This is a genomic window from Caulobacter sp. CCH9-E1 (assembly GCF_001556515.1).
In the GTDB taxonomy this organism is placed as follows: Bacteria; Pseudomonadota; Alphaproteobacteria; order Caulobacterales; family Caulobacteraceae; genus Caulobacter.
On the sequence record NZ_LSJA01000099.1, the window covers coordinates 1 to 43,211 of the forward strand.

41 protein-coding genes and 2 pseudogenes are annotated in these 43,211 nt (G+C 67.5%); 27 read left to right on the forward strand and 16 right to left on the reverse strand.

Annotation, left to right across the window (positions count from 1 at the left end):
- Together AX690_RS06365 and AX690_RS06370 are read right to left on the reverse strand one after the other, a co-directional pair.
- A partial coding sequence (locus tag AX690_RS06365; protein WP_066730306.1) for a tyrosine recombinase occupies positions 1-850 on the reverse strand: 850 nt, incomplete at its 3' end.
- A complete protein-coding gene (locus tag AX690_RS06370) occupies positions 847-2,322 on the reverse strand; it encodes a hypothetical protein (protein ID WP_066681540.1) in 1,476 nt (491 codons plus the stop codon). The genes AX690_RS06370 and AX690_RS06365, both read right to left, overlap by 4 nt.
- Before the next feature lie 59 nt (positions 2,323-2,381).
- Here AX690_RS06370 and AX690_RS06375 point away from each other — a divergent pair, with 59 nt between their 5' ends.
- The 7 genes from AX690_RS06375 to AX690_RS06405 all read left to right on the forward strand — a co-directional run bounded on the left by AX690_RS06375 (position 2,382) and on the right by AX690_RS06405 (position 11,144).
- Positions 2,382-2,957, forward strand: coding sequence for a shikimate kinase (locus AX690_RS06375; RefSeq protein ID WP_066681560.1), 576 nt, complete (start codon positions 2,382-2,384; stop codon positions 2,955-2,957).
- Positions 2,954-4,066 (forward strand): 3-dehydroquinate synthase, encoded by a 1,113-nt coding sequence (gene aroB, locus AX690_RS06380; protein ID WP_066681562.1) that lies wholly within the window; start codon positions 2,954-2,956, stop codon positions 4,064-4,066. Before AX690_RS06375 ends, aroB begins: the two co-directional genes overlap by 4 nt.
- 181 nt (positions 4,067-4,247) lie before the next feature.
- The gene (locus AX690_RS24040) at positions 4,248-5,948 is read left to right on the forward strand and encodes a hypothetical protein (protein ID WP_156449588.1); all 1,701 of its coding nucleotides are present in this window, start codon (positions 4,248-4,250) and stop codon (positions 5,946-5,948) included.
- Positions 5,949-6,139: 191 nt separating this feature from the next.
- Entirely contained in the window at positions 6,140-7,768 is a 1,629-nt protein-coding gene (locus AX690_RS06390) for an ABC-F family ATP-binding cassette domain-containing protein (protein WP_066681566.1), read from the forward strand.
- A 32-nt stretch (positions 7,769-7,800) separates the two neighbouring features.
- Complete coding sequence (locus AX690_RS06395) at positions 7,801-9,087, forward strand: HlyC/CorC family transporter (RefSeq protein WP_066681578.1); 1,287 nt, start codon at positions 7,801-7,803, stop codon at positions 9,085-9,087.
- Positions 9,088-9,173: 86 nt separating this feature from the next.
- Entirely contained in the window at positions 9,174-10,772 is a 1,599-nt protein-coding gene (locus AX690_RS06400) for a sensor histidine kinase (RefSeq protein ID WP_066681589.1), read from the forward strand.
- A gap of 3 nt (positions 10,773-10,775) precedes the next feature.
- Positions 10,776-11,144 carry a response regulator gene (locus AX690_RS06405; protein WP_013080582.1) on the forward strand — a complete coding sequence of 123 codons (369 nt, stop codon included), beginning with the start codon at positions 10,776-10,778 and terminating at the stop codon, positions 11,142-11,144.
- Between the two features lie 144 nt (positions 11,145-11,288).
- Here AX690_RS06405 and AX690_RS06410 read toward each other — a convergent pair whose 3' ends face one another.
- The 3 genes from AX690_RS06410 to AX690_RS06420 form a co-directional block, all read right to left on the reverse strand.
- Entirely contained in the window at positions 11,289-14,972 is a 3,684-nt protein-coding gene (locus tag AX690_RS06410; RefSeq protein ID WP_066681591.1) for a TonB-dependent receptor domain-containing protein, read from the reverse strand.
- 530 nt (positions 14,973-15,502) lie between these two features.
- A complete protein-coding gene (gene cdd, locus AX690_RS06415; protein WP_066681593.1) occupies positions 15,503-15,931 on the reverse strand; it encodes a cytidine deaminase in 429 nt (142 codons plus the stop codon).
- Positions 15,932-16,021: 90 nt separating this feature from the next.
- Entirely contained in the window at positions 16,022-16,297 is a 276-nt protein-coding gene (locus AX690_RS06420; RefSeq protein WP_082769535.1) for a BolA family transcriptional regulator, read from the reverse strand.
- Between the two features lie 56 nt (positions 16,298-16,353).
- On the opposite strand from AX690_RS06420, the gene AX690_RS06425 reads away from it, so the two are divergent.
- On the forward strand, positions 16,354-17,004 hold the full coding sequence (locus AX690_RS06425) for a J domain-containing protein (RefSeq protein WP_066681596.1): 651 nt from the start codon (positions 16,354-16,356) through the stop codon (positions 17,002-17,004).
- A 13-nt stretch (positions 17,005-17,017) separates the two neighbouring features.
- On the opposite strand, the gene AX690_RS06430 is transcribed toward AX690_RS06425, so the two are convergent.
- Positions 17,018-17,869, reverse strand: a complete 852-nt coding sequence (locus AX690_RS06430) for a hypothetical protein (protein ID WP_197426799.1) — start codon at positions 17,867-17,869, stop codon at positions 17,018-17,020.
- Positions 17,870-18,135: 266 nt separating this feature from the next.
- On the opposite strand from AX690_RS06430, the gene AX690_RS06435 reads away from it, so the two are divergent.
- Positions 18,136-18,984 carry a DUF3298 and DUF4163 domain-containing protein gene (locus tag AX690_RS06435; RefSeq protein WP_066681602.1) on the forward strand — a complete coding sequence of 283 codons (849 nt, stop codon included), beginning with the start codon at positions 18,136-18,138 and terminating at the stop codon, positions 18,982-18,984.
- A gap of 93 nt (positions 18,985-19,077) precedes the next feature.
- A complete protein-coding gene (locus tag AX690_RS06440; RefSeq protein WP_066681605.1) occupies positions 19,078-19,518 on the forward strand; it encodes a hypothetical protein in 441 nt (146 codons plus the stop codon).
- Here the strand turns inward: AX690_RS06440 and AX690_RS06445 are convergent.
- A complete protein-coding gene (locus tag AX690_RS06445) occupies positions 19,487-20,206 on the reverse strand; it encodes a phosphatase PAP2 family protein (protein WP_082769537.1) in 720 nt (239 codons plus the stop codon). The two genes, AX690_RS06440 and AX690_RS06445, sit on opposite strands and share 32 nt — an antisense overlap.
- A gap of 143 nt (positions 20,207-20,349) precedes the next feature.
- Between AX690_RS06445 and AX690_RS06450 the strand changes: the two genes are divergently transcribed.
- From AX690_RS06450 to AX690_RS06465, 5 genes are all read left to right on the forward strand, one after another.
- Positions 20,350-20,712, forward strand: a complete 363-nt coding sequence (locus AX690_RS06450) for an RcnB family protein (protein WP_066681608.1) — start codon at positions 20,350-20,352, stop codon at positions 20,710-20,712.
- 75 nt (positions 20,713-20,787) lie between these two features.
- Complete coding sequence (gene cobS / locus AX690_RS06455) at positions 20,788-21,798, forward strand: cobaltochelatase subunit CobS (protein ID WP_066681619.1); 1,011 nt, start codon at positions 20,788-20,790, stop codon at positions 21,796-21,798.
- A gap of 13 nt (positions 21,799-21,811) precedes the next feature.
- The gene (locus AX690_RS22095) at positions 21,812-22,708 is read left to right on the forward strand and encodes a toll/interleukin-1 receptor domain-containing protein (RefSeq protein ID WP_082769538.1); all 897 of its coding nucleotides are present in this window, start codon (positions 21,812-21,814) and stop codon (positions 22,706-22,708) included.
- A 118-nt stretch (positions 22,709-22,826) separates the two neighbouring features.
- Positions 22,827-23,072: a DUF2188 domain-containing protein gene (locus tag AX690_RS06460; protein WP_066681622.1), complete on the forward strand. Its 246-nt coding sequence runs from the start codon at positions 22,827-22,829 to the stop codon at positions 23,070-23,072.
- Between the two features lie 132 nt (positions 23,073-23,204).
- Positions 23,205-23,510, forward strand: coding sequence for a hypothetical protein (locus AX690_RS06465; RefSeq protein WP_066681624.1), 306 nt, complete (start codon positions 23,205-23,207; stop codon positions 23,508-23,510).
- Between the two features lie 7 nt (positions 23,511-23,517).
- Here the strand turns inward: AX690_RS06465 and AX690_RS06470 are convergent, their stop codons facing one another.
- Together AX690_RS06470 and AX690_RS06475 are read right to left on the reverse strand one after the other, a co-directional pair.
- Positions 23,518-23,742: a hypothetical protein gene (locus AX690_RS06470; protein WP_066681626.1), complete on the reverse strand. Its 225-nt coding sequence runs from the start codon at positions 23,740-23,742 to the stop codon at positions 23,518-23,520.
- Positions 23,743-23,907: 165 nt separating this feature from the next.
- Positions 23,908-24,303: a hypothetical protein gene (locus AX690_RS06475; RefSeq protein WP_066681632.1), complete on the reverse strand. Its 396-nt coding sequence runs from the start codon at positions 24,301-24,303 to the stop codon at positions 23,908-23,910.
- 179 nt (positions 24,304-24,482) lie between these two features.
- Here AX690_RS06475 and AX690_RS06480 point away from each other — a divergent pair, with 179 nt between their 5' ends.
- From AX690_RS06480 to AX690_RS06500, 5 genes are all read left to right on the forward strand, one after another.
- Complete coding sequence (locus tag AX690_RS06480; protein WP_013080596.1) at positions 24,483-24,956, forward strand: chemotaxis protein CheW; 474 nt, start codon at positions 24,483-24,485, stop codon at positions 24,954-24,956.
- An 86-nt stretch (positions 24,957-25,042) separates the two neighbouring features.
- Positions 25,043-25,576, forward strand: coding sequence for a hypothetical protein (locus tag AX690_RS06485; RefSeq protein ID WP_066681637.1), 534 nt, complete (start codon positions 25,043-25,045; stop codon positions 25,574-25,576).
- A gap of 86 nt (positions 25,577-25,662) precedes the next feature.
- A complete protein-coding gene (locus AX690_RS06490; RefSeq protein ID WP_066681640.1) occupies positions 25,663-26,763 on the forward strand; it encodes a Zn-dependent alcohol dehydrogenase in 1,101 nt (366 codons plus the stop codon).
- Between the two features lie 236 nt (positions 26,764-26,999).
- Positions 27,000-29,060: a phosphocholine-specific phospholipase C gene (locus tag AX690_RS06495; protein WP_066681643.1), complete on the forward strand. Its 2,061-nt coding sequence runs from the start codon at positions 27,000-27,002 to the stop codon at positions 29,058-29,060.
- A 170-nt stretch (positions 29,061-29,230) separates the two neighbouring features.
- Positions 29,231-30,529, forward strand: a complete 1,299-nt coding sequence (locus AX690_RS06500) for a M20/M25/M40 family metallo-hydrolase (RefSeq protein WP_197426800.1) — start codon at positions 29,231-29,233, stop codon at positions 30,527-30,529.
- A 4-nt stretch (positions 30,530-30,533) separates the two neighbouring features.
- Here the strand turns inward: AX690_RS06500 and AX690_RS06505 are convergent.
- The 6 genes and pseudogenes from AX690_RS06505 to AX690_RS06525 all read right to left on the reverse strand — a co-directional run.
- A pseudogene (locus AX690_RS06505) lies at positions 30,534-31,544 on the reverse strand (methyl-accepting chemotaxis protein); the annotation flags it as partial.
- 12 nt (positions 31,545-31,556) lie between these two features.
- A pseudogene (locus AX690_RS24215) lies at positions 31,557-31,928 on the reverse strand (PAS domain-containing protein); the annotation flags it as partial.
- Between the two features lie 188 nt (positions 31,929-32,116).
- A complete protein-coding gene (locus AX690_RS06510) occupies positions 32,117-32,623 on the reverse strand; it encodes a hypothetical protein (protein WP_066681649.1) in 507 nt (168 codons plus the stop codon).
- A gap of 73 nt (positions 32,624-32,696) precedes the next feature.
- Positions 32,697-34,052, reverse strand: a complete 1,356-nt coding sequence (locus AX690_RS06515) for a M23 family metallopeptidase (RefSeq protein WP_066681678.1) — start codon at positions 34,050-34,052, stop codon at positions 32,697-32,699.
- Between the two features lie 230 nt (positions 34,053-34,282).
- Positions 34,283-34,978: a response regulator transcription factor CtrA gene (ctrA, locus tag AX690_RS06520; protein WP_066681652.1), complete on the reverse strand. Its 696-nt coding sequence runs from the start codon at positions 34,976-34,978 to the stop codon at positions 34,283-34,285.
- Between the two features lie 421 nt (positions 34,979-35,399).
- Positions 35,400-36,182, reverse strand: a complete 783-nt coding sequence (locus AX690_RS06525; RefSeq protein ID WP_066730307.1) for a LytTR family DNA-binding domain-containing protein — start codon at positions 36,180-36,182, stop codon at positions 35,400-35,402.
- 150 nt (positions 36,183-36,332) lie between these two features.
- Between AX690_RS06525 and AX690_RS06530 the strand changes: the two genes are divergently transcribed.
- The 4 genes from AX690_RS06530 to AX690_RS06545 all read left to right on the forward strand — a co-directional run bounded on the left by AX690_RS06530 (position 36,333) and on the right by AX690_RS06545 (position 40,035).
- On the forward strand, positions 36,333-37,334 hold the full coding sequence (locus AX690_RS06530) for a CocE/NonD family hydrolase (protein WP_066681655.1): 1,002 nt from the start codon (positions 36,333-36,335) through the stop codon (positions 37,332-37,334).
- A 90-nt stretch (positions 37,335-37,424) separates the two neighbouring features.
- Positions 37,425-38,759, forward strand: coding sequence for a flagellar protein export ATPase FliI (gene fliI / locus AX690_RS06535; protein ID WP_066681656.1), 1,335 nt, complete (start codon positions 37,425-37,427; stop codon positions 38,757-38,759).
- Positions 38,759-39,175, forward strand: a complete 417-nt coding sequence (locus tag AX690_RS06540; protein WP_066681659.1) for a flagellar export protein FliJ — start codon at positions 38,759-38,761, stop codon at positions 39,173-39,175. The genes fliI and AX690_RS06540 overlap by 1 nt, the downstream gene beginning before the upstream one ends.
- Positions 39,176-39,339: 164 nt before the next feature.
- Entirely contained in the window at positions 39,340-40,035 is a 696-nt protein-coding gene (locus tag AX690_RS06545; protein WP_231732135.1) for a class I SAM-dependent methyltransferase, read from the forward strand.
- Between the two features lie 400 nt (positions 40,036-40,435).
- Here the strand turns inward: AX690_RS06545 and AX690_RS06555 are convergent, their stop codons facing one another.
- Positions 40,436-40,969: a hypothetical protein gene (locus tag AX690_RS06555; protein WP_066681667.1), complete on the reverse strand. Its 534-nt coding sequence runs from the start codon at positions 40,967-40,969 to the stop codon at positions 40,436-40,438.
- Between the two features lie 298 nt (positions 40,970-41,267).
- Here AX690_RS06555 and AX690_RS06560 point away from each other — a divergent pair, with 298 nt between their 5' ends.
- The 3 genes from AX690_RS06560 to AX690_RS06570 all read left to right on the forward strand — a co-directional run.
- Positions 41,268-41,774, forward strand: coding sequence for a hypothetical protein (locus tag AX690_RS06560; protein WP_066681685.1), 507 nt, complete (start codon positions 41,268-41,270; stop codon positions 41,772-41,774).
- 132 nt (positions 41,775-41,906) lie between these two features.
- Positions 41,907-42,296, forward strand: coding sequence for a BlaI/MecI/CopY family transcriptional regulator (locus tag AX690_RS06565; RefSeq protein ID WP_066681669.1), 390 nt, complete (start codon positions 41,907-41,909; stop codon positions 42,294-42,296).
- A partial coding sequence (locus AX690_RS06570; RefSeq protein WP_197426801.1) for a M56 family metallopeptidase occupies positions 42,293-43,211 on the forward strand: 919 nt, incomplete at its 3' end. The genes AX690_RS06565 and AX690_RS06570, both read left to right, overlap by 4 nt.

A 43,211-nucleotide genomic window follows, 5' to 3' on the forward strand; every position in this document is an offset into this window, starting at 1 on the left:
TGTAGATCTGGGTGGTGGCGATGTCGGCGTGGCCCAGCAGAGTCTGGATCACCCGCAGGTCCGCCCCGCCTTCCAAGAGGTGCGTGGCGAAGGCGTGGCGCAGGACGTGGGGGCTGACCTTGTCGCGGTCGATGCCGGCGGCGATGGCCGCGTCGTCCAAGAGCTGCCCCACCCGCCGCGCCGTCAGCCGGCCCGAGCCGCCGCGCGACGGGAAGAGCCAGGGGCTGTCCTTCGCCCCCTTCGGCAGGAAGGCGGAGCGTCCGGCCAGATAGGCCCTCACCGCCGCGCGGGCCGCGTCGTTCAGCGGGGCCAGCCGTTCCTTGCCGCCTTTGCCCTTGACGATCAGATAGGCCGGGTCCCGCGCCAGGGCCGCCAGCGGCAAGGCCAGGAGCTCGGAGATCCGCAGGCCCGAGGCGTAGATCAGCTCGATGATGCACGACAGGCGCAGGCCCTGGGCGCTGTCCTTGGCCGTGGCGGCGGCTAGGAGCCGCTCGATCTCCTCGCGCTCCAGCACCTTGGGCAGCGGCCGGCCGGCCTTGGGCGCGGCGACGCGGCGGGACGGATCGTCGGTCCGCCAGCCCTCGCCCAGGGCGAAGCGGTAGAACTGCCGCACGGCCGAGCGGCGGCGGGCGGCGGTGGCGGGCGACAGGCCGCGCGCGCCGAGGTCCTGGAAATAGGCCTCAATCGTTTCGGCGTCGGCGTCGTCGAGATCGCGCCCGGAGCGCCCCAGGAAGCCGCGGGCGTCCTCCAGGTCCTTGCCGTAGGCGGTCAGGGTGTTGCGGGCGGCCGCGCGCTCGACCGCCATCATCTCCAGGAACGCGTCGACCCAACCGGACGCGGCCGTGCTCATTTGGCGTAGGCGAGGCCGAGCAGGCCCTCGACCACCACCGCCCGGGCGTCGACCGAGAGGCCGGCGCGGTTCAGGGCGTGGGCGATGCGGGCGCGGTCGACGGGCGCGGGGCCGCTTGCGCCGGCGTCCAGCGCCAGCGACAGGGCCAGCAGCGCCGCCTCGCCCTTGCGCTTGGCGCCGGCGGCGTCCTCCAGCACCTGGAGCCGCGCGGCCGAGGCGGCCGGTTTGCCGAGATCGAAGGTCGCGAACTGGGTCCGCGTGTCGGCGTCCATGGTCCCACCCAGGCTGGACAGCAGCACGGCGGCGGCCTGGGCCGGCTTGCCGGTCGCGCCGCGGCTGACCAGGTTGGCGAGCACCTGGTTGTCGATCTTGCCCGAACCGGCGGCGATCAAGGCGTCGAGAATGGCGAGATCCGCAGCGGTCGCGCCGGGGATGACGTCCTGGGTCAGGCGGCCCCGGATCGCCTGGGCGCTGGCCACGTCGCCCGCCGCCACGGCGGCGCGGGCCAGCAGCACCGGATCCTGAAGCGGCCCGCCGGCCGTGGCCAGGGCCGCGATCGAGGGGGCCGAGGCGCGGGCGGCCTCGACGAAGGCCGGCAGGGTCTTGGCCTGGCGCAGGAAGGCCAGGTCCGAGGCCTCGGCGGCGGTCAGGTCGTGACCGATGTCGGCGGCCCGCGCCGTCGGCGCCGCCGCCACGGGCTTAAGAGCCGGCGAGGCGGAGGCCAGGGCGGCTGCGGACTGGACGTCTAGGCTCAGCCGCCGCGACAGGGCGTAGTTGACCCCGTTCTTCAGATTGGCCGCGCCGGGCGGCGTTCCCGCCAGGGCCGCGCCCATCAGGCGGGCGTAGTCGGCGTCTTTCGTCTGCTGCTGGGCCAGCTGGAAGGTCAGCTGGGCGGCGTCGGTCTGGCCGGCCTTCAGCTGGCAGAAGGCCCGCAGGCGCAGCCAATAGGCCGCGCCGCGATCGACGGTCAGGGCCTGCTCGGCCTGGCAGGCCTTGTCGTCGGCGCCGGTGATCAGCGCCGCCTCGGCCTGGGCCATCGACAGGGCCGAGCTGCCAGGACCGCCGGTGGCCCGATCGAGGATGGCGTCCGCGCCCTTGGCCTCGCCGAGGGCGATCAGGGCCAGGCCCCGCGCCGCGCCCATTTCGACATCGTCGCCGACGCTGGCCGGGGCGTTCGATCCGGTCGATAGCGCCCGCCGCGCCAGGCTGGCGAAGGCCGGCGACAGCGGCTTGGGGCCTGCCAGCTTGGGCAAGACGTCGCGCATGATTCCCGGCGCCGCCCCCTTCCACAGATCGCTCGGCAGGCCGGTGTCGGCGACGGCGCCGGAGAAGTAGTCCGGCGCGGCCAGGGTCTTGACCTTGACCTCTTCCTGAGCGCGCGCGGCTGCAGAAAGCGACAGGAGAAGCGCGCTGGACAGCATCAGCACGCGCGGGAGACGCAGGGGCGAGATCATGGAGTGGTTATGACGCATGACGGGGTTCTCGCAAACTTGGGCTTTGGCCCAGCCTCGTGTAAACCCGCGACCGCATCATGACCGAGTCCGCTGCTACATCCGACGACATGGCGCCGCTGCGCCGGAAGACCATCGTGTTGGTCGGGCTGATGGGCGTGGGCAAGTCCAGCGTTGGCCGCCGCCTGGCCACGGCCCTGAACCTGCCCTTCCGCGACGCCGACAACGAGGTCGAGGCCGCCGCCGGTCGGTCGATCTCGGAGATCTTCGCCGACCTGGGCGAGGCCGCCTTCCGCGACGGCGAGCGCCGGGTGATCGCCCGTCTGCTGGACGAGCCGCCGCATGTGCTGGCCACCGGCGGCGGCGCCTTCGTCAACGCCGAGACCCGCGCCCTGATCAACGAGAAGGCCCTGTCGGTGTGGCTCAAGGCGGATGTCGAGCTGCTGGCCCGCCGCGTCTCGCGCAAGGACACCCGGCCGCTGCTGAAGGGCAAGGATCCGGTGGCGGTGCTGACCGAGCTGGCCCGCGTCCGCAACCCCGCCTACGCCGAGGCGCAAGTCCACGTCCAGACCGGCGACACGCCGCACGGGGTGGCGGTCGACGCCATTCTGACCGGCCTGCGCCAGCACCTGGGCCAAGGAGTTTCCGAACAATGATCCGCACCGTCCCCGTGGGCCTGGGCGAGCGCGCCTACGACGTCGTCATCGGCCCCGGCCTGATCGACCGCGCGGGCGAGCGGATCGCGCCTGTTCTCGGCAAGCGCAAGCGCGTCGCCATCGTCACCGACACGATCGTCGGCGAGCACCACGGCGAGCGCCTGGCGGCGTCCTTGGAAAAGGCCGGCGTCGCGGTCGACGTCGTCACCATCCCGCCGGGCGAGGAGAGCAAGAGCTTCGACGGCCTGGCCGACCTTTCCGACCACCTGCTGGCCCTGAACCTGGAACGCGGCGACCAGATCGTGGCGTTCGGCGGCGGCGTCGTGGGCGACCTGGCCGGTTTCGCGGCGGCGATCTACAAGCGCGGCATCGACTTCGTGCAGGTCCCGACCACCCTGCTGGCCCAGGTCGACAGCTCGGTCGGCGGCAAGACCGCCATCGACACCCCGCGCGGCAAGAACCTGATCGGCGCCTTCCACCAGCCGCGCCTGGTTTTGGCCGACCTCGACATCCTGGCCACCCTGCCCGCCCGCGAGCTGGCCTGCGGCTACGCCGAGATCGTCAAGTACGGCCTCTTGGGCGATTTCGCCTTCTTCGAATGGCTGGAGACCAACGTCGCCAAGGTGCTGGACCGCGACGTCGACGCCCTGGTCCGCGCCGTGGGCCGCTCGGTCGAGATGAAGGCCGAGATCGTCGCCGAGGACGAGAAGGAAGCCGGCCGCCGGGCCCTGCTGAACCTTGGCCACACCTTCGGCCACGCGATCGAGGCCGAGATGGGCTTTGGCGACGCGCTCAAGCACGGCGAGGCCGTCGGCGTCGGCATGGCCCAGGCCTTCCGGTTCTCGGCGGCCCAGGGCCTGTGCTCCGGCCAGGACGCCGCCCGCGCCGAGGCCGCCATCAAGGCCGCCGGCCTGCCGACGACCTTGGCCGACGTCCGCCCCGAGCCCTTCAACGCCGACGCCCTGATCGCCCACTGCGGCCAGGACAAGAAAGCCGAAGGCGGCAAGCTGACCTTCGTGCTCGCGCGCGGCATCGGCGACGCGTTCGTGGCCAAGGACGTGGATAGGAAAGCGCTGCTGGCGTTCCTGCTGAACGAAGGAGCGGTTTAAGCCCCTCTCTCTAGAGAGAGGGAGGGGCCCAAGCGAAGCTTGGGAGGGTGAGTGGTTTCGGCGCTGACTAGATGAAGCGCACGGCCGCTTTCGCCCCTTAGCGGACATTGCGCCGGCAGCCGTAAACTCGCTATGGTAGTGACGATATGCTTTGTGGCTCGTTCTGCGTGAGTTGGGATCAATGGCTGACAATATCACGAGCGTAACAGCTCTGAGCGGCGAAACATCAGCCACAGTCATCTACATTCAGGGCGGGGGCCAGCAGGTAACCTACGCTATCACGGGCGGCGCAGATCGAGGGCTATTCACCTTGGGCCGCGATAGCGGTATCTCCCCGGATGCGACGCGGCTGTCCTTTGCCCACCGACCAGATTTCGCGCATCCAACTGATGTGGGTAGCGACAACCTCTATGAGGTTGAAGTTACCGCAACCTACGGCGGCATTAGCCAGGCGACACTCTACAAGATCTCGGTTGTTCCAGATGACTATCGCGGCGACACCACGACAACTGCGACGCTGCTGGGCGACGGAACTTCTGTTTTAGGTCGAATCAACACGTCGAGTGATCGCGATTGGTTCCGTGTGGTCTCGGATGGAACGCCTCATCTCCTCGCGGTGCACGGCGTCGGTGGGTATCAGATCTTCAATTCAGATGGTTCGAGCAGGGAATCCGCCTCGGCAAGCGCACCGTGGTTGTTCCAGACTCTGAATCTGCCAGCTGGAACTTATTTCCTCAGCGTCGGCGGCGCTTCGTACAATTCCATTCCGACAGGTGACTACACCGTTTCCCTATCGCCCTCAGCACCAGGCAATACATTCGGCTCCGACGGCGACGATACCCGGACGGGTACCGCTCTGGCTGACTTCCTGGCCGGGAACGGCGGGAATGATGTGCTGAATGGAGCCGGTGGAAATGACATCCTGGATGGGGGGACGGGCGACGACATCCTGAACGGCGGCGACGGCTCTGACCTGCTGTTCGGCAGAAGCGGCAGTAACAAGCTCGACGGTGGAAGCGGTTACGACGTGGCGATCTTCGCTGGCCCTCGATCCAACTATGTCGTGACCGCGACTAGCCTCGGCTGGGAAGTGCGCGGATATGATAGCGTTGATACGCTTAAAAACATCGAGGCTATTGAATTTTCAGACAAACTCGCCGCGCCGATCGTTCAATTCATCCCAATCCCTTCCACTCTTTCCACGCAGATTGAAAGTATTCTCAGAGGTAGCGCGTCGTCCGATCTGAACGCTACTCTTGCGGCGACACTGGCGGGTGGGATTGCCGCGGGCGGGTTAACCGCTAATGCGGCGCTCCAGGAAGTCTTGAAAGCTGCCGGTGCAAGCACCAGCGTGGCGACCCTATCCTACGAGTTTTTCACTGGGAGAATTCCCGGGCAGGCGGGCATCGACTATCTTGTTTCGCCTACCGGGCCGAATGCTAACAATCTCAACAGCGCTTACTACCAGAGCTTCAATTTGGAGAACCGCTACATCAACTTCGCCGTGAACCTGGGGAAGGCTGGCGAAGGAAGAGTGCAGTTCGAAACCAAGTATGGAGGGCTCAGCCTCTTCGACGCCACCCGCGAAGCCTACAAGACAATCTTTGGCGGAACGCCCACTGACGCGAAGGTTCACGCTCTGATTGACAGCCGCATCGACTACTTTGCGAGCTATGGTGGGGACGGCGTTAATGGGATCGGCACCAAGGCAGCGATGGTCGGTTGGTTGCTCGCGGAGGCCACTAAGGCCGACGTGGGTGTGATGGCGAAAGCAAACGACGCATGGCTGATCGACCTGTCCGATGGAACTGCGCCTTTCGCGATCGACATCCTCGATCCGAGCAAGGGATATTACAAAGCCGACTTCATTTTCGGCGGCTAACCCCCGATTGCGCACGCCGAGCACCTCCGCCTTTCGCCCCAACGCTCACGCCCGAGAGGCCCTACCACTCACCCTCCCATCCCGGCTTTCGCCGGGACGGGCCCCGCCCTCTCTCCATGAGAGAGGGATTCCGAATGCCGGCCAGCTCTAGCACTGGCGTTCCGCGCCCAACCGGGGTAGCAGCCCCGCCCATGATCCGCCTCGACAACATCTCCAAGCAGAACGGCCACCAGATCCTGTTCATCGAAGCCTCGATGGGCATTCAGAAGGGTGAGAAGGTCGGGCTGGTCGGGCCGAACGGCGCCGGCAAGACGACCCTGTTCCGCATGATCACGGGGCAGGAGCAGCCCGACGACGGGATCGTCTCGATCGATCCGGGCACGCGGATCGGCTATTTCAGCCAGGACGTCGGCGAGATGTCGGGCCAGAGCGCCGTGGCCGCCGTGATGGACGGCGTCGGTCCGGTCAGCGCCCTGGCCGCCGAGATGGCGACGCTGGAGGCGGCCATGGTCGATCCGGACCAGGCCGACCAGCTGGACGCGGTCATGGAGCGCTATGGCGAGGTCTTGGAGCGCTTCCAGGAGCTGGACGGCTACGCCCTGGAAGCCCGCGCCCGCGAGGTGCTGGCGGGCCTGAGCTTCAGCCAGGAGCGCATGGACGGCGACGTCGGCCTGTTGTCGGGCGGTTGGAAGATGCGCGTGGCCCTGGCCCGCATCCTGTTGATGCGTCCCGACGCCATGCTGCTGGACGAGCCCAGCAACCACCTGGACCTGGAAAGCCTGATCTGGCTGGAGGCGTTCCTGAAGAACTACGACGGCGCGCTGCTGATGACCTCGCACGACCGCGCCTTCATGAACCGCATCATCGGCAAGGTGGTCGAGATCGACGCCGGCCAGCTGATCACCTACTCCGGCGACCTCGATTTCTACGACCAGCAACGGGCGCTCAGCGAGGCCCAGCGCCAGGCGCAGTACGAGCGCCAGCAGGCGATGCTGGCCAAGGAGATCAAGTTCATCGAGAAGTTCAAGGCGCGCGCCTCGCACGCCGCCCAGGTCCAGAGCCGGGTCAAGAAGCTGGACAAGATCGAGCGCGTCGAGGCCCCGCGCCGCCGCCAGACGGTCCAGTTCGAATTCCAGAGCCCGCCGCGCTCGGGCGAGGACGTGATCAGCCTACGCGGCGTCCACAAGGGCTATGGCGAGCGGCCGATCTACCAGGACCTCGACTTTCTCGTGCGCCGCAAGGAGCGCTGGGCCGTGCTGGGCGCCAACGGCGCGGGCAAGTCGACGCTGCTGAAGCTGGTGGCCGGCGCGACCGAGCCCGACCAGGGCAAGGTCGCCATCGGGGCCAGCGTGAAGATGGGCTACTTCGCCCAGCACTCCATGGACCTGCTGGACGGCGAGGAGACGATCTTCGAATCCCTGGAGCGCTCGTTCCCGCAGGCGGGCCAAGGGGCCCTGCGCACCCTGGCCGGCTGCTTCGGCTTCTCCGGCGACGACGTCGAAAAGCCCTGCCGCGTGCTGTCGGGCGGCGAGAAGGCGCGCCTGGTCATGGCCAAGATGCTGTTCGATCCGCCCAACCTGCTGGTCCTCGACGAGCCGACCAACCACCTGGACATGGCGACCAAGGAGATGCTGGTGGCCTCGCTGGCCGACTTCGAGGGGACCATGCTGTTCGTCTCGCACGACCGCCACTTCCTGGCGGCCCTGTCGAACCGGGTGCTGGAGCTGACGCCGGAGGGCGTGCACCAGTACGGCGGCGGCTACACCGAATATGTCGCCCGCACCGGCCAGGAAGCGCCGGGGCTGCATCCGGGGGGCTAACGCCCGCAGCCGGCATGGCCTAGAACAAGCTCATGCTCACCGCCCTGCTCGGCCTCGCGCCTATCGTCATCGCCCTGCTGACCCTCTCGGCGCTGTTCTCGGCGGCGGAGACGTCGATGACGGGCGCCAGCCGGGCGCGGATGCACCAGTTGGAGCGCGAGGGCGACGCGCCCGCGCGGCGGGTCAACAAGCTGCTCTCCGACCAGGAGACGATGATCGGGGCCGTCCTGCTGGGCAACAACCTGATCAACATCCTGGCCTCGGCCCTGGCGACCCAGGTCCTGACGACGCTGATCCCTGGCCCCTGGGGCGTGGCGGTGGCGACGGCGGCCATGACCGTGCTGGTCCTGGTCTTCGCCGAAGTGCTGCCCAAGACCGTCGCCATCATCCGCTCGGACGACGTGGCGCGCGCCCTGTCGGGACCGACCCTGGTGATCGTTCGCCTGTTTGGTCCGGTGATCTATATCATCCAGTGGATCGTCCGCCGCGCCCTGCGAATCTTTGGCGTCAAGCTGGACATGGCCGTCGACGTGCTGGCCGCCCACGAGGAGATCCGCGGCGCGGTCGACTACCACCACTCCGAGGGCCTGGTGGAGACCGACGACCGACGGATGCTGGGCGGGGTGCTGGACCTCTCGGACATGGACGTGTCGGAGATCATGGTCCACCGCAAGTCGATGGTGCTGCTGGACGCCGCCCTGCCCGCCCGCGAGCTGGTCGACGAGGTGCTGGAGGCCCAGCACACCCGCGTCCCGGTCTATCGCGACGAGCCCGACAACATCGTCGGCGTACTGCACGCCCGCGACCTGCTGAAAGCGCTGGCGGAGTCGCCCAACGGTGTCGAAGGCCTCGACATCGCCGCCATTCTGCGCGAGCCGTGGTTCATCCCCGACACGACGAACCTCAAGGATCAGCTGAACGCCTTCCTCAAGCGCAAGAGCCACTTCGCCCTCGTCGTCGACGAGTACGGCGCGCTGCAGGGGCTGGTGACGCTGGAGGACATCCTCGAGGAGATCGTCGGCGAGATCGACGACGAGCACGACACCACCCTGGACGGGGTGCGCAAGCAGCAGGACGGCTCGGTCAATGTCGACGGCCACGTCCCTGTCCGAGACCTGAACCGGGCCATGGACTGGCGACTGCCCGAGGGCGAGGCGGTGACGATCGCCGGCCTGGTGATCCACGAAGCTCAAATGATCCCCGAGCCCGGCCAGACCTTCATATTCCACGGTCATCGCTTCCAGGTTCTGCGCCGCCAACGCAACCAGATCACCGCCCTACGCATTAGCCCGCCCTTGAATGAGAACGACGGTCTGTGACGATCATTTGAGGGCGACGGAACCGAATCCCCGCCTACGCGTTTTGCGCCATTGCTGGCCAGGGGCGGCCAGACTGGAGGGGCATATTGGTCACGGCGGCTAAGACCGACATTCGCGGCGGGTCCGAGGCGGATCTGCGCGCGCAGTTGGCCGAAGCGCGCGCCGCTCTGGCCGACGAGGTCCGTAAGTCCGAGACCCTGGCGCGGGTCACCCAGGCGGTGGCCTCCAGCAGCGACGTCGGCTCTTGCGTCCAGGCGGTGATCGACGGCGGGCGCGAGATCATCGGCGCGGCCTATGGCGCGTTCTTCTACAATGTCGTGGACGCGGACGGAGAATTCTACGCCCTCTATCGCCTGTCCGGCGCGCCGTACGAAGCGTTCGCGAGCTTCCCGACGCCGCGCAAGACCGAGGTCTTCGCGCCCACCTTCGACGGCGTGGGCGTGGTGCGGTCGGACGACATCACCCAGGACCCGCGCTATGGCCGCAACGCGCCCCGGCGCGGCATGCCGCCTGGCCATCTGCCGGTGCGCAGCTATCTGGCGATCCCGGTGACCACGCCCCAGGGCGCGGTGCTGGGCGGCCTCTTCTTCGGCGATCCCGAGCCCGGGCGGTTCACGGTCCGCGACGAGGCTCTGCTGGTCGGCCTCGGCGCCCAGGTGACGGTCACCATCGAGTCTATCCGGATCAACGCCGCCGCCCTGGATGAGCTGGACCAGCGGCGTCGCGCCGAGGAGCGGTTGAAGTTCGCGCTGGACTCCGGGCGCATGGGCTCCTGGGACCTGGACGTGGCCACGCGGGCCTATGAAGCGTCGGACCTGTGCAAGGCCAATTACGGCCGCCGGCCCGACCAGTCCTTCACCTTCGCGGATCTGATCGCCACGATCCATCCCGAAGACCGTCCCCGCATCATGGCCGCGATCGAGAGCGCGATCCGCGACGGCGCGGACTATGACGTCGAATACCGCGTGATCCTGCCCGCCGACGGCGAGCTGCGCTGGCTGCACGCCCGGGGCCGCGCGGCCCAGACCGCCGACGACGGCGGCGTGCGGCGCCTGGCCGGGGTCTCGCTGGACATCACCGAGCGCAAGCGCGCCGAGGAGCGCCAGAAGCTGCTGGTCAACGAGCTGAACCACCGGGTCAAGAACAGCCTGGCCACGGTGCAGTCGATCGCGGCCCAGACCTTGCGCTCCAACGCCTCTCCCGAATTCTTCCGCGAGGCGTTCGAAGCCCGCCTGATCGCCCTGTCCCACACCCATGACCTCTTGACCCGCGAAAGCTGGGAAGGCGCCAGCCTGCGCGAGGTGTTCGATGGCGAGCTGCACGCCATGGCCGGGGAGGATCGCGTCACCTTCGACTACGCGTCGGACCTGCGCCTCAATCCCAAGGCGGCGGTGGCGCTGGGCATGGGGATCCACGAGCTGGCGACCAACGCCGTCAAGTACGGCGCCTGGTCGGTTCCGGACGGCCGCGTGATCGTCTCCTGGCGTCTCGAGCCCAATCTCCTGCGCCTGACCTGGGCCGAGCGGGGCGGCCCGACGGTCAAGACTCCCACCCGCCGCGGCTTTGGCGCGCGGCTTCTTGAACGCGGCCTCGCGGCGGAGCTATCCGGGGGGGTCGAGCTGACTTATGATGCTTCTGGACTCGTCTGCCACATGGCGCTGCCCCTGCGCGCGCTGGAGCCCTGATCTATGAAGACACTCTCGTCCCTGAAGGTGCTGGTCGTCGAAGACGAAGCGCTCGTTTCCATGTTGGTCGAGGACATGCTGACCGACCTTGGCTGCACGGTCGTCGGCCCCGCCGCCGAGATCGAGGAGGCCTTGAAGCTGGCCGGCTCGGCGGACATCGACGCGGCCCTGCTGGACGTGAACCTGGGCGGCCGCCCGATCTTCCCGGTCGCCGACGCCCTGCGCAGCCGCGGCGTGCCCTTCGCCTTCGCCAGCGGCTACGGCGAGGCGGGCATCAGCGAAGACCACAAGGGCTCGGCCGTGCTGCAAAAGCCCTTCCGCGAGGCCGACCTGCGCCGCGTCCTGGAAGGCCTGGTCGCGCAGACGGCCTAAGGCCAAACCGCATTTGATGGGCGCGGCGCTCCGCCGTTCCCGTCCATGAGAAAGGCTCCCGCCTCGCGACGGGAGCCTCTTTTTTTGGTCTGCTGTCGAGATCTTCGGACCAGGCTCCCGAAAGAGCCCGGTCCGAGCGCCTGCTTAGAACTTGGCGTTGATCGCGAACTGCCAGGTGCGGCCGGCCGTGCTGTAGATCGTGCCGTCGCGTTGGTCTTCAAACCGCTTGTCGGCGACGTTGTTGACGTTGAAGCGCAGCTGCAGCTTCTCGGTCAGATCGTAGCCGAAGTACAGGCTGTAGACCGCATAGCCCTTGCGGGTCAGGTAGGCGTTGTTTTCGATCGTGGCCGGCGTCGAGCCGCTAAAGCGGATCGTGTCGCTGACCGTGCCGATGTTCACGCTGGTCGTGAACTTCTTCAGGCTGTAGGCGATCGTCGTGTTCGACTGCCAACGCGGCACCGAAGCGCCCGTGTTGTTGCTCGGGTTGAACGCGCCCAGATAGTACTGGTTGTCGGACGACAGGCCCGTGGGGCTGAAGGTCGACTCCAGGGTGCGGAACACGTTGCTGTTGATCGAGATCCGGCCCAGGTCACCATCCTGACGGACCAGTTCCGCCAGGTTGAAGCGGTAGCTGACCACGGCGTTGACCGAGCGGATGGTGCTCTGACCCAGGTTCAGATAGCTCGAGCTCCAGCCATCCTTCATCGCGAACTTCAGGTTCGACGTCGGTTCGGCGCCCGACGTGTAACGCGCGAAGGCGTCGCAGGTGTTGGTGCCGAACTGGGCCTGATTGTTCGGATAGACGGCCGAGTCGTAGCAGTAGGCCGACAGCTGATCCAGCGACACGCGGCTCAGTTGGTCCTTCAGCTTGATGTCGGCGTAGTCGATCGACATCCGCAGGCCCGGGATGAAGCGCGGCGCGAGGACGACGCCAGCGGTCCAGCTTTCACCCTTTTCAGGCTTCAGGCCCATGTTGCCGAAGCGGGCGCCCAGCAGCGACAGCGAAGGCGGGCTGTAGCTATTGAGGAAGTTCAGGGCGTCGGCGTCCGTGACGGCGTAACCGGCGGCCTTCACAGCAGCGATACAGTTGGCCTTGCGGTTGGCCGGGTTCGAACCGCCGCCGATGTTGGCGGTCGAGCAAGGATCGGCCGGCGTCGTGAACGCCGGTTGCCCGCCGAGGAACAGTTCCACGCCGTCCGGCTGGCGGATCGAGCGGGTGATGTTGCCGCGGAAGCTGATGTCCTTGATCGGCTGGAAGGTGCCGGCCAGCGACCAGATCTTGGCGGTGTCGCCGTCGTAGTCCGGGTTGATCGTCTTGCCGAGGGCGTTGACGAAGCTCGGCGCGCTGCCGGTTTGCTTCGACCAGCGGACCGCCGGGTTGATGTCCAGACGCTCGGCGAACGGCAGGCTGAAGTCGCCGCCCAGCAGCGGGATGTTCAGCTCGACGCCGTATTCCTGAGCGGTGGTCTCATACGCGGTGCGCGCGATCGCGGCCGAACGGGTGCGGCCGTACTGCGAGATATTGTCGACCCAGTAGTCGTTGTTGGTCGTGCGGCGTTCGCCAGACACGGCCACGCCGACCGGGCCCGCCGGCAGGTTGAACAGATCGCCGCTGATCGAGCCTTGCAGGAAGGTCTGGGTGTTCTCGAAGGCGTAGAACTGCGGCGTGGTCACATAGGCGCGAGCCGCGGCCGACATCTGACCATAGCCGAACGGGTTCAGCGGCTGGCAGCTGTCGATCATCGACTGCGTGACGACCGGGGTGTACGGCGTCTTGGTGATCACGCCGTTCGCGCCCGGCTGATCGACCAGGTTGGCGGTCACGCCGTTCGGCGACTTGCCCAGATAGGCCGAAGGGTTGGTCTGGGCGCGGCAGACGATCTTGCCGCTGGCGTCCAGCGTCGTGTCGATGGCGAGGTTGTACTCGATGTCCTTGATGCTGTTGAAGTCGACGCGGCCGCTCGAACGACCCCAGGTGTACGAGGCGTCCCAGGTCCAGTTGCGCCCCAGCAGGTCGAAGTCGCCTTTCAGGCCGTTGACTAGGTTGCTGGTGTCGGTCTTGCCCCACAGCGGGTTGTCGCCCAGCAGGTCTTGGTTGGTGCGCGACAGCAGGAAGTTGCCGGCGGTGTTGACCGCGCCGGAGTCACGCAGGACCTGACGCGACGTCGCGCTCAGATAGGGGTTGTCGATGCTGAGGTAGAGACCCGACGTCTCCACGCCCGTGCTGGTGACGCTGTTCGACGACACGGCGTTGCGCGGCAGGCGCGTCGAGACCGACGAGAAGATGTTCTGGGTGTAGAACGTCAGGTGGTCATTGACGTCGAAGGTGCCGAACAGCGTCCCGACCTTACGCTTTTGGGCGTTCTGGATCAGGGTGTAGCGGCTGTTGTCATAGCCCTTGGTGCCCGGCGCGGCGCTGATCGTGCCGAGGTCGGTCGCGCCGATATTGGCGAACGACCAGTTCACGGCCTCGCCGCTGTCGGTGAAGCGGACCGGCTTGGCGATGAACGGGAACAGGGCGCTGGTGCGCGGGTCGGTGTTCGCGACGCGCGGCATGTTCGTGTACAGCGAGCCGACGATCAGGTTGATGTCGGTGTTCGGGTTCGCCAGCAGGTATTCCCGCAGGGTCGGCAGTTTGCTCTGCAGGACGTTGAGGGCCAGCGTGTTCAGCTGGGTCCCCGTGAGGCCGGTCGGCGCCGTGACGCCGTACTTGGCGAACACCTGCGCCGCAGTGACGGTCGAGGGGAGCGTGGCGGGCGCGAAGTTCGGGAACATGCCCGCGGTCAGAGTGCCCGCGTAGATGCCGTTGCCGGTCGGGATGCCGGGGACCAGCTGCAGGTTCGAGGTGATCAGGCCGCCGCCGGCGACGCACGAGTTCACGCCGACGATCTTCTGGGCGCAGGCGCTCGTGCCCGAGGTCGGGGCGAAGGCGACGCCCGAGGCCCACTGCATGGCCGTGCGGGAGTTATAGGCATAGGCCGTCGACGGAATGCCGTCGTCGGACGTGCGCAGGAACGCGCCGTTGTTCAGGTTGGCGACGTCGATCGCGGCGGTCGGCGAGAAGTTCGGGTTGCGCTTGGCGCCGTTAAAGGCGTTGGTGACCGAGGTCGCCGTGTCGATGTACCACGGGCGGTCGTCAGCGTAGAGGGCGTCGGTCTTGGTGTATTCGAACGAGACGACCAGGTTGGCGCGGTCGTTGAACAGGTTCGAGCCATAGATGGCGTTGAAGCTGTAGCGGTTGGCGTCGCCCTTGTCGGTGGTGCGGAACGCCGCACGCGCTTCGGCGCCGACGAAACGGTCCTTGATGATGTAGTTGATCACGCCGGCGATCGCGTCCGAGCCGTAGGCGGCCGCGCCGCCGACGGTCAGGGTGTCGACGTGGTCGATCATCTGGGCGGGGATGGCGCTGATGTCGACCTGCGAGCCGGCGTAGTTACCCGACACGAACAGTGTGGAGGCGTTGCTCGACACCATGCGACGGCCGTTGACCAGCGTCAGGGTGCGCTGCGGCCCCAGGTTCAGCAGGTCGGCATAGGCCACGCCGAGGCTCGAGGTCTGACCGCCGTTGCTACCATAAGGGCTGGCGCCCGAGCCCACCTGCGGCTGGCTCAGCACGATGTCGTAGGCGTTGTTGAAGCCGCGCTGGATGATCTCTTCTTTGGTGACCTGAACCCCGGGGATGGTCCCGTCGAACTGCGGACGCTTGATGCGCGAGCCGGTGACGACGATCTCGGTCACGGCGGTCGTCTGACCGCCAGCTTCCTGAGCATAGGCCGCGCCGCCCAGAACCGCGCTCGCCGCGACGCCCGCGAACAAAACAAACTTCATTTTTTCAGAACCCCCGAAATAATTTGCCCCCGCGTTTAAGCGGGGGTCACCCCTGGCGCTCGCCCGGACGAGGGTAATTTGGAGCAAAATGTGGCGAAAGCGTCAAATTTCGTGCACTTCGACACGCCGCCGCAATGTTTTTGCACAAAACCACCTTGTTCGGAGCTTTGCCTTACATTAATCCGGCCCTGAGCAGCGTCAGATCGCCGGATATATAAAAAAGACGCCGCCCAGCGGCCTCTCCCGCCAGCGGATCTCTGTCGAGATTGTGGCGGAGGGGCCCGCTCAGCGCGGCCTTTGAGGCAGAAGAAGGCCAAAAAGCGGCCAAACAGTGTTCGATTTGTGGGGTAAAAAATGCCCCGCCTGAGGCCGCATTACACAGATTTAACAGTCAAGTTTGAGCAAGATTATTCCAAATGTCGCAAACAGGCGCTGAAAATGTGACTTTTTGGTAACATTTGAGGATGGAGCGACGGCGGCGCGGTTTTCGGATGCCGCCGATCGCCGAACCCGTACGGAAGGAGGCTAACTCAGTCCAGGTCGACCGGCCCGAAAGCCTGCGGCAGCAGGGTCCAGAACGGCGTCCGGGCGGTGGGCGCGCCGCCCTGCACGGAGACGATCTCGCAAGTCCTGGCGGCGAACTCGGCGATGCGCTGACGGCAGGCGCCGCAGGGCTGGACCACCGCGTCGGAGCCGGCCGCGATCAGCACCTTTTCGATGCGGCGCGCGCCGCCAGCCGTGATCATCGCGCCGATCGCCGTCTGCTCGGCGCAGGTGCCGGAGGGATAGGCGGCGTTCTCGACATTGACGCCGTAGTGGGCCCGCCCCTCGTCGTCGATCACCGCCGCCGCCACCGTGAAGTTGGAGTAGCGGGCGTAGGACCGCTCCAGCAGCGCGGGCAACGCCGCGGCGGCGGTTTGTTCAAGGGTGTCGGACGAGGAAATGACGTCGGCGCTCATGCTAATCCTGCCTGCCCCGGCCAAGATCGCGCCGGGGAGAGAGGCAATCAGTCGCGGCGCCGGCGCGCAAGCTCAAAATCGCGCGCGAGCTCAAGCCTCGCCCGGCGCGGTGGCGACGATCGACAGCGCGTGAACAGGCCCCGCCAGTTCGTCGGCCAGCGCCTTCATCACCATGCGTTGGCGCATCACCCGCGCCTTGCCGGCGAAGGCCTCGGCCTCGATGCGCAGGGTGAAGTGGCTTTCGCCCGCGCCGCTATGGCCCGCGTGGCCGTGGTGGCGGTCGCTGTCGTCGATCAGCTCCAGCCGCGACGGCGAAAAAGCGGCCTCCAGTTTGCCTCGAATAGCTTCCGCAACGGCGCCCATCACGCGACTCCCGCATGTCAATCCTTGAACGGAAATAGCGCGGGCTTACTCTAAGCGCCATGAGCCGGCCGTTCGAGTACCGCCCCAAATTTTATGACATCCGGGTCAGGCCGCCCAAGGACGGCGAGGACGACCATATCGAGGATGTCCTGCGCCTGAAGCCGGGCGAGAAGCCCTGCGACCATCCCGACTGCCGCCTGCCCGGTTCGGCCAAGGCGCCGAAGTCGCGCGACATGCCCGACCAGCACTACTGGTTCTGTCAGCGCCACGCGGCCGAGTACAACAAGAACTGGAACTTCTACGCCGGCATGACCGAGGCGCAGATCCGGGCCGAGCAGGAAACCGAGCGCATGACCGGCGGCCGGCCGACCTGGAGCTTCAAGGCCGACGCCCGCTCGCGCGAGGCCGCCGCCCAGGCCGCCCGCGACGCCCGCGCCTTCGCCGACCCGTTCGGCATCTTCCGCGCCCAGCAGCGCCGCGCCGAATCGCAGCGCACCGCCGCCGAGCGCGGTTTGGGCAAGCTGGAGCGCCAGGCCCTGGCCGACCTCGACCTCGAGGCCGGCGCCGACGGCGCGGCGATCAAGGCCAAGTACAAGGAGCTGCTCAAGCGCTGCCACCCCGACGCCAACGGCGGCGACCGCAGCGCCGAGCACAAGCTGCAGCGCGTGATCAAGGCCTATAAGCAGTTGCAGAAGTCGGGGCTGGTCTAGGTCCGTAGCCCGGCTAGAAGTCGGGCGGCATGATGAAGGTGTGATCCCAGGTCGGGTATTCTCCGTCCCGAACCGACACCGCGCGGGCCTTCTGGCTGTACCAGAGATGATGATCGGGCCCGAGCGACAGATGCTCGCAATAGAGTGTCTGGTCGTGATTGCGCAGGAAATCGAACGTCGTGGTGTACTCCCAGATATCGCCTTTGGGAGGCTTGGCGCGCTTGGCTTGCCAGACCGAGGCGACCTTGACGTCCGTTCCGAAGATCGACCGGAGAGGATGATGCGGCACCTTATCCAGGTCGCGGACGTAGTGCTTGATGAAAGGCTCGACCGCGCGGTCCAGGGCCAGTCCCTGGCGATGGGCGTAGCCGGCGGCGGCGTTCGCGAAGCCGGCCGAGGCCACGCCGACCACCCGGATCGCGGCCGGCGCATGGGATGACAACGCCCGGGCCAGCATGCCCTGGATCTCGGCCAGCGCGCCGCCAAGCGAGTGGCCGGTGATCAGAAGCTTTTCAGCGGGCAGACCCTTGTCGTGGCAGGATTCGATAGCCTCGCGCAGGAACGTCGCCGCCGGCGCGATCTGCAGGTCGGGATCGTTGAACAGGCCAGCCGATATGTTGGCCCACCAGTCCGCGAAAGACTTGATCCCCTCGGTGCCCCTGTTGACCACCACCAGGCTGCGGCTGGCGGGATGGTGAAGCGCCGCCGCGTCATAGCCCCCGGGGACATTGGCCCGTTCGAGGATGTCCCAGCCCAGCAGGCCCTCAAGCCGCGAGAGCCCCGTCGCGGGATCCTTGTAGGCCGCCGCCGCCAGGCCGGCCGCCACCTGATCGCTCAGGATGGCGTCCTGAGCATGCGAGATCAAAAACGCCCCTAGATCCATGGCTCCCCTCCCCGGCGACCAGGAATTCTCGGAAAGAGTGTTTTTCGACGACCTCACACGGTCAAGGCAAACTTGCGGCGCACGGCGCGAATGGGCCATTGTCGCGCGCCAGCGCGCGGCGGGCCGATCCGGAGTGGCGCGCGCCCGTCGAAGCGCCGAACACAAGCTGCAGCGCGTGATCAAGGCCTATAAGGCGGGACGGGTCTAGGCGCCTGGACCGCAGTCGCGCCCCTGGAGAGTTTGAGCCGATGAAGAGCCCCGCCGCCGCTCTGGCTGTCGCCCTGTCCCTGCTCGCGACGCTGGGCGCGTGTGAGCGCCAGCAGGATCGAACGTCGCCGCCGGCGTCCCAAGCGCGGAAGCCTGCACAGGCGCCCAAGACGCAGACGCCGGTCGGCGCCATCCCTCCCCTGGCTTTCAAGCAAGCCGCCCCCGCGGCCGAGGTCAGCCTGACGCTGTCGGCCGAGATCGGCCGTTATCCAGCCTTGCACGCCCTGCTCTATGATCGCGAAACCGCCCAGCTCAGGGCCTTCGCGACCAAGGCTGACGCGGACCGCAAAGCCGACGACGGACAGTACCCGTGGCGTCAGTACGCTAGCGAGCGTCAATGGGCCGTGGCGGCGGCTACACCCCGGCTGATCAGCCTGCGAGGGATGTGGCTCGACTACACCGGCGGCGCCCATCCGAACCACGGGGCCGCGGCGCTGCTGTGGGACGCCGCCGCCAACAAGGAGGTCAAGCCCGCCGACCTGTTCCGCGCCGACGCGGACATGAAGGCGCTGGACAAGGCCATCTGCGAGGCCGTGGCCGCCGCCAAGCGCCACCGCGAAGGCGCGTCTCCGCCCGACGACATCTTCGGCTGTCCGAAATGGACCGAGACCACGCTCGCGCTGGCCCCCTCGACCGAGGCCGGGAAGATCGGCGGCCTGATGGTTCTGATCGATCCCTATGTGGTCGGCCCCTACGCCGAGGGCGACTATGAGCTGATCCTGCCGCTGTCGGCGTTCCGCCCCCTGCTGGCGCCGACCTATCTCGACGCCTTCGCCGGATCGCCCAAGTCGTCGGGCAATCCGGACGGATCGCTTAGCTTTCGGATGTGAATCCGAGCCATCGCCACGCTTCGCTCCCTTGCGGCGCACGGCGCGAATGGGTCATTGTCTCGCGCCGACACGCGGCGGGCGAGGACCTCTTTGATGACCGAAAGCGATCCGGAGTGGCGCGCGCCCGTCGAAGCGCCGACGCCGGTGACGCCGGTGCCGTTCGGCAAGCCTTGGAGCATCTGGACCTGGGGCGCCCTGCTGTCGACGGCGGGTCTGGCCTTGGCGGTCGCCCCTCACGCGGTCCTGCATCTGCTGAAATCGCCGGTGGATACCGCCGCCACGCCCTGGGTGCGGTTCGCCGGCCTGCTGCTTCTGGCCTACGCCATGGGCTACCACGTGGCCGGCTGGACGGGCCAGCGGACCTATATGCGCGCCTCGGTCGTGCTTCGCGTCCTGTCGCTGGTGGTGATCGGCGCCTTCGTCCTGGCCGACTGGCTGCCCAAGGCCTGGCTGGCCGTGGGCCTGGGCGACTTCGCCGGCGCGGTGTGGACGACGCTGGAGCTCAGGTGGCGTCCGAAGCCGAAGACGGCTTGATCCGCCGCCGAACCAGATAGGCCGCCAGCCAGCAGATCATCGCCCACGCCGCGCCGACGCTCCAGCCGGCCAGCACGTCGCTGGCCCAGTGGACGCCCAGATAGACGCGGCTGGCGCCAACCAGCAGGCTCAGCAGGACCGCCGCGCTGATCGCCAGCACCTTGACCCGTCGCCGGTCGGAAAAACGCGCCGTCAAAACGCCCAGGGTCAGGAACACCACCGCCGACAGCATGGCGTGGCCCGAGGGGAAGCTGGCGTTGACCGCTTCCACCGCGCGATAGGCCAGATCCGGTCGCTCGCGCCCGAACACCGCCTTCAGCCCTTGGCTGATGCTGACGCCCCCCAGCGCCCCGCCCAGCAACAGCACGGCCTCGCCCCAGCGTCGCAGGGACGCGAGCAGGGCGAAGGCCAGCAGGATGATCAGGCTCAGCACCGCCACCGAGCCCAGCGCCGTCACGTCGACGGCCGCGACGTGCAGCCACTCGGGTCCGACCAGGGCTTCGGGCCGCCCCTCGACCCGCAGGGCCCGCAGAACGGCCAGGTCCAAGGCGTGGGTTTCGCCCTCGGCGACCTCGTCGGCGATGGCCAGGAACGCCATGGCGCCCAGGGCGGCGATCAGCAGGGCCGAAGCCAGGCCGATTTCTCGAACGGCGGCGGCGACAAGTCTCTGAACATCCAGACGAAACACCGGGACGCTTCTCCCAAGCAGGCTCGATATCAATGACAGGGAGACATTCCCCTTTTGAGTCATGAACTTAATCCTAGCAAGACTGTTCCGGCCATGACCATGTGGAGCGTCCCAGGCCGTCGGCCTGGACAAAGGAAGCCAAAATGAAACGCACTCTGACGGTTTCCGTCGCCATGCTGATGCTGGCGGGCGGCGCGGGAGCCGCCGCGGCCCAAGCGCATCAACACGACCGGCATGGCAACGCGCGGGATCAGATCTACGAGAACGTGCGCCGTGACCAGGCGCGTCGGGACGCCCGCCGAGACCTCCGCGAACATCGCCTCTGGGTGAAGGGACAGCGCCTGGACGCCCGCTATCTGGACCGCGCCTACTATGTCGGCGACTGGAAGCGCCACGGCCTTCGCGCCCCGCCGCGCGGCTATCAATGGCGCAAGATCGACGACCAGTTCGTCCTGGCGGCCGTCGCGACCGGCCTGATCGCCTCGGTGATCATCACTGGGCCCTAAAAAACGACGTCGAAAGGACGTCGAAAGGGCGTCGCCCCCTTCCCTCCCCCTGGGTCAAGGCGCTAATCGGAAAGCATGCCCGAGTTCGCCGAAACCAGCTCCGCCCAAGATCCGCTGATCACCCTGGTCCCCGACAAGTGGGTGACGCTGCGCGACGCGTTCGGCGTCGACAGCGACATGAAGGTTCCGGCCTTCAGCCACCGCGATCCGCACGTGCCGGAGATCGACAGCGCCTACCGCTTCGATCCCCAGACGACCAAGGCGATCTGCGCGGGCTTCGCCAAGGACCGCCGGGTGATGGTCCAGGGCTATCACGGCACCGGCAAGTCGACCCACATCGAGCAGGTGGCCGCGCGCCTGAACTGGCCGCTGGTCCGGGTGAACCTGGACAGCCACGTCTCGCGGATCGACCTCGTCGGCAAGGACGCCATCGTCCTGAAGGAAGGCAAGCAGGTCACCGAGTTCCGCGAGGGCATTCTTCCGTGGTCGCTGCAGCGCCCGATCGCCCTGGTGTTCGACGAGTACGACGCCGGCCGCCCGGACGTGATGTTCGTAATCCAGCGCGTGCTGGAAGCCGGCGGCAAGCTGACCCTGCTGGACCAGAACCGCGTCATCCGCGCCAATCCGTATTTCCGACTGTTCGCCACGACCAACACGATCGGCCTGGGCGACACCACGGGCCTCTATCACGGCACCCAGCAGATCAACCAAGGTCAGATGGACCGCTGGTCGATCGTCACGACGCTGAACTACCTCGAGCACGACGTCGAGGCGGCGATCGTCCTGGCCAAGAACCCGTCCTATGACACCGCCGAGGGCAAGCGCACGATCGCGGCCATGGTCCGCGTCGCCGACATGACCCGCAACGCCTTCATGAACGGCGACATCTCGACGGTCATGAGCCCCCGCACCGTGATCACCTGGGCCCAGAACGCCGAGATCTTCGATCACGACGTGGCTCTGGCCTTTAGGCTGACCTTCCTGAACAAGTGCGACGAGCTCGAGCGCCCGACGGTGGCCGAGTTCTTCCAGCGCGCGTTCGGCACGGACCTTCCGGAAAGCGCGGCGCGAGTGAAGGTGGCGTAGTGAGGTAAGTAGATTGGAGCGCGAAAATCCGTCAGCGTTCATCTCCTACTCTTGGGACGATGAAGAGCATAAAGGCTGGGTTTTGGAGCTTGCATCTCGCCTAGTAGAAAACGGCGTCGACGTGAGGCTGGATCGCTGGCACGTGCCGCCCGGAGCCAGTCTCACTCAGTTCATGGAAGAAAGCGTCCAGAGCTGCGATTTCACGATCGTTGTCTGCACAAATAACTACGCCGTCCGATGCAGAAACCGGACTGGCGGCGTCGGCTACGAACAACAGATCATATCAGGCGCTATTGCTTCCGGCGCTCCTAGGGAAAAATTCATCCCTATACTCAGGACCGGCTCCTTCATCCCCACGGACGAGGACTGCGCAATCCCCGCCCACTTTATGGGAATAAATACGATTGACTTCAGAGAATCCGAGAACGACTCGAATTTTGAACGCCTTTTAAGAGCAATATTTCGCCAGCCAGAGCTTGTTCCGCCGCCTATTGGGTCTCGCCCGCAATTCCAAGAAAATGCGGCACGCCCCTGCCGATTGGCAACCATGGAGGCGGATGGATGGCACCTTCTGAGCGGCGTGGCGGCAAACGAAAGAAGCCCCAAAACATTCCATATACCCTCAGAGATTGAACGCCGCTCATTGGACGTCGGCAATACTGTCAAGCTGGCCTTCGAGTTCGAACCCGACGAAGATGAAGAATATCCCGCCGGAGAACGAATGTGGGTCGAGATAACTGGCTCAAACGGACCGTATTTTGTTGGACGCCTTAGGAACCAGCCCTCTAATTTCGTCTATATAAATCCCGATAACGAAAAAGAATTTATGATCGATCCTTACGCCCCTCTCGCATACGATAGCGAGGTATTCTTCTTGCCTGAGCACGTTATTGACATTTATCCGGAATAGCCGGTTTAGGCTTATTTATGCGTCTCTCGCCCTCACGCTCCTTTCCGACAAGACAGCGTCATCGGAACCGCCCAAGGTGGCGGACCGTTTCGACGTCCAAGCTTCACGGAGACGCCCCATGACCGAAGTCACCTACACCATCGTCGAGCATGACGGCGGCTGGGCCTACAAGGTGGGCGACACCTTCTCCGAGACCTTCCCCAGCCACGACGCGGCGCTGAAGGCCGCCCAGCGCGCGGCCGGCGAGCAGCGCCTGCCCGGCGAGACCGAAGGCATCTCCTACGAGGACAAGCAGGCCGTCTGGCATCAGGAAGTCTCGTCCGGCGACGACCGTCCGACGACCCGCGTCGAGGACGCCGACTAGGCCGCCCCTCGCGCCGTGGCCGCCGCGCCACGTTGTCCCGCTTTCGGGACGACGACGGGAACGGCGCCCATGGCCAGGCTTTGTAGAGATGTGGGTCGACAGCGTTGGCCCGTCTCTAGGAGCCCTTAATCCATGGCCGGCAAGCCGCTGAAGATCGTGCCGCCCGTCTCGGGCGTGGCCGAGATCTACGACCTCGGGCGGGGTCCCGAGACCACCGCCCAACGCGTCAAACGTCTGCAGGCCGAGGCCCGCATGCTGGCGCGCGAAGAGGTCGAACGCCTGGAGCGCGATCTGCGCCGGCTGGCCGACCAGGCCCAGGCCATCGCCGAAGGCGGCGAAGCGTATCCGGCGGGCGTGCGCGAACTGACCGGTCGAATCTCGGTCGAGACGACCCAGCGCGCGGAAATCCTCCAGGCGCTGTTGCAGCGCCTGGGCTGATCGCTCGTCACGCCGCGTTGGCCATCCGGCGCAGGCGCCGCGCCAGATCCTCGGGGCGATCGGCGATCTGGTCGAACAGAGCCTGGACCTCGGCCTCGCCGAAGCCCGCCGCGCGCAGGGTGCGCCAGGCGCCGGCCAGCACCGCCTCGGCGATATCCAGACGATCTTCGGTCAGGCGCAGGCCGGCGCCAAACGGGCTGGACGAGAGGGACGGCGGAGCGAGCGGCGACATCAGAGCTCTCCTGCGACGGGGGAGTAATGTTCCTTTTTTGTTCTCATTTTAGCGCGGAGTCGAGTCCCGCCGCGCCTCGCCGCGACAAAAAGCCCCAGGTCGGGGGGACCTGGGGCTCAAAGGCGGATCGCCGGCTCACAACAGCGATCCGTTCGTCCGTATGTCTCAGCGGCACACGGTGCGTTCGTAGTAGCTGCCGCTCCAGCGATCGTACTCGCGCGTGGTCCAGCATTCGCGGTCGCCGTAGTACGGCCGCGGGGCATAGCCATAGCCATAACCGTAGTAGCGCGGGGGCGGCGGAGGCGGCGGCGCATAGGCGCGGCGGCCGTAATAGCGATCATCGTAACGATCGCGCCGATCGTTGTCGGACAAGGCCGCGCCGACCGCCAAGCCCAGCACGCCGGCCGCGATCGCGGCCACGGCGACGTCGTCGCCTTTGTCCTTGTGATGGCGGTGATAATAGCGCGGATCGGCCGAAGCCGAGGTGGCGGCGACGGCCAGAGACAGGGCCGCGACGCCGGCCCCGACCCGGCCCAGGGTGTTGACGATTTTGCGGACCATGACGGCCTCCCTGACCTCTCTCGCTTCCGGCGCGGCGCGCCGCCCCGAAGCGTCACGAGAACGATCGGCCTTCCCGCCTGAACGGCGCCTGAACGAAATTCTCAGGGTCCTGGAACCGGTTTGTTCATCTTTTTCCGCGAGCGTGCCGGAGACGAAATTCGCGCTCCCCGGAGACCGCCATGACCACCACCGTGTCTTACGCCCAAGGCCAGGCCCTGCAGGTCCTGTCTTTCGAAGTCGGCGCCCAGACCTATTGCGTGCCCGTCAGCGCCGTCCGTGAAATCCGTGGCGTCACCCCGCCGACCCCGCTGCCCGACGCGCCGCCCTTCGTACGCGGCGTCATCAACCTGCGCGGTCAGGTCATGCCGGTCATTGATTTGTCGCAACGCCTGGGCAAGGGCGCGGCGCAGGATGGTCCGCGCCAGGTCATCATCGTGGTCGAGAACCAGACCGACGTCGCCGGCCTGCTGGTCGACGCCGTCTGCGACAGCTTCACGGTCGAGGCCGACGCGATCAACCCGCCGCCGTCGCTGGGCGACGTCGAGGAATCGCCGCTGGTCTCGGCGGTGATCACCACCGGCGAAGGCGACATGACGGTCCTGCTGGCCGTCAGCCGCATCCTGCCCGAGCGCCCGATCGCCCTGGCGGCGTAAACGCCTGGCGCGAGCCGCGCGCCGGCTTGCCACCTTCCGTCGCATCGAACACCCTGCTCCCCGGAGTCGGAGCGGGGTCGCGTATCGTGGGCGAGACAGTTGAGCGTAACGGGGGCGAGCCCGCGGACCTCTGGCGGCTTTGGCATTCGCTGCACCGCCTGTTTCCAACCTGGGCCCTGATCCCCGAGAGCTTCGTCACGCCAGGGGCCTGGGGCTATATGGGCCTGGACTTCATCAGCGGCTTTCGGCGCAATCCCTCGACCTTGAAGGCCTTCGCCCTGCTCGAGGGGGTGAGCGACGACCTGTTCGATGGGCTCACGGCGATGGCGGCGCTGAACGCGCGTCGGCAAGACCAGCTATTGAGGGTGGTGATCGTGGGCTACCTGACCGTGCCGCTGTCGATCCTCGCCCTGGTGGCCGAACTGGCCGGGGCCGATCTGATGAGCTTCGTGAGGGCGCACCAGAATATCACCCTGTGGATCGCCCTCACCCTAACCGCCGCGCCGGTGGGCTACATGATGAGCGCCTGGCGGGCCAAGCAGGTGATCAGCGTCTTGGACCTGATCCGCATAGAGCGCCAGCAGCGGCCCTATACCGCGCTGGAGCTGCGGGACGAGTAAGGCGCGCCCAAACATTTGTTCGAATTCCCTCTTCCGCTCGCCCCGAGCGGGACGCTAGTGTCGCGCCAAGCAAGAGGGAGACGAGCATGAAGGCCGCTGTTCTGCGCGAGGTGGGCAAGCCCCTCGAGATCGAGACCGTGGCCATCGGCAAGCCTGGCCCGCGCGAGGTGCTGATCCGCACCAAGGCCGCCGGCGTCTGCCACTCCGACCTGCACTTCGTCGAGGGCTCCTATCCCCACCCCCTGCCCGCTGTGCTGGGCCACGAGAGCGCCGGGATTGTCGAGGCGGTCGGCTCGGAAGTGCGGACGGTCAAGGTCGGCGACCACGTCATCACCTGCCTCAACCCTTATTGCGGCCACTGCGAGGTCTGCCTGACCGGCCACATGAACCTCTGCATCAGTCCCGAGACCCGCCGCGGCAAGGGCGAGGAACCGCGCCTCTTCAAGGAGGATCTCGGCGGCGAGCGCGGCCCGATGGCCCAGTTCCTGAACCTGTCGTCCTTCGCCGAGATGATGCTGGTGCACGAGCACGCCTGCGTGGCGGTGCGCAAGGACATGCCGTTCGACCGCGCCGCCCTGATCGGCTGCGCCGTGACGACGGGCGTCGGGGCGGTGATCCAGACCTCCAGCGTCCGAGCGGGCGAGACCGTGGCGGTGATCGGCTGCGGCGGCGTGGGCCTGGCGACGATCAACGGCGCGGCGATCGCCGGCGCGGGCCGGATCATCGCCATCGACCGCGTGCCCGCCAAGCTGGAGCTGGCCAAGACCTTCGGCGCGACGGACGTGATCGACGGCTCGCAGGTCGACGACATCGCCAAGGCGGTGATCGAGCTGACCGGGGGCGGCGTGCAGCACAGCTTCGAGGCCATCGGCCTGAAAGCCACCGCCGAGGCCTCGTTCAAGATGCTCAAGCGCGGCGGCACGGCCAACATCATCGGCATGATCCCGGTCGGCACCAAGATCGAGCTGCACGGCCCCGACTTCCTGGGCGAGCGCCGCATTCAGGGCAGCTACATGGGCTCCAACCGCTTCCCGGTCGACATGCCGCGGCTGGTGGACTTCTACATGTCGGGCAAGCTGAAGCTGGACGAGCTGATCTCGCGCCGGATCAAGCTGGAGGACGTCAACTCGGCCTTCGACGAGCTGAAGCGTGGCGAGCTGGCGCGATCGGTAATCGTGTTTGATTGAATTCTTTAGCGCCCCCCTCCGTCACGTCGCCTGTCGGCGCCGCGCCACCTCCCCCGCAAGCGGGGCAGGAGGGAGCCACTTCCTCCTCACCCGTGAAACGGGGGAGTTGGATCGGCGCGAAGCGACGAGACGGAGGGGGCGCCAAGTCCCAAGGCAAACATCTGGTCTAGTCCAGTTGTCACACAGCTGAAAAAGAAGTCGTGCTACCTCCGGCCTCAGCTTACCGGAGTTCCGCCATGCCCCAGATCGATCGCCGCGGCCTGCTGGCCGCCATCGGCGCCCTGACCCTGCCGCCCGCCCTGGCGCGCGCGGCCGCCATCGACGCCGACGTCCGCAGCGGCGCGATCCAGGACGTCGAGCACGTGGTGATCCTGATGCAGGAGAACCGGGGCTTCGACCACTATTTCGGGACGCTGAATGGCGTGCGCGGCTTTGGCGACCGCTTCCCGGTCCCGGTGCGAGACGCGGCGGGCCGCAAGGACGCCTCGGTCTTCGTCCAGGCCTATGACAAGGACAAGCTGCTGGCGCCGTTCCCCCTGAACAGCGCCCGGACCTTCGCTCACATGCGGGTCGAGGGCACGCCGCACAGCTGGACCGACGCCCAGGACGCCTGGGACCAGGGCCGCATGGACCGCTGGCCGGACGCCAAGCATCCCTGGTCGATGGGCTATTTCCAGCGCGCGGACATCCCGTTCCAATACGCCCTGGCCGAGACCTTCACCCTCTGCGACGCCTATCACTGCGCGACCCAGACGGGCACCAACACCAACCGCCTGTTCCTGTGGACCGGGACCAACGACCCGTTCGGCAAGGCCGGCGGCCCGTCGATCTCGAACAGCCACGACAACTTCGCCGAAAAGGGCGGGGCCAAGGAGTCCTACAGCTGGACCACCTATCCCGAGCGGCTGCTGAAGGCCGGGGTCTCCTGGCGCATCTACCAGGACATGGCCGACAACTTCACCGACAACCCGCTGGCCGGGTTCAAGGCCTATCGCGACGCCTACAAGGACCTGCCGGGTTCGGATCAGACACTGAAGACGCTAGGCCTGTCGACCTGGCACCTGGACAAGCTGCGCGAGGATGTCGTGGGCGGCCGCCTGCCGCAGGTCTCGTGGGTCATCGCTCCGGCCGCCGACTCCGAGCACCCCGGTCCGTCGAGCCCGGCGCAAGGCGCGGACTACACCGCCCGCGTGCTGGACGCCCTGACCGCCGATCCCAAGGTCTGGGCGCGGACGGTTTTGCTGGTGATGTTCGACGAGAACGACGGCTTCTTCGACCATATGCCGCCGCCCTCGCCCGCCTCGCGCGGCGCCGATGGCAAGCCGCTTGGCGGCTCGACGGTCGACGAGACGGGCATGCACCACCACGTGCGCAACCCGACCGAGGCCAAGTCCGAACGCGACGATCTGATGGGCCGTCCCTACGGCCTGGGTCCGCGCGTGCCGCTGTACGTCATCTCGCCGTGGAGCCGCGGCGGCTGGGTCAACAGCCAGGTGTTCGACCACACCTCCGTTATCCGCTTCCTGGAGGCGCGTTTTGGCGTGATGGAGCCGAACATCGCGCCCTGGCGGCGCGCGGTCTGCGGCGACCTGACCACCTGCTTCGACTTCAAGACGCCGAACGCCAAGCCGTTCGCGCCGCTGCCGCCGACGGCCGACGCCGCCAAGCGCGCCAATGGGCTTGGCCGCACCAAGCCGCCCACGCCGACCACCGTGGTCGCGCCGGTTCAGGCCATGGGTCCGCGGCCCTCGCGCGCCCTGCCCTACGCCCTGGCCGTCGACGCCGAGGTCCGCGACGGCGCCGCGCGCCTGAAGCTGGCCAACACCGGCGCGCACGCCGCCGTGCTGCACGTCTATGACAAGCTGCGGCTGGAGACGGTTCCGCGCCGCTACACCCTGGCGCCCGGGACCAGCCTGGAGGACGCCTGGCCGGCCGGCGCCTACGACCTGTGGGTGCTGGGCCCGAACGGCTTTCACCGCCGGTTCGCGGGGACCAGCGAAGGCGTCGAGATCACCGTCCGCCCCGAGGGCGACGCGCTCCGGGTCAGCGCCGTCAACAACGGTCAGGCGCCGCGCGCCCTGACCGTGGACGTCCTGGACGGCGAGAGCCTGAAGGTGACCCTGGCGCCGGGCGAGACCCGCTCCAAGGTCTTGCCGACCCGTCAGGGCTGGTACGACGTCACCGCCCGCCTCGACGGCGCTCCGGCCTGGCTGCGGCGCGTCTCGGGCCGCATCGAAACGGGCAAGGACTCGATCAGTGACCCGTGGATGGGCGGCCCGGCGGCGCTGAAGGTCTGAACTCCGACCTCCCCGGCGAATGCCGGGGCCCAGATCGAACCCACGGTGTGAGCTAAGTTCGCACAGTGCGTAGGCGCGCGCGCCCCAATCGTTCGAGATGAATCTGGGCCCCGGCATTCGCCGGGGAAATCGGATAGGGATTAGGTCCAGGATTCGTTCAGGACGCCGCCATGACCCTTCGCCACGCCGCTTCCCTCGCCGCCCTCGCCCTGGCCCTGACGGCCGCGCCCGCGATCGCGGCGCCCAAGGCTGACCCAGCCAAGACCGTCGGCAAGCTGGTCGCCTCGCCCGCCTTCAAGACGGCCGTCGCCAAGCTGGACGCCGACTTCGACCGCACGGTCGCCGACATCATCACCCTGACCGAGATCCCCGCCCCGCCCTTCAAGGAGGAAAAGCGGGCCAAGGCCTATCTCGAGATGCTGAAGGCGCACGGCCTGACCAACGTCGAGATGGACGCCGAGGGCAACGTCATGGGCGTGCGCCCCGGAACCGCGACCAAGGGCGCGGGCCCGTTCGTGGTGATCGCCGCCCACCTCGACACCGTCTTCCCCGAAGGCACGGACGTGACGGTCAAGCGTCAGGGGACCAAGCTGATGGCCCCGGGAATCGGCGACGACACCCGGGCTCTTTCGACCCTGCTGGCCTATCTGCGGGCCATGGACGCGGCGGGGATCAAGACCAAGAAGGACATCCTGTTCGTCGGCAATGTCGGCGAGGAAGGTCCGGGCGACCTGCGCGGCGTCCGCTACCTGTTCAACAAGGGCCCCTACAAGGGCCGGATCAGCGCCTTCTTCTCGATGGACGGGGCCAATCCCGAACAGATCGTCGATCAGGGTACGGGCTCGAAGCGCTACCGCGTGACCTTCTCGGGTCCGGGCGGCCACAGCTACGGCGCGTTCGGCATCGTCAATCCGATGGCGGCCATGTCCAAGGCCGTGACCGACCTCTACGCGGTCCAGCCGCCCAAGAGTCCCAAGACCACCTATTCGGCCAGCGTCACCGGCGGCGGCACCTCGGTGAACTCGATCCCGCACGACGTCTTCATGGAGTTCGACATGCGCTCGGAAAGCGCGGCCGAGCTCGCCAAGCTGGACCAGACGCTGATCGGCATTCTCGACAAGGCCGTGGCCGGCGAGAACGCCGCCCGCTCGACGCGCGCGGGCGCGGTCAGCTACACGGCCAAGGTGATCGGCGAGCGTCCGGCCGGCGCCACGCCCGAGACGGCGGAGATCTCGGTCCTGACCCAGGCGGCGATCACGGCCCTGGGCTACAAGCCCGTGCGAGAAGCGGGCTCGACGGACGCCAACATCCCGATGAGCCTGGGCGTGCCGGCCCTGACCATCGGCGCGGGCTTCCTGGGCGGTCGCGCCCACGCCCTCGACGAGTGGATCGACACCGAGAAAGCTCCGACCGTCAAGGGCATGAGCGTGGGCCTGGCGGCGCTGCTGGCCGTGGCGGGGGTGGAATAGCCCCTCAGGCCGCGCGGCTGGCGCGCCAGCCCGTCGAGCCGGCGTCCTGGCGCAGCTGGAAGCGCGCGGCCAGCTGAGCGATGTCGGCCGCCTCCTTGGCCAGCGACTGGCTGGCCGCCGTCGACTGCTCCACCATGGCCGCGTTCTGTTGCGTGGCCTGGTCCATGTGGTTCACGGCGGTGTTCACCTCGCGCAGGCCCGTGGCCTGTTCGCGCGACGAGCTGGCGATGTCAGCGACCAGCCGGCTGACGGCCCCGACCTGCTCGATGATCTTCTGCAGCGCCTGGCCGGTCTGCTCGACCAGCCCGACGCCCTCGGCCACCTCGCTGGTCGACTTGCCGATCAGCTGCTTGATCTCCTTGGCCGCGTCGGCCGAGCGCTGGGCCAGAGCCCGCACTTCCTGGGCGACCACGGCGAAGCCGCGGCCCGCCTCGCCGGCCCGCGCCGCTTCGACGCCCGCGTTCAGCGCCAGCAGATTGGTCTGGAAGGCGATCTCGTCGATCACCCCGATGATGTTGCCGATCTCGCGCGAGGAGCCTTCGATGCTGGACATGGCCTCGGTCGCCTGGCGCACGACCGAACCGCCCGCCTCGGCCGCGTCGCGGGCGGCCGTGGTGACCTCGGCCGCTTCCTTGGCGTTCTCGGCGGTGCGCTGGACGGTGGCGGTGATCTCGTCGAGGGCCGCGGCGGTCTCTTCCAGGCTGGCGGCCTGCTGCTCGATCCGGCGCGACATGTCGTAGGCGGCCGACGACAGCTCGTTGGCGCCGCCGGTGATGGTCTTCACCCCGGCCGAGACCTGGGCGACGGCGCTCTCCAGCGCCGAGGCGGCGGAGTTGAAGTCGGCGCGAAGCTGCTCGTAGGCGGCTGAGAAACGGGTGTCGATCTGAACGCGCAGGTCGCCGTCAGCCAGCGCCTTCAGCCCCTGGGCCAGCTGACTGACCACTTCGGCCTGCTCGGCGGCGGCGTGCTGCTCGGCCTCGCGCGCCTTGGCCTGCGCCTCGCGCATGGCGACGGTGTCGCGATAGTCCTGCCACAAGGCGATCAGGACATCCCGGCCGCCGATCTTGGCCGGGATGACGGTGGCCAGCACCGGCAGGAGCTCGCCGTCCAGCCGCTGGTGCAGCCATTCGAAACGGATGTAGCCCTTGGCGAAGGCTTCCTGAATCCGCGAGACGACCAGATCCTCGGATCGACCGCCGCACGGCTGCAGCTCGGGCGACAGACGGCTTGGCGTGACGCCCAGAAGATCCTTGCGCGCGCAGCCCATCAGCCGCTCCATCGCCGGATTGCAGTCGACGATCACGCCATTCTCAATGACGTAGTAGCAGTCCGGCGAATTCTCGAAGATGAAATTGGCCACGTCCTGGCGAGCGGTGTCTTCGGTCTTGCGTCGAAACATACGGGTCTCCTGTCAGGAGGAGACTAAGGGCCTTAAAGTAAACAAGATGTAGACTATGAACGGCCTGCACCGCGATACGGGCCGTTCTAAAGATGAAATTTCCACGACATCCAGAGGAATAAGGTTTCCGCTACGTCACCTCTAACCGCCGCAAGAAGAACGCGTGGGAAGAACGCTCAAACCCCAGGTCAGGCCGACAGGGCGATCAGCACCGCCGGGATCACCGTCCCGACACCCAGCAGGATCCAGGAGAGCGTCTTCTCGCGCCCATAGGCGACCGCCATCCAGGCGCCCAGCACGGTGGCGGCGGCCAGGGCGATCGAGACCAGCAGGAAGATCGCCTTCAGCAGCGTCACGGCCAGCTTGGGCTTGGCCGGGGTTTTGGCCTCGGGCACCTTGGCCTCAGGCGCCTTCGCGGTCGCCGGCGCCGCCTTGGCCGCTTCGGCGGCGGGCGGGCCAAGCCGCTTGCCGCGCGCCTTGTAGGCCTGGACCTTGTGGACCATGCCCAGCTTCTCGACCACGGGCGGCGGGACGTAACCCTCGCGCGCCTCGTGCAGCTTGTAGATCTGCAGCGCGCCGGTCAGGGCGAACAGCAGCACGCTGGGCGCGATCAGCAGGCCAAGATAGGTGTGAATACGGCGAACAGCCGCGAAGCGCAGAGCCGGGTTGCTGCGAGGCTTGGGCGGGCTGGCCATGTCGAAGCTCCCAGAGCGTTTAAGCTCAAGCTTCTCCCGCCGACCGCGACCGCGCCTAGCGCCAGATCAAATTCTATTCGCCCTTGCCGCCGTCCAGGTTCGCCAGCCTGGGCGTGTCCAGCACCGCGCCGCCATCGGCCAGCATGCGGTCGATGCGAGCCTTCCGCGACTTGAAGGCGGCCAGTTCCGAGCCCGCCAGCACCGTGCCCTGCGGGACCTTGGCGCCGATCGGATTGACTCGCTGGCCGCGCTGCCAGATCTCGTAGTGCAGGTGCGGGCCGGACGCGAGGCCCGTGGAGCCGACATAGGCCACCACCTGGCCCTGGCGGACCTTCACGCCCGGCCGGATGCCGGGGGCGTAGCGCGAGATGTGGCCGTAGCCGGTGTCCCAATTGCCCGAGTGGCGGATGCGCAGCCAGTTGCCGTAGCCGCCCCAACGACGGGCCTCCAGCACCACGCCGTCGCCGGCGGCCAGGATCGGCGTGCCCGTGCCCGCCCCGAAATCGACGCCTTGGTGGGCGCGGGTGTAGCCTAGCACCGGGTGCCTGCGCATGCCGAAGCGGGACGTGATCCGCGCGCCGTCGACCGGCGTGCGTAGCAGGAAGCCTTTGATGTTCTTGCCCAGCTCATCGAAGAACTGCGGCTTGCCCTCGCCGTCGCGGCGGTCGAAGGCGTAGAACCTCTGGCCCTTGACCTCGGCGTATTCCAGGTCGCCGGCCTCGATCGTACGGCCGCTCTCGGTGACCTTGCGCTCGAACACCAGGCAGAAGCGGTCGCCTTCCTGGATGTCGCGCGAAAAATCGATCTTGTGCGAGAACAGCTTGGCCGCCTGGCTGATCACCTGCGGGGTGCCGCCGACGCTGGCCACGCTCTCGTAGAACGAGCCGTTCATCTCGCCGCACGCGACCTTCTTCTCGTCGCGGACCTTTTCCTCCAGCTCGCGCAGGCGCAGGGCGCCGTCGAAGGTGCGCGAGACGGTCAGGGTCGAGGACGGGCTGGCCCGCATGGACAGGCCGATCAGCCGCGCCGGGCCCCGCTGGTCCCGACGTTGCGCGATGGCGGTCTCGAAGGCCATGCCGGCCTTGATGTTGACGGTGTCGATCGCGCCCTGCAGGACCGAGACGACTTGGCGAGCCTCTTCAGGCGTCACGCCGGCGCGCTGCACCGCGCCCAGCAGGGTCTCGCCTGGACGCACCTTGACTTCGACGTTCTCCGGACGCTCGAAGCCGGGCTGAGCCTCGGCGCCGGCGAAGGCGACGTGCTGCAGGGCGGCCAGGGCGGCGGGATCCAGCGCCGCCTTGTCGGCGGGGGCTTTCACGTCGTCGGCGGTCAGCTTCAGACCCAGGCCCAGAGCGGCCAGGCCGGCGACGGCGGTAAAGAGCCTCGGCGCCCAGCGCGTGGCGCTGCGTCGCGGATCGAATTCCTGCATCGTGCCCCCGTCGATATCGACGCCGCGCAAGTCAGTTGCGTACGGCCGGGAAGCCCCCCGGCGCCCGCGCCGGACCATGGTCACGCCGGTCACCGGCGGCAAGGACTATTCGGCGCTTCGGTCGATTTGTCACGGGGCGGAGCGAGTGGCAAGCTAAGCTTTTGACCTAAAAAGAAAACGCCCGCCGTTTCCGGCGGGCGTCTTGGGTACGCTTACTGAAGTGAGTCGCCTTAGGCGGCGTTGATCTGCTCGTTCGGGTCGCGCAGGACGTAGCCGCGGCCCCAGACGGTTTCGATGTGGTGCTTGCCGTGCGCCGAAGCGGCCAGCTTCTTGCGCAGCTTGCAGATGAAGACGTCGATGATCTTCAGCTCGGGCTCGTCCATGCCGCCGTACAGGTGGTTCAGGAACATTTCCTTGGTCAGGGTCGTGCCCTTACGCAGGGAGAGCAGCTCGAGCATCTGATATTCCTTGCCGGTCAGATGCACGCGGTTGCCGTTCACTTCGACGGTCTTGGCGTCGAGGTTGACGACGATGTCGCCAGTCTTGATGACCGACTGGGCGTGACCCTTCGAGCGACGGACCACCGCGTGGATGCGGGCGATCATTTCGTCCTTGTGGAAGGGCTTGGTCATGTAGTCGTCGGCGCCGCCGGCGAAGGTCTTGACCTTGGTGTCGATCTCCGACGAGCCCGACAGGATCATGATCGGCGTGTTGATCTTCGCGACCCGCAGGGTGCGCAGAACGTCGATGCCGCTCATGTCCGGGAGGTTCAGGTCCAGCAGGATCAGGTCGTAGTCATAGATCTTGCCCAGATCCACGCCTTCCTCGCCCAGATCGGTCGTATAGACGTTGAAGCCTTCGGACTTCAGCATCAATTCGATCGTCTGCGCGGTCGCGCTGTCATCCTCGATCAACAGTACGCGCATGAGCCCCTCCACGCCATTCAGGCGTAATTCGACGTCTTGGCGGAATGACCGCCGGTTAAACCCTTCGACCATCCTGCCGGAGAGTTAATTTAAGACTGGTTAATGGTGAATGTTCGTGTTGGTCGAATGGTTAATCTGATTTGCGAATCGGGTGCAAGCCGTCCGCTGACGCTTTGGCACATTGGTCGCAGGCGTCGCACCCAGCGTTTCCGGGCCTTCCAAAATGGGCTCGCCAAGGTCGGAAACCGATAACCGCCAAGCGTCACCGACCATCCGCAACCGTTAATCCGAGGTCGTAGCACAGGGCGGCCAAGCTGCTATTGCGGCGTTCTGTCGCGAGATTTCTGGCCGTTGCTTTGAGGCCGCCAGCGCTCTTCTCATCGTCGCCGATCCGAAACCTGCGACGCCGCGACGCGGCGTTTCAGATCAAGTTTTCGTCCGCCAGCCATCCTGCGGCCCGCAGCTTGGCGACCGAGGCGCGGCTGACCGGGGCGGTCTGACCGTCGACGAGGCGCAGGCGCAGGTTCCGGCCGTCGCGCTCGACGCCGACGATGGCCCGCCGCGCCACCCACCAGGAGCGGTGGGTCTGGAGGCCTTCGAGACCCGCGAGCCCGGCGGTGACCCGCGCCAGCGGCCCCATTTCGAGTCTGGATCCATGTTCGGTGCGCACCCGGACATAGTGGTCCTCCATCCTCAGATAGAGGACGGTGCCCGGATCGATGGTCGCGGCGGGCGCCGCCACCGGGACCAGCGCCTCGCGCGCGTGGGCGCGCGCGAGCGGGCGGATGCGGATGAAATAGTAGGCCAGGACGATCGGCGTCGTGATCGCCACGCATTGGCCGTACCAGGCCAGCGGCGTGACCAGCCGGCCGATCTCCGGCCACAGGGCGATCGCCACGAGGCGCAGCGGCGCGCCTTGCAGCAAGGCGCCGATCAGCACGACGGGCGGCAACACCGCCCAGTGCGGCCAATCCCGACGCCAGGCGAGCGCCAGGCCCAGCCGCGCCAGCCCGCTGATCACCGCCATGCCGGTGACGACGCTGCCGACCCAGTAGGCGATCCGGACCGGGACTCCGCCATTGAAGAAGCTGCCGAACGGCCCCATCAGCCCCAGCAGCACGCCGATGCCGACGGCGACGGCCAAGTCGATCGCCCATTCGCGGGCGGTTCCCAGCAGCGGCGGCATGGTGCGGACGGCGGTCATGTCCTTCGTATAGAGCCAGCTTTGGCGGAGTCGCCAGCCTGCGCCCGCTCGCCCGCCCGCGAACCCGTTCGCCCATTCGCGCAGCGGCGCTGGCGAAGACCCGTACCGACGGCGAAAGCGGCGACATCGTCATCCGCTCGAAGGACCGTCATGTCGCTCCGCGCCCTCCTCGCCGCCGCCCTGCTGACGGCGGCCGCCACCCCCGCCCTGGCCGCCAACGCCGGCTTCATGGTGCTGAAGCAGCCCCGCCCCGACGCGCCGCCGGTCGAGGTCGGGGTCTGGTATCCGACCGACGCCGCGCCCTCGCCGATGCGCCTGGGCCTGAACGCCCAGACCGTCGCCGCCGGCGCGCCGATCGTCGGCGAGCGCCTGCCGCTGATCGTGATGTCGCACGGCAACGGCGGCTCCTTCGCCGGCCACGCCGACACCGCCCAGGCCCTGGCCGAAGCCGGCTTCGTGGTCGCGGCGCTCACCCATCCCGGCGACAACTATCGCGACCAGAGCCGGGCCACGGCCATGACCGATCGCCCGGCCGCGGTATCCTCCCTGATCGGCTGGATGCTGGACGGCTCGCCCCTGAAGGCCAAGCTGGATACGGACCGCGTCGGCGCCTTCGGCTTCTCGTCCGGCGGCTTCACGGTGCTGGCGGCGGCGGGCGGCGAGCCGGACCTGTCGCGGATGGCCGACCACTGCCGCGCGGCTCCGAACAACTTCGACTGCAAGCTGACCGCCAGCCGGCCGGCGCCGGCGGGGGCCCTGACCGCGCCCTGGGTCCACGATCCGCGCATCAAGGCCGTGGTCGCCGCCGCCCCGGCGCTGGGCTTCACTTTCGGCGAGGATGGCCTGAGGGGGATCACCGCGCCGGTCCAGCTCTGGAAGGCGGCCGACGACCAGATCCTGCCCGGCGACGACTACGCCGAGGCCGTGCATCGGAACCTCAAGCGTCCGCACGACTATCGCGTGGTTGCGAACGCCGGGCATTTCGACTTCCTCGCGCCCTGCGCCACGACGCCGCCCGTCGACCTGGCCCATCTGTGCGCCAGCGCGCCGGGCTTCGACCGCCAGGCCTTCCACCGCGACTTCAACGCCGCCGTCGTCCGCTTCTTCACCGACCAATTGGTCGCACCCAAAGACGTCGCACCCGGGCGCTGATTTCATACCTGGTTAACCACGTTGCCCGACTGTGGCGACACGGAGGCAACGGCCAAGCTCGGCGCCGCCGCAGGGGTATCGGGGTCCAGCTTGCGTAGTCTCATCGCCGCCGTCGAACGTATCGACCCGCTGACCGTCTATGGCCGCGTGGCCGCCGTGAACGGTCTGCTGATCGAGGCGCGCGGCGGCCTGACTCGCCTGGCCGTCGGCGCCCGGGTCGAGATCGAGCGCCTGGGCCAGACGGCCCTGCCCGCCGAGGTCGTCGGCTTCCGCGAGACCCGCGCCCTGCTGATGCCGTTCGGCCCTGTCGAGGGCGTCGCGCCGGGCGCGGAGATTCGCATCGTTCCCGAAGGCGCCGTCGTACGCCCGACCAAGGCCTGGCTGGGCCGGATCATCAACGCCTTCGGCGAGCCGATCGACGGGCTTGGCCCCTTGCCCCAGGGCGAGGTCCCCTATCCGCTGAAGACCGCCCCGCCGCCGGCCCACGCCCGCGGCCGGGTGGGCGAGCGCCTGGATCTGGGCGTGCGGTCGATGAACGTCTTCACCACCACCTGCCGGGGCCAGCGCCTAGGCATCTTCGCCGGCTCGGGCGTCGGCAAGTCGGTGCTGCTCTCGATGCTGGCCAAGGAAGCCACCTGCGACGCCGTCGTCGTCGGCCTGATCGGCGAGCGGGGCCGCGAGGTCCGCGAGTTCGTCGAGGAGACCCTGGGCGAGGAAGGCCTGCGCCGCGCCGTCGTCGTCGTGGCGACTTCGGACGAGCCGGCCCTGACCCGCCGCCAGGCCGCCTACATGACCCTGGCGATCAGCGAGTACATGCGGGACCAGGACCTGGAAGTCCTGTGCCTGATGGACTCGGTCACCCGCTTCGCCATGGCCCAGCGCGAGATCGGCCTGGCCGCCGGCGAGCCGCCGACCACCAAGGGCTATACGCCCACTGTCTTCACCGAGCTGCCAAAGCTGCTGGAGCGCGCCGGGCCGGGCCCGATCCGCGCCGACGGCACCACCGCCGCCCCGATCACCGCCCTGTTCACCGTGCTGGTGGACGGCGACGACCACAACGAGCCGATCGCCGACGCCACGCGCGGTATCCTCGACGGCCACATCGTCATGGAGCGCGCCATCGCCGAGCGCGGCCGCTTCCCGGCCATCAACGTCCTGAAGTCGATCAGCCGGACCATGCCCGGCTGCCAGACCCCGGACGAGCGCGAGATCGTCAAGGGCGCGCGCCAGGTGATGGCCGCCTATTCGAACATGGAAGAGCTGATCCGCATCGGCGCCTATCGCGCCGGGGCCGACCCCGTGGTCGACCGCGCGATCCGTCTCAACCCCGCCATCGAGGCTTTCCTTAGCCAGGATAAGGAAGAGGCAACCAGTCTCGACGACTCCTTCGGCATGCTGGGCCAGATCCTGCAGAGTGAGTACTGATGACCAAGTGGGCCGCCTCGCTGATCCGCATCTCCACCCACGAGGTCGAGACCCTGCAAAAGCGCCTCGCCGAGATCGTCGAGCGCCGTACCGCGGCCGAACTGCGGGTGGCCATGCTGGACGCCGAGGCGGAAGCCGAAGCCAAGCGGGCCGAGGGCGACGCTAACGCTGGCTGGTACATGATCGGCTATCGCGAGGGGCATAAGCGCCGTCGCGCCGAGATGCTGGCCCAGATCGAGCTCTGCCAAGAGGAAGAGGTCGGCGCGCGCGACGCCCTGGCCGAAGCCTTCGAGAACCTCAAGAAGTACGAGCACGTCGCCGAGCAGGCCAAGGTGCTGGCCGCCAAGAAGCAGGGCGCCTTCGAAGCCGCTCAGCTGGACGAGCTGGGCCTGCGCCGCAAGGCCGCCGGGTTCTAGATTTTAGATCCCGATCTCCCCGGCGAACGCCGGGGCCCAGATTCACCAGGAGAGGTTTGGGTGCTCGCGCTCAGCCGCATCACCAAACCCACATAGCCTTTCGACTTCGATCTGGGTCCCGGCATTCGCCGGGAAGGTCGGATGGAAAGGAAATCTCAAGTCGCTTGGCCCATATCCACGGCATGAGCCTCATTCACGCGCTTCAGGAAACCGGCAGCGCCAATTCGCTGGCGACGCGGTTCCGCCGCGCGCGGGCCGCGCATGTCGTCGCCCTGATCGAGAAGACCTTCGCCGAGCGCGGCCAGTGCCGCATCGCCGACCTGGGCGGCGAGCCGGCCTATTGGCGGCTGTTGTTCGACCACGACTTCCTGGCGTCGCGGAAGGTCCATGTCAGCCTGTTCAATCCGCAGCCGTTCACGGTGGACGATCCGCTGTTCAGCGCCGTGGTCGGCGACGCCTGCGATCTCTCGGACCACGCCGATCTCAGCTTCGACCTGGTCCATTCGAACTCGGTTGTCGAGCACGTCGGCGACTGGCCGCGCATGGAGGCCTTCGCCCGCGAATGCCGCCGCCTTGCGCCGCGTTACTACGTCCAAACGCCCTATTTCTGGTTCCCGATCGAGCCGCACTTCTCCGCGCCGTTCTTCCACTGGCGCTCGGAGCAGGCGCGGGCCCGCATGCTGCTGAAGCGGGGCTATGGCTGGTGGCCCAAGGCCGCCGACATGGGCGAGGCGATGCGCGCGGTCCAGCACGCCCGCCTGCTGGACAAGGGCCAGTTCAAGTTCCTCTTCCCCGACGCCCGGCATGTGGATGAGAAGATCTTGGTCGTCACCAAGTCGTTGATCGCGATCCGCGACTAGCGCCCGGGGCCTCGCCGGAGCACTTGCCGCTTTACGCCCGCGAGCTATCGTGAGGCATGGGTCCTCTCTCAAACTATCCGCCGGATCTTAGGCGCGCGATCCTGAAACTCTGGCGCCCGAGCTCGCCGTTCTGGGCCTTCCGCGCCAGTTCAGGTCTGGACCGGCGCAAGGCGCATGAGGTCGAGATCAGGATCGATGTTCCTCCGGAGCGGCTCGCTGGCCGCCTGGATTTCCCTGGATGGCGCGTCGTAAAGACAACCGAGGACGGCAGGGTGTTCTTGAGGCGCGAACAGCCTCTGACCAACGCGGCCCTAAGACAGCTTTCCAGGGAGGCGGTCGTCCTCGCGCGCGCGCACGACGGCGGATTCCGTTCGTGGATGCACAAGCCCGACTTGGAAGACTAGTCGAACCGCGCGAAGACCTTGTGCGCGAAGGTCGCCAGGACGTTGTCGACCTGATCCCAGCGGACCGTGCGCCAATCGATTTCCGTGTCCGCCCCATTGTGATCGATGGGCCCGGGAAACATCCCGCCATAGATGACGTCCACCAGACCTGCTTCGCCGGCCGAAAAAGCGATGTAGGGCAGCGGCTGGCCAGCGGGGTGATCCGGGCGCTTGATCTCCAGGCGGTGCTTGGCCGCCTCGCCTTCGCCGCTCACCTCATAGCGCGCCTCGAACCCGTGCGCGCGGGCGCGTTCGGCCAGCGCGTTCAGCTGAGGCGTCAGCCTCTCCTGGGCGGACTGACCAAAGGTGGGCCGGTCCAGGTCGGGTCGCTCCGGGATGGCGCTCTCGTCGACCTGCGGCGCAGTAGGGACCGCCGCGGTTCGAGACCTTGCGGGCCTCCGCACCCGAAACCCGAAGATCGACGCGATACAGCCGATCACAATCAGGGCCGCCACGACGTTGGGCAGGCTTTCAAGGAACTCGATACGCATAAAACGCCTCCGGCTTCGGTAGGCCACCGACGCCGTTCGCTAACATTGTCCTGGATCAAGTGAAGCCGGGGGCGGGCGGCCTCGGCTGGCGCCGCCTGCGGCGCCGGCCCGTCATGCTCAAGGTTAATTCGAAGTCATGAAGGTCTTGTAAGTTGAGCGGCAAGATCAGCGCCCGTAAACCCCGCCGCTCCGGCGCGTAACGCCGTTTTTTAAACATCAATTGGCGAGCCTAGACCCAGGCGCGCGACCGTTGTCGCGCGTCGTGATTCCCGCTGCGCCCAGTCATCAGGGGTATATCGTGATCCATCATCTTTCCGTCAGCGCCATAGACCCTCAAGGCGTCGCGGAATTCTTCGCCGACATCATGGGCGGCGTCGCCGTCGACTTCACACCCAATCCGGGTAGCCAAATGGTGTTCAAGGCCGACGACATGGGCACCGCCATCGAAATCTATCCGGCCGGCAGCGTCATGGTCCCGAACGGCGATCCCGGCGCGGTGTTCGTGCGTCAAGCGGAGGCCGCCGAGCGCCGCTCGCCGACCCACTTCGCGCTCAGCGTCTCGATGGAGCGCCAGGCGGTTCTGGACCGCGCGGCCGCCAAGGGCTGGGACGCCTTCGTCTGCGATCGCGGCGGCCATTTCCACGTGATCGAGGTGTGGGTCGAGAACGCCTGGCTGGTCGAGATCCTGCCGCTGGATTTCGCCGCCGAATATCTGAGCTTCGCCAATGCGGTGACCGAGATGGCCAATCCGGACGCGGCCCTCGACACCCACCAGCCACAGGCGCGCACTTTGGAGCATGCCTGAGGGTGAGCGGGGCGGCGCTCCCCCGAACGCCGCCCCGTCTTGCCTCGTCGACCTCCGCATTACGACGAGTTCACTTTCGTCGCTACAAATGTAGCGCTACGACTGTAGCGAACCAGCCAGCGGAGGCCGCCCTTGATCGACGCCCTGCCACGCCGCGAACGCGAGGTCTTCGAGACACTGTGCCGGCTCGAAACCGGCACGACCGCCGAGGTCCGCGCCGCCCTCGCCGATCCCTTGAGCGACTCCGCCGTTCGCACCCTTCTGGCGCGCCTTGAGAACAAGGGGCTGGTCGAGCGCTCGCCCGGCGCGCACGGCGTCGCCTATCGCCCCGCCCAGGCCACCGAGACCGTCGCGGTCGGCGCCCTGCGCAGGCTGATCGACACCTTCTTCGCCGGCTCGGCCGCCAGCGCCGCCAGCGCCCTGCTGGGCCTGGGCCAAAAGCTGACGCCGGACGAGGCCGCCGCCCTCGAGGCGATGATCGACAAGGCCGTGGAAACCAAGGGTGGGGAGGACAGGCAATGACCTGGACGCTGCTGATCTCGCTGCTGGTCAAGTCAAGCCTGGTCACGGGCGCGGGCCTGGCCGCCTCGCGTCACCTGACTCAGCGCCCGGTCGAGCGGGTCGACATCCTGCGCGGGACCATCTGCCTGCTGCTGGCCCTGCCGGTGATCATGAACACCCTGCCGCAGATCGAGCTGGCGCTGCTGCCGCCGCTCGCGGACGCCCCCATCGCCCTCCAGAACGCCCCGATCGCGCCGCCCCTCCCCGAAGCCTCCGCCCCGGCCTGGATGACCCCGGGCGCGATCCTGGGCGGCCTGTGGCTGCTGGGCGCGGCCCTGATCAGCGGGCGTTTGGCTTTGGGTCTGCGCACCCTGACCCGTTGGACCCGGAAGGCCGAGCCGGTCACCTGCTCCGCCTGGCTGGCGCCGATCGAGGACCTGCCGCCGGCGGACCGCCCCAACCTGGTGTGCACCGATCGCGTGGCCGGCCCCTTGAGCTGGGGCGTCGCGCCGGGGGCCATCCTGATCGACCCCGCCACCCTGGCCGAGCGCCACACCGCGCCGGCGATCATGGCCCACGAGCTGGCGCATCTGCGCCGTCATGACTGGATCTTCCTGCTGATCTCGCGGGTCGTGGTGGCGATCTTCTGGTTCAACCCGCTGGTCTGGCGCCTGCACGCCGTCCTGCGTGAACGCTCGGAGGAAGCCGCCGACGCCGCCGCGCTGGGCTTCGTCGACCGCGCCCTCTACGCCCGCACCCTGGTGCGCCTGGCCGCGCATCCCGCGCCCCTGCTGGCCCCGGTCGCCTCCCTGCCGATGGCCGCCGACAGCCGGACGCTGAAATCGAGGATCGCCAACATCATGATCGACACGCCCGCCCGCCGCCGCCCGCTGACCGTCGCGCTCTGCATCGGCGCCATCGCGCTGGTCGCCGCGC

What these genes read in the sequence shown, in the direction of transcription:
- aroB (WP_066681562.1), top strand. Translation starts at nt 2,954, where the DNA reads ATGATCCGCACCGTCCCCGTGGGCCTGGGCGAGCGCGCCTACGACGTC.
- AX690_RS06490 (WP_066681640.1), top strand. Translation starts at nt 25,663, where the DNA reads ATGAAGGCCGCTGTTCTGCGCGAGGTGGGCAAGCCCCTCGAGATCGAG.
- AX690_RS06450 (WP_066681608.1), top strand. Translation starts at nt 20,350, where the DNA reads ATGAAACGCACTCTGACGGTTTCCGTCGCCATGCTGATGCTGGCGGGC.
- AX690_RS06375 (WP_066681560.1), top strand. Translation starts at nt 2,382, where the DNA reads ATGACCGAGTCCGCTGCTACATCCGACGACATGGCGCCGCTGCGCCGG.
- AX690_RS06405 (WP_013080582.1), top strand. Translation starts at nt 10,776, where the DNA reads ATGAAGACACTCTCGTCCCTGAAGGTGCTGGTCGTCGAAGACGAAGCG.
- AX690_RS06480 (WP_013080596.1), top strand. Translation starts at nt 24,483, where the DNA reads ATGACCACCACCGTGTCTTACGCCCAAGGCCAGGCCCTGCAGGTCCTG.
- AX690_RS06390 (WP_066681566.1), top strand. Translation starts at nt 6,140, where the DNA reads ATGATCCGCCTCGACAACATCTCCAAGCAGAACGGCCACCAGATCCTG.
- AX690_RS06410 (WP_066681591.1), bottom strand. Translation starts at nt 14,972, where the DNA reads ATGAAGTTTGTTTTGTTCGCGGGCGTCGCGGCGAGCGCGGTTCTGGGC.
- AX690_RS06470 (WP_066681626.1), bottom strand. Translation starts at nt 23,742, where the DNA reads ATGTCGCCGCTCGCTCCGCCGTCCCTCTCGTCCAGCCCGTTTGGCGCC.
- AX690_RS06510 (WP_066681649.1), bottom strand. Translation starts at nt 32,623, where the DNA reads ATGGCCAGCCCGCCCAAGCCTCGCAGCAACCCGGCTCTGCGCTTCGCG.
- AX690_RS06460 (WP_066681622.1), top strand. Translation starts at nt 22,827, where the DNA reads ATGACCGAAGTCACCTACACCATCGTCGAGCATGACGGCGGCTGGGCC.
- AX690_RS24040 (WP_156449588.1), top strand. Translation starts at nt 4,248, where the DNA reads ATGGCTGACAATATCACGAGCGTAACAGCTCTGAGCGGCGAAACATCA.
- AX690_RS06370 (WP_066681540.1), bottom strand. Translation starts at nt 2,322, where the DNA reads ATGCGTCATAACCACTCCATGATCTCGCCCCTGCGTCTCCCGCGCGTG.
- AX690_RS06395 (WP_066681578.1), top strand. Translation starts at nt 7,801, where the DNA reads ATGCTCACCGCCCTGCTCGGCCTCGCGCCTATCGTCATCGCCCTGCTG.
- AX690_RS06540 (WP_066681659.1), top strand. Translation starts at nt 38,759, where the DNA reads ATGACCAAGTGGGCCGCCTCGCTGATCCGCATCTCCACCCACGAGGTC.
- AX690_RS06525 (WP_066730307.1), bottom strand. Translation starts at nt 36,182, where the DNA reads ATGACCGCCGTCCGCACCATGCCGCCGCTGCTGGGAACCGCCCGCGAA.
- AX690_RS06515 (WP_066681678.1), bottom strand. Translation starts at nt 34,052, where the DNA reads ATGCAGGAATTCGATCCGCGACGCAGCGCCACGCGCTGGGCGCCGAGG.
- AX690_RS06465 (WP_066681624.1), top strand. Translation starts at nt 23,205, where the DNA reads ATGGCCGGCAAGCCGCTGAAGATCGTGCCGCCCGTCTCGGGCGTGGCC.
- AX690_RS06495 (WP_066681643.1), top strand. Translation starts at nt 27,000, where the DNA reads ATGCCCCAGATCGATCGCCGCGGCCTGCTGGCCGCCATCGGCGCCCTG.
- AX690_RS06475 (WP_066681632.1), bottom strand. Translation starts at nt 24,303, where the DNA reads ATGGTCCGCAAAATCGTCAACACCCTGGGCCGGGTCGGGGCCGGCGTC.
- AX690_RS06530 (WP_066681655.1), top strand. Translation starts at nt 36,333, where the DNA reads ATGTCGCTCCGCGCCCTCCTCGCCGCCGCCCTGCTGACGGCGGCCGCC.
- AX690_RS06425 (WP_066681596.1), top strand. Translation starts at nt 16,354, where the DNA reads ATGAGCCGGCCGTTCGAGTACCGCCCCAAATTTTATGACATCCGGGTC.
- ctrA (WP_066681652.1), bottom strand. Translation starts at nt 34,978, where the DNA reads ATGCGCGTACTGTTGATCGAGGATGACAGCGCGACCGCGCAGACGATC.
- AX690_RS06555 (WP_066681667.1), bottom strand. Translation starts at nt 40,969, where the DNA reads ATGCGTATCGAGTTCCTTGAAAGCCTGCCCAACGTCGTGGCGGCCCTG.
- AX690_RS06435 (WP_066681602.1), top strand. Translation starts at nt 18,136, where the DNA reads ATGAAGAGCCCCGCCGCCGCTCTGGCTGTCGCCCTGTCCCTGCTCGCG.
- AX690_RS06440 (WP_066681605.1), top strand. Translation starts at nt 19,078, where the DNA reads ATGACCGAAAGCGATCCGGAGTGGCGCGCGCCCGTCGAAGCGCCGACG.
- AX690_RS06500 (WP_197426800.1), top strand. Translation starts at nt 29,231, where the DNA reads ATGACCCTTCGCCACGCCGCTTCCCTCGCCGCCCTCGCCCTGGCCCTG.
- cdd (WP_066681593.1), bottom strand. Translation starts at nt 15,931, where the DNA reads ATGAGCGCCGACGTCATTTCCTCGTCCGACACCCTTGAACAAACCGCC.
- cobS (WP_066681619.1), top strand. Translation starts at nt 20,788, where the DNA reads ATGCCCGAGTTCGCCGAAACCAGCTCCGCCCAAGATCCGCTGATCACC.